At 64.7% G+C, this 55,437-nt stretch carries 53 protein-coding genes and 2 tRNA genes (1 of these 55 only partly in view); 24 read left to right on the top strand and 31 right to left on the bottom strand.

Features of this window, described 5'->3' with window-relative positions:
• Positions 1-293, bottom strand: partial view of an ABC transporter substrate-binding protein gene (locus B4920_RS08715; protein ID WP_079434247.1) — the 5' portion only. Its footprint begins 631 nt before the window's first position; only the first 293 of its 924 coding nucleotides appear in the window; its start codon is at positions 291-293; its stop codon lies off the left edge, out of view.
• 6 nt (positions 294-299) lie between these two features.
• Positions 300-2,360 (bottom strand): TonB-dependent siderophore receptor, encoded by a 2,061-nt coding sequence (locus B4920_RS08710; RefSeq protein ID WP_079434246.1) that lies wholly within the window; start codon positions 2,358-2,360, stop codon positions 300-302.
• Positions 2,361-2,469: 109 nt separating this feature from the next.
• Between B4920_RS08710 and B4920_RS08705 the strand changes: the two genes are divergently transcribed.
• The 5 genes from B4920_RS08705 (at position 2,470) to B4920_RS08685 (ending at position 9,050) form a co-directional block, all read left to right on the top strand.
• The gene (locus B4920_RS08705) at positions 2,470-3,117 is read left to right on the top strand and encodes a response regulator transcription factor (RefSeq protein WP_079434245.1); all 648 of its coding nucleotides are present in this window, start codon (positions 2,470-2,472) and stop codon (positions 3,115-3,117) included.
• Positions 3,118-3,300: 183 nt separating this feature from the next.
• Positions 3,301-5,322: a ferrous iron transporter B gene (locus B4920_RS08700; protein WP_079434244.1), complete on the top strand. Its 2,022-nt coding sequence runs from the start codon at positions 3,301-3,303 to the stop codon at positions 5,320-5,322.
• Between the two features lie 82 nt (positions 5,323-5,404).
• Complete coding sequence (locus tag B4920_RS08695; protein ID WP_079434243.1) at positions 5,405-7,207, top strand: bifunctional UDP-sugar hydrolase/5'-nucleotidase; 1,803 nt, start codon at positions 5,405-5,407, stop codon at positions 7,205-7,207.
• An 88-nt stretch (positions 7,208-7,295) separates the two neighbouring features.
• Complete coding sequence (locus B4920_RS08690) at positions 7,296-7,775, top strand: hypothetical protein (RefSeq protein ID WP_139379462.1); 480 nt, start codon at positions 7,296-7,298, stop codon at positions 7,773-7,775.
• Positions 7,776-7,844: 69 nt separating this feature from the next.
• The gene (locus B4920_RS08685; RefSeq protein WP_079434241.1) at positions 7,845-9,050 is read left to right on the top strand and encodes a DUF2252 domain-containing protein; all 1,206 of its coding nucleotides are present in this window, start codon (positions 7,845-7,847) and stop codon (positions 9,048-9,050) included.
• An 18-nt stretch (positions 9,051-9,068) separates the two neighbouring features.
• Here B4920_RS08685 and B4920_RS08680 read toward each other — a convergent pair whose 3' ends face one another.
• Positions 9,069-9,989 carry an AraC family transcriptional regulator gene (locus B4920_RS08680; RefSeq protein WP_079434240.1) on the bottom strand — a complete coding sequence of 307 codons (921 nt, stop codon included), beginning with the start codon at positions 9,987-9,989 and terminating at the stop codon, positions 9,069-9,071.
• A gap of 274 nt (positions 9,990-10,263) precedes the next feature.
• Between B4920_RS08680 and B4920_RS08675 the strand changes: the two genes are divergently transcribed.
• From B4920_RS08675 to B4920_RS08660, 4 genes are all read left to right on the top strand, one after another.
• Positions 10,264-10,722, top strand: a complete 459-nt coding sequence (locus B4920_RS08675) for a (2Fe-2S)-binding protein (RefSeq protein WP_079434239.1) — start codon at positions 10,264-10,266, stop codon at positions 10,720-10,722.
• An 11-nt stretch (positions 10,723-10,733) separates the two neighbouring features.
• On the top strand, positions 10,734-12,929 hold the full coding sequence (locus B4920_RS08670; RefSeq protein WP_079434238.1) for a xanthine dehydrogenase family protein molybdopterin-binding subunit: 2,196 nt from the start codon (positions 10,734-10,736) through the stop codon (positions 12,927-12,929).
• 71 nt (positions 12,930-13,000) lie between these two features.
• Positions 13,001-14,044 (top strand): XdhC family protein, encoded by a 1,044-nt coding sequence (locus tag B4920_RS08665; protein WP_254050883.1) that lies wholly within the window; start codon positions 13,001-13,003, stop codon positions 14,042-14,044.
• Positions 14,041-14,613, top strand: coding sequence for an NTP transferase domain-containing protein (locus B4920_RS08660; RefSeq protein ID WP_079434236.1), 573 nt, complete (start codon positions 14,041-14,043; stop codon positions 14,611-14,613). The genes B4920_RS08665 and B4920_RS08660 overlap by 4 nt, the downstream gene beginning before the upstream one ends.
• Before the next feature lie 9 nt (positions 14,614-14,622).
• Here B4920_RS08660 and B4920_RS08655 read toward each other — a convergent pair whose 3' ends face one another.
• The 8 genes from B4920_RS08655 to B4920_RS08620 form a co-directional block, all read right to left on the bottom strand.
• A complete protein-coding gene (locus tag B4920_RS08655) occupies positions 14,623-15,321 on the bottom strand; it encodes a DUF3334 family protein (protein WP_079434235.1) in 699 nt (232 codons plus the stop codon).
• A 117-nt stretch (positions 15,322-15,438) separates the two neighbouring features.
• Entirely contained in the window at positions 15,439-16,533 is a 1,095-nt protein-coding gene (locus B4920_RS08650; RefSeq protein ID WP_079434234.1) for a M48 family metallopeptidase, read from the bottom strand.
• Between the two features lie 76 nt (positions 16,534-16,609).
• The gene (locus tag B4920_RS08645; RefSeq protein WP_079434233.1) at positions 16,610-17,413 is read right to left on the bottom strand and encodes a TIGR00266 family protein; all 804 of its coding nucleotides are present in this window, start codon (positions 17,411-17,413) and stop codon (positions 16,610-16,612) included.
• Between the two features lie 203 nt (positions 17,414-17,616).
• Positions 17,617-19,005 (bottom strand): sensor histidine kinase, encoded by a 1,389-nt coding sequence (locus B4920_RS08640; protein ID WP_079434232.1) that lies wholly within the window; start codon positions 19,003-19,005, stop codon positions 17,617-17,619.
• A complete protein-coding gene (locus tag B4920_RS08635) occupies positions 18,986-19,672 on the bottom strand; it encodes a response regulator transcription factor (RefSeq protein WP_079434231.1) in 687 nt (228 codons plus the stop codon). Before B4920_RS08635 ends, B4920_RS08640 begins: the two co-directional genes overlap by 20 nt.
• Positions 19,673-19,719: 47 nt before the next feature.
• Positions 19,720-22,836, bottom strand: coding sequence for an efflux RND transporter permease subunit (locus B4920_RS08630; protein WP_079434230.1), 3,117 nt, complete (start codon positions 22,834-22,836; stop codon positions 19,720-19,722).
• A gap of 12 nt (positions 22,837-22,848) precedes the next feature.
• Entirely contained in the window at positions 22,849-24,006 is a 1,158-nt protein-coding gene (locus B4920_RS08625) for an efflux RND transporter periplasmic adaptor subunit (RefSeq protein WP_079434229.1), read from the bottom strand.
• Positions 24,003-25,259 (bottom strand): TolC family protein, encoded by a 1,257-nt coding sequence (locus B4920_RS08620; protein ID WP_079434228.1) that lies wholly within the window; start codon positions 25,257-25,259, stop codon positions 24,003-24,005. Before B4920_RS08620 ends, B4920_RS08625 begins: the two co-directional genes overlap by 4 nt.
• A 299-nt stretch (positions 25,260-25,558) precedes the next feature.
• Here B4920_RS08620 and B4920_RS08615 point away from each other — a divergent pair, with 299 nt between their 5' ends.
• The 8 genes from B4920_RS08615 to B4920_RS28735 all read left to right on the top strand — a co-directional run bounded on the left by B4920_RS08615 (position 25,559) and on the right by B4920_RS28735 (position 33,053).
• Positions 25,559-25,849 (top strand): co-chaperone GroES, encoded by a 291-nt coding sequence (locus tag B4920_RS08615; RefSeq protein WP_079434227.1) that lies wholly within the window; start codon positions 25,559-25,561, stop codon positions 25,847-25,849.
• Between the two features lie 57 nt (positions 25,850-25,906).
• Positions 25,907-27,556, top strand: coding sequence for a chaperonin GroEL (groL, locus tag B4920_RS08610; RefSeq protein ID WP_079434226.1), 1,650 nt, complete (start codon positions 25,907-25,909; stop codon positions 27,554-27,556).
• A gap of 204 nt (positions 27,557-27,760) precedes the next feature.
• Complete coding sequence (locus B4920_RS08605; protein ID WP_079434225.1) at positions 27,761-28,069, top strand: DUF485 domain-containing protein; 309 nt, start codon at positions 27,761-27,763, stop codon at positions 28,067-28,069.
• Entirely contained in the window at positions 28,069-29,814 is a 1,746-nt protein-coding gene (locus B4920_RS08600; protein WP_079434224.1) for a cation acetate symporter, read from the top strand. The genes B4920_RS08605 and B4920_RS08600 overlap by 1 nt, the downstream gene beginning before the upstream one ends.
• Positions 29,815-30,219: 405 nt before the next feature.
• Positions 30,220-30,894, top strand: coding sequence for a response regulator transcription factor (locus tag B4920_RS08595; RefSeq protein ID WP_079434223.1), 675 nt, complete (start codon positions 30,220-30,222; stop codon positions 30,892-30,894).
• Positions 30,881-32,392 carry a sensor histidine kinase gene (locus tag B4920_RS08590; protein WP_088179426.1) on the top strand — a complete coding sequence of 504 codons (1,512 nt, stop codon included), beginning with the start codon at positions 30,881-30,883 and terminating at the stop codon, positions 32,390-32,392. The genes B4920_RS08595 and B4920_RS08590 overlap by 14 nt, the downstream gene beginning before the upstream one ends.
• Before the next feature lie 66 nt (positions 32,393-32,458).
• A tRNA-Phe gene (locus B4920_RS08585) sits at positions 32,459-32,534 on the top strand.
• Between the two features lie 129 nt (positions 32,535-32,663).
• The gene (locus tag B4920_RS28735) at positions 32,664-33,053 is read left to right on the top strand and encodes a hypothetical protein (RefSeq protein ID WP_139379461.1); all 390 of its coding nucleotides are present in this window, start codon (positions 32,664-32,666) and stop codon (positions 33,051-33,053) included.
• Between the two features lie 191 nt (positions 33,054-33,244).
• Here B4920_RS28735 and B4920_RS08575 read toward each other — a convergent pair whose 3' ends face one another.
• The 16 genes from B4920_RS08575 to B4920_RS08490 form a co-directional block, all read right to left on the bottom strand.
• The gene (locus B4920_RS08575; RefSeq protein ID WP_079434220.1) at positions 33,245-33,496 is read right to left on the bottom strand and encodes a hypothetical protein; all 252 of its coding nucleotides are present in this window, start codon (positions 33,494-33,496) and stop codon (positions 33,245-33,247) included.
• A gap of 301 nt (positions 33,497-33,797) precedes the next feature.
• Positions 33,798-34,256: a hypothetical protein gene (locus B4920_RS08570; protein WP_079434219.1), complete on the bottom strand. Its 459-nt coding sequence runs from the start codon at positions 34,254-34,256 to the stop codon at positions 33,798-33,800.
• A 476-nt stretch (positions 34,257-34,732) separates the two neighbouring features.
• A complete protein-coding gene (locus tag B4920_RS08565; RefSeq protein WP_079434218.1) occupies positions 34,733-35,128 on the bottom strand; it encodes a hypothetical protein in 396 nt (131 codons plus the stop codon).
• A 12-nt stretch (positions 35,129-35,140) separates the two neighbouring features.
• Positions 35,141-35,578, bottom strand: coding sequence for a Bbp16 family capsid cement protein (locus B4920_RS08560; RefSeq protein ID WP_079434217.1), 438 nt, complete (start codon positions 35,576-35,578; stop codon positions 35,141-35,143).
• A complete protein-coding gene (locus tag B4920_RS08555; protein WP_079434216.1) occupies positions 35,575-36,276 on the bottom strand; it encodes a hypothetical protein in 702 nt (233 codons plus the stop codon). Before B4920_RS08555 ends, B4920_RS08560 begins: the two co-directional genes overlap by 4 nt.
• Entirely contained in the window at positions 36,273-37,148 is an 876-nt protein-coding gene (locus B4920_RS08550; protein ID WP_079434215.1) for an excisionase family DNA-binding protein, read from the bottom strand. The genes B4920_RS08555 and B4920_RS08550 overlap by 4 nt, the downstream gene beginning before the upstream one ends.
• A 136-nt stretch (positions 37,149-37,284) precedes the next feature.
• Complete coding sequence (locus B4920_RS08545) at positions 37,285-37,512, bottom strand: helix-turn-helix domain-containing protein (protein WP_079434429.1); 228 nt, start codon at positions 37,510-37,512, stop codon at positions 37,285-37,287.
• Positions 37,513-37,677: 165 nt separating this feature from the next.
• The gene (locus tag B4920_RS08540; protein ID WP_139379460.1) at positions 37,678-37,905 is read right to left on the bottom strand and encodes a hypothetical protein; all 228 of its coding nucleotides are present in this window, start codon (positions 37,903-37,905) and stop codon (positions 37,678-37,680) included.
• 177 nt (positions 37,906-38,082) lie between these two features.
• The gene (locus tag B4920_RS08530; RefSeq protein WP_139379459.1) at positions 38,083-38,514 is read right to left on the bottom strand and encodes a DUF5681 domain-containing protein; all 432 of its coding nucleotides are present in this window, start codon (positions 38,512-38,514) and stop codon (positions 38,083-38,085) included.
• Between the two features lie 111 nt (positions 38,515-38,625).
• Complete coding sequence (gene dnaB, locus B4920_RS08525; RefSeq protein ID WP_079434211.1) at positions 38,626-40,011, bottom strand: replicative DNA helicase; 1,386 nt, start codon at positions 40,009-40,011, stop codon at positions 38,626-38,628.
• Positions 40,011-40,958 (bottom strand): helix-turn-helix domain-containing protein, encoded by a 948-nt coding sequence (locus B4920_RS08520; protein ID WP_079434210.1) that lies wholly within the window; start codon positions 40,956-40,958, stop codon positions 40,011-40,013. The genes dnaB and B4920_RS08520 overlap by 1 nt, the downstream gene beginning before the upstream one ends.
• Before the next feature lie 210 nt (positions 40,959-41,168).
• On the bottom strand, positions 41,169-41,489 hold the full coding sequence (locus B4920_RS08515; RefSeq protein ID WP_079434209.1) for a helix-turn-helix domain-containing protein: 321 nt from the start codon (positions 41,487-41,489) through the stop codon (positions 41,169-41,171).
• A gap of 270 nt (positions 41,490-41,759) precedes the next feature.
• A complete protein-coding gene (locus tag B4920_RS08505) occupies positions 41,760-42,398 on the bottom strand; it encodes a hypothetical protein (RefSeq protein WP_079434207.1) in 639 nt (212 codons plus the stop codon).
• Between the two features lie 102 nt (positions 42,399-42,500).
• On the bottom strand, positions 42,501-42,791 hold the full coding sequence (locus tag B4920_RS08500) for a BrnA antitoxin family protein (protein WP_088179423.1): 291 nt from the start codon (positions 42,789-42,791) through the stop codon (positions 42,501-42,503).
• On the bottom strand, positions 42,781-43,080 hold the full coding sequence (locus B4920_RS08495) for a BrnT family toxin (RefSeq protein WP_079434205.1): 300 nt from the start codon (positions 43,078-43,080) through the stop codon (positions 42,781-42,783). Before B4920_RS08495 ends, B4920_RS08500 begins: the two co-directional genes overlap by 11 nt.
• Before the next feature lie 56 nt (positions 43,081-43,136).
• Positions 43,137-44,453 carry an integrase arm-type DNA-binding domain-containing protein gene (locus B4920_RS08490; RefSeq protein WP_079434204.1) on the bottom strand — a complete coding sequence of 439 codons (1,317 nt, stop codon included), beginning with the start codon at positions 44,451-44,453 and terminating at the stop codon, positions 43,137-43,139.
• Positions 44,454-44,573: 120 nt separating this feature from the next.
• Here B4920_RS08490 and B4920_RS29370 point away from each other — a divergent pair.
• The 6 genes from B4920_RS29370 to B4920_RS08465 all read left to right on the top strand — a co-directional run bounded on the left by B4920_RS29370 (position 44,574) and on the right by B4920_RS08465 (position 47,329).
• Positions 44,574-44,673: transfer RNA gene (locus B4920_RS29370), tRNA-Phe, on the top strand.
• Positions 44,674-44,931: 258 nt separating this feature from the next.
• The gene (locus tag B4920_RS08485) at positions 44,932-45,414 is read left to right on the top strand and encodes a hypothetical protein (protein WP_079434203.1); all 483 of its coding nucleotides are present in this window, start codon (positions 44,932-44,934) and stop codon (positions 45,412-45,414) included.
• Positions 45,411-46,391 carry a site-specific integrase gene (locus B4920_RS08480; RefSeq protein ID WP_079434202.1) on the top strand — a complete coding sequence of 327 codons (981 nt, stop codon included), beginning with the start codon at positions 45,411-45,413 and terminating at the stop codon, positions 46,389-46,391. Before B4920_RS08485 ends, B4920_RS08480 begins: the two co-directional genes overlap by 4 nt.
• Positions 46,388-46,798 (top strand): hypothetical protein, encoded by a 411-nt coding sequence (locus B4920_RS08475; protein WP_079434201.1) that lies wholly within the window; start codon positions 46,388-46,390, stop codon positions 46,796-46,798. The genes B4920_RS08480 and B4920_RS08475 overlap by 4 nt, the downstream gene beginning before the upstream one ends.
• Positions 46,786-47,034 (top strand): type II toxin-antitoxin system Phd/YefM family antitoxin, encoded by a 249-nt coding sequence (locus B4920_RS08470; RefSeq protein ID WP_079434200.1) that lies wholly within the window; start codon positions 46,786-46,788, stop codon positions 47,032-47,034. The genes B4920_RS08475 and B4920_RS08470 overlap by 13 nt, the downstream gene beginning before the upstream one ends.
• On the top strand, positions 47,024-47,329 hold the full coding sequence (locus B4920_RS08465; RefSeq protein ID WP_079434199.1) for a type II toxin-antitoxin system RelE/ParE family toxin: 306 nt from the start codon (positions 47,024-47,026) through the stop codon (positions 47,327-47,329). The genes B4920_RS08470 and B4920_RS08465 overlap by 11 nt, the downstream gene beginning before the upstream one ends.
• Before the next feature lie 117 nt (positions 47,330-47,446).
• On the opposite strand, the gene B4920_RS08460 is transcribed toward B4920_RS08465, so the two are convergent.
• From B4920_RS08460 to B4920_RS28730, 3 genes are all read right to left on the bottom strand, one after another.
• Complete coding sequence (locus B4920_RS08460; protein WP_079434198.1) at positions 47,447-48,949, bottom strand: Fic family protein; 1,503 nt, start codon at positions 48,947-48,949, stop codon at positions 47,447-47,449.
• 254 nt (positions 48,950-49,203) lie between these two features.
• The gene (locus tag B4920_RS08455; RefSeq protein ID WP_139379458.1) at positions 49,204-51,183 is read right to left on the bottom strand and encodes a hypothetical protein; all 1,980 of its coding nucleotides are present in this window, start codon (positions 51,181-51,183) and stop codon (positions 49,204-49,206) included.
• A 273-nt stretch (positions 51,184-51,456) separates the two neighbouring features.
• Positions 51,457-52,584 carry a hypothetical protein gene (locus tag B4920_RS28730; RefSeq protein WP_139379457.1) on the bottom strand — a complete coding sequence of 376 codons (1,128 nt, stop codon included), beginning with the start codon at positions 52,582-52,584 and terminating at the stop codon, positions 51,457-51,459.
• Positions 52,585-52,595: 11 nt separating this feature from the next.
• On the opposite strand from B4920_RS28730, the gene B4920_RS08445 reads away from it, so the two are divergent.
• A complete protein-coding gene (locus tag B4920_RS08445) occupies positions 52,596-53,726 on the top strand; it encodes a hypothetical protein (protein WP_079434195.1) in 1,131 nt (376 codons plus the stop codon).
• A 250-nt stretch (positions 53,727-53,976) separates the two neighbouring features.
• Here B4920_RS08445 and B4920_RS08440 read toward each other — a convergent pair whose 3' ends face one another.
• Positions 53,977-54,915 carry a replication initiation protein gene (locus B4920_RS08440; RefSeq protein WP_079434194.1) on the bottom strand — a complete coding sequence of 313 codons (939 nt, stop codon included), beginning with the start codon at positions 54,913-54,915 and terminating at the stop codon, positions 53,977-53,979.
• Positions 54,916-55,437: the final 522 nt, after the last annotated feature.

Genomic DNA, 55,437 nt, shown 5'->3' with positions numbered 1-55,437 from the left:
AGCAGCAGGCTGCGCGGGGCCAGCCCGGCGATGGTCTGGGCGGCGCGGGTGCCGAAGGTGACGATCAGCGCGCTGGCGTTGAGGGTGGCGCCGTCCTCGGCGCGCAAGGGGATGGCGATGGTCTGGATGCGATGGCCGGCGCTACGCAGTTCGGACGACACGGCCTCGGCGGCTTCGCCGAAAGCGCCGCCCTCCTCCGACAGGACCAGGGTGACCTGGGCGGCACGCACGGCAGAGGCTCCGACCAGCAGGGCCGCGCACAGTGCGAAGAGAAGGAGTCGCAGGCGCACCATCGGCGATCAGAACTCGAGCCCGAGGGTGCAGAAGACCCGGCTGCCCCACGCGGAGGTGCGGGGCGAGTAGGTCTGGTCCACGCCATCGATGTTCTGGGCGGTGATGGCGATGTCGCCACGGGCCAGCGCAGGCGGCAGGCGATGGGCGAGGCGCAGGTCCAGCTGGCGGTAGCTGGCGACCCGGTGGGCACCGTCCTGGTACCAGCTCATCGAACCGACCCAGGTCTGGGCGGCGCTGATCTGCCAGCGCGGATGGAATTGCCACGCGCCGAACAGCGCCGAACTGTGCCTGGGGGCGGAGTATTCGACCCAGCCACTCGGGTTGGCGGCGGTGGCGGTAGCGGCTTCGCCGGGGCCGTCGATGCGCAGTTCGGTGTGCTGGGCCGACAGCCAGGTGGCCGGAGCAGGCCGCCAGGTGGCGGTGAGTTCGAGGCCGCGGATGTCGGCCCGCCCGCTGTTGGCGAAGTAGCGCGTGTTGTCGCGGGGCAGCAGGCCGACGGTGGAGTTCTCCAGCCGCATCTCGATCAGGTCGCGGGCCCGTTCGAGGAACAGGCGGGCGTCGAACGTGCTGGCCAGGGAGCGCAGGTCGGCGAGATAGCCCAGTTCGTAGGTGGTGATCCGCTCGGCGCGCAGGTCGGGGGACGGACGGAAGGTCTGGGAGATCGGCGTGCCGGTCGGGATGGTGAAGCGGGGCGTCGCGATGGGGGCTGAGTTCACAAAGATCATGCTGGATTTCTGTTCGAACGCCATCGGACTCCGGTATGAACGGTTGGCGGTCAGCCGCCAGGTTTGCGCTTCCGTCATATGATAGTTGGCTGAGAGGCGGGGCGCCAGCGATGTGCCGGTCAGGGCGTTGTTCTCCAGCATGGCGCCTGCGTTGAACAGCCAGCGCGGCGAGGCCCGCCATTCGACGGTGCCGAACAGGTGATTGACCGCCACCCGCATGGTCTCGTCGGTGTTGAAGCGCAGCGGGGCGTGGATCTGGTCCACGCGGGCGCCGGCGCCGATCACCGTGCGCAGGGTGTCGCCCGGGTGGGCGATGCGCTGGATCTCGATGTCGTCACGGACGGCCTTGAAGCCGTAGTCGATCTGCAGCGGGATGTTGATCGTGAGCGGCAGGCGCGACTGGGCCGGGGGGATCGGCACATTGGCGGAGAAGCTGTCGTGTCCGGACTCCTCCTGGTGGTAATAGGTGACGCTCAGTTCCTCGTCGGGGGCCGGGGCGTGGCGCCAGCGCAGCAGGCCGAAGCCGGTGCCGATGCTGCTGTCCCGTTCCGGATCGGTGAGGTTGTTGTCCTTGCCGATGCCGAGTGCATTGCGCGTCCAGCCGGCCTGGAACTCGAACTGGTCCACCCGGTTCGAGGCCCAGTCGGCGCGCAGGGTTGCCAGTTCGTAGCGGCGCCCGTCGTTGATGTCGGAGAAGCCCCGATCGTAATTGCGGGCCGCCGTAAGACGCAGGTCCACGTCCCCCAGCTGCTTGCCGACGCGCACGCCGATGTCGTTGACGCCCTCGCTGCCGGCCCGGTAGCGCACGCGGGTGCCGAGGGTTTCGGACGGCGCCCGGGTGATGATGTTGGCGACCCCCAGGAAGGCGTTGCTGCCATAAGCTGCCGAGTTCGAACCGCGGAAGACCTCGATGCGCTCGATGTCGTCGATGTCCACGCCGAGCTGGTTCCATTCCACGCCGGCAATGAAATACGGCGAATACACAGAACGTCCGTCCACCTGCACCAGCATGCGTCGCGGCGCTTCGTCCGACAGGCCGTGGTAGCTCACCAGCGGCTGGTTGCCGGTGTGCATGGCGACCTGGAAACCGGGGACAAAGCGGAACAGTTCATTGATATTGCGGGCGCCGGAGGCCACGATCATGGGCCGGTCGATGATCGACACGGCGCCTGGCGCGTCGGCCTGGGCCTGGGACAGGCGGCTGGCTGACAAAACGACCGGGAGATCGTCCAGGTAGGCGGTCTCGCTGGTCGCCGCGTGTGCAGCGCCCGAAACGGGTATTGCGACTGCGGGCAACAGGAGAGCCAGGAGGCGGCGGGCGGAATACTGAAGTATCGGCATGATCGTCGTGCCGTTTCGGCCCGGGGGCCGGATTTTCTACGTTTTGCAGCCTGCTGGGTAGGCTAAACTGGTCCGGATTTGGAACAGGCGTTTAATTTAACGGTTTGTGATGATGCAGACACGCATATTGATTATTGAAGACCACGTGCTGGTGCGGGAAGCGATGGCGCTGACCTTGGCCCAGGTTGGGGAGGGTGTGCACTGCGAGCAGGCCAGCAACGCCACCGATGCGCTGGCACTGCTGGAGGCCGATCCGAACTGCGACCTGCTGGTGGTGGACCTGATGCTGCCGGAGATCAATGGCTTCTCGCTACTGGGGGTGATCGCCAAGCGCTTCCCCGACGTGCCGGCGCTGGTGGTGTCGGCCCTCGACGACCGGGAGTCGGTGCAGCGGGCGATGAAGGCCGGCGCCTCCGGCTTCGTCTCCAAGGCCAGTCCCAGCAATACCTTGATCGAGGCGGTGCGGACGATCCTGGCCGGCGGGGTATTCACCCCCGATTCCGCCTCCGGCGGCAACGACGGCAACCGTAACCGCCGCGCCAGCCAGGCCTTCGCCGAGCGCTTCCAGCTCACCGCTGCCCAGGGGCGCGTGCTGGAACTGGTGGCCCAGGGCAAGTCCAACCGGGACATCGCCGAGTTCCTCGGGTTGTCGGAAGGGACCGTGAAGGTCCATGTGTCGGCGATCCTGCGTTCGCTCGGCGTGACCAGCCGGGCCCAGGCCCTGCTGATGATGACCCGCGCCGGCCTGCGCGTCTGAGCGGCGGATGGGCGCCAACCCCGTTGCGACTGCAATGGGGAATTCATTTGCGAACAATTCTTATTTGTACCTATAATCGGCGCAACTGATCTGCATTTGGCGGTTCCCGATGATTCGTATTCCAGGACAGCAGCGCAATCCGGCAGGACCCGCCCGGCTCCACGCCACGGGGAGGGTTGGCTCATGAACGCTGCCGCCCCCGCCGTTGCCACCATCGCCCTGCCCACTACCCTGTTGCGCGGCGCCCGCCGGCCGCAGGTAGCCCTGGTCGGGTTGGCGCAGACCGGCAAGAGCACGATCTTCCAGGCTGCCTCCAGCACCGCGGTCGAATCCGGCCGGCTTGACGGAAGCACGCTCGGTTTCGACGCCTGTCAGGTGAATGTGGGCCTCGAGCAGGCTTCATTGGTGGACCTGCCGTCGCTGCGTACGCTGCACGATCTCGACGACGCCGACCGCCTGCTGCTGATGGCGCTGTTGCGCGGCGAACCCGGCAAGGGCGGTTTCAAGGCCCCCGACGTGCTGATCCAGGTGGTGGACGCCACCGCGCTGGAACCCAACCTGGCCCTCGCCCAGGAGTTGTGCCAGCTTGGCAAGCCGCTGGTGATTGCCCTCAATCGCCTCGACGAAGCCCGCGAGCGTGGCATCTACATCAACGTGGAAGCCCTTTCCGCTGAGCTCGGCGTACCCGTCGTGCCCACCGTTGCCCACATGGGCAAGGGCATCGGCATGTTGTTCGAAACGGCGCTCAACGCGGTGCGCAGCAAGACCTGCCCCTTGCCGCAACTGCCCGGCGTCCATCTGCTCAAGGCGCTGGCCGGGCTCAATGCGATCCTCGACACGCCCGAGGTGGAGGCCGCCTTCCCGGTGCCCCGCTCGCTGCTGCTGACGCAGCTCGCCAAGGACAACACCTATTTCACCGCCGAGATGGCGCGCCTGTTCCCGGCGCTGCTGCCGGCCATACAGGAGGCCCGTGCCGAAGCGGCACGCCATCTGCCGCGCCCGCTGGCGGAGGAGCTGTTCGCCGACCGCCACTACCGCGCCGCAGCCCTGCACGAACAGGTCACCCGCCTCGGCCATGCTGCCGAGAAGGCCGGCTGGAAGCGCGCCCTCGACCGGGTCTTCCTGCATCCCCAATGGGGTTTCATCGGCACGCTGGCGGTGTTCGCGTTGGTGCTGTTCATGGTCTTCGAGGTCAGCACGACGCTCGACTCCATCACTTCCGCGCCGCTGGCCGCGTGGGTCGGCCAGTGGGAGCCGGACACCACCGTCGGGGTGATCGGCCGCGCGGTGGCCGATGGTCTGGTCGGCCTGGTCGGCATCGTGGTGCCGTACATGCTGCCGCTGGTGCTGCTGCTGGTGAGCCTGGAAGAGTCCGGCATCATGCACCGGGTCGCCTTCGTGGTGGACCGGGGCTTCCACCGCATCGGCCTGCATGGCGGCGTGGCGGTGCCCTTCCTGCTGGGCTTGGGCTGCAACGTACCGGCCCTGTCGGCGGTGGCGGCCACCTCGTCGGGGCGGGAGCGCATCGTCGCCTCGCTGCTGATCACCTTCGTGCCATGCTCGGCGCGCTCGGCCATCGTGCTGGCCATCGGCGGCAAGTACCTGGGCTGGGAAGGCGTGCTGGGCATCTTCCTGCTGACCATGCTGATCATCGCCGTGTCCGGCAAGTTGCTGACGCGCCGTTACGTGCAGGCCAGCCCGGGCCTGATCCAGTCCATTCCGCCCTACGCGCTGCCCCAGTGGCGGCGCCTGCTGGCCATTACCTGGGAACGTACCAGCGACATCCTGACCATCGTCACGCCGCTGCTGGTCATGGGCAGCGTGGTGCTGGCGTTGCTCGCCCACTTCGGTGCGGACGAGGTGGTCAACACGCTGCTGATGCCGGTTACCCACTGGTGGCTGGGGCTGCCGGTGGTGCTGGGGGTGCCGATCCTGTTCGGCGTGCTGCGCAAGGAGTTGTCGCTGCTGATGGTCTACCAGGCCCTCGGCACCCAGGACATCGCGCCGCTCCTCGACTGGGTGCAGATCACCACTTTCCTGGTCTTCCTGACCTTCTACGTGCCCTGCGTGTCCACCTTTGCGGTGATGCTGAAGACCATCGGCCGGCGCGATGCGCTGTTCTCCATCGGCCTGTCGGTGGCGCTGGCGCTGGGGATTGCCTTCGTGTGCCGGGGTGCGCTGGAAGCGGTGAACTGGCTGGTGTGACCCCGCACCGGGGCGCTTAATCGGCAGGTCATATTCTTTCGGCAAGGTTCGGGGCCAAACCCTGACCTTCCGAGGACGATCGATGCAATTCCCCGTGAAAAGGCTTGCCGCCTGGCTGGCGGCAAGCTCCATGCTGGCCCTGGCCGCCTGTGGCGGCAGTTCCAGCAATCCGCCCGATCCGGTCACCGTCAAGGTGATCGCGATGAACGATTTCCACGGCAACATCGAAGTGCCGGCGGCCAACAACGGCGGCTCGGTCGTGCTGAAGGATCCGGCCAATGCGGCTGGCACCACCGTGCGCAGCGGCGGCGCGGCCTACCTGGCGACGCTGATCAAGCAGCTCAGGGCCAGCAACGCCAACAACATCGTCGTCGGCGCCGGCGACATGGTCGGCGCCTCGCCGGTCACCTCCACGCTGACCCATGACGAAGCCACCGTGGACATCCTCAACCAGATCGGCCTCGAAGTGACCTCGGTCGGCAACCACGAGTTCGATCACGGCAAGGGCGAGCTGCAGCGCCTGCAGAACGGCGGCTGCTATGTCGGCGGTACCGTCGGCAAGGACACCTGTATCAACGGCGGCGTCTTCCCGGGTGCCAGCTACAAATGGCTGTCGGCCAACGTGGTGGATACCGCCAGCGGCAAGACCCTGTTTCCGGCAACCTATGTGAAGAAGTTCGGCAAGGCCTCGGTGGGCTTCATCGGCCTGACCCTGAAAGGCACGCCAGCGGTGGTGACTTCCACCGGCGTCGTCGGCCTCAACTTCCTCGACGAGGCGACGACTATCAACAGCTACGCCGCCCAGCTCAAGAAGGACGGCGTCGATGCTGTGGTGGTGCTGATCCACCAGGGCGGCCAGACCACGGCGTCCACCCTCAACGACCAGAGCTGCCCCAACCTGTCCGGCGACATCCTGCCCATCGTCGATGCCCTCGGCAAGGACGTGGACGTGGTGGTCAGCGGCCACACGCACCAGGAATACGTCTGCAAGCGCAACGGCAAGCTGCTGACCTCCACCGGCTTCTACGGCAGCGCGGTCACCGACATCAACCTGACCATCGTGCCGGGCACGGGTGTTACTGCTGTGGCGGCCAACAGCGTGCCGGTCATCAACGACCTCAACACCACGGTGCCGACCGGCTACTCGATCCTCTCCAAGGACGCCACCATCGACGCTGCGGTGCAGTCCTACGTGAATCTCGCCGCCACGCTGAAGAACCAGGTGGTCGGCTCGATCACCGCCGACATCAAGCGGGCCCTGCTCGCCAACAGCTCCACGCCGACCCGCGACGAAACCGCCGAAGGCCCGATGGGCGACGTGATGGCCGACGTGTACCTGTCCGGTGGCCCGCAGGCCGACATCGCCTTCATCAATCCGGGTGGCGTGCGTGCCGACCTGATCTACAAGAACGGCGGCGCGGTCACCTACGGCGATCTGCTCACCGTGGCACCGTTCGGCAATGTGCTGGCCACCGTGGATCTCACCGGCGCGCAGATCGTCCGCCTGCTGGAGCAGCAATGGGAAGCCCCCAACTGTTCCGCCAAGACCGGCGCCAATGGCTGCGGTCGCATGCTCCAGCCGAGCAGCACCTTCAGCTACAGCTGGGATGCCGCCAAGCCGGCCGGTGCCGCCGTCGGCAGCGGCAACCGGGTGGTGGCCGGTTCCCTCAAGCTCAACGGCGCGGCGATGGACATGAGCAAGACCTACCGGGTCACGCTCAACAGCTTCATGGCCCCGGGGCCGGGCGACAACTTCTCGGTGGTCACGACCAGTGGCACCAAGGTCACCAACAGTGGCGTCATCGACATCGACGCCTTCGTCGGCTACATGAAGAGGAACCCGAACCTGGCACCGCCGGCGCCGCGCGTGACCCGTCTGAACTAAGAACAACAATTCCTGCGGCCGGAGCCTGCTCCGGTCTTTTCCACCGGGGCGGCACAGGTCGCCCCGGCTTGTTTCGAGGATGCGCTTCGTGATCCGACATCTGCTCACTTTCCTGCTCATGCTAAGCCTGCCGGCGGCCATCGCCGGGACGCCCGATCCGCGCCTGCCGGGTCGTATTGCCGAAGCGGCGCTGGAGGCCCAGGGCCACTGCTACCGCCTGATCCACCACGACACCTTCGCCTACGAAGCCTGCCTGAAAGACCTGCTTGCCGATGAGAAGACGCCCGGCCCACGGCGCCTGGGCATCGAGTATTTCGGCTTTGTCGGTGCCCTCAATTCGGCTCGCCTCGGCATGCTCGGCGCGCAGGACACCGCCTGGACCTTCCTGCAGCGTTTCCGCGCCACCCAGAAGAAACTGCGCATCGACGACGCCAGCCTGTGCGCCAGCGTACCCGGCGATTGCGAGGTGCGTATCGCCCGCATGAAGCTGATGGAGAAGTCGCCACCACCGCGCCAGCCCAATGATCTGCGGGGCGACGAGGGGCATCGCCACGCCCACCGGGACTAGGCCGCGCGACTTGTCGTCCGGGGTGGCAGGCGTATGCTGCGTGGTTTGACGAGTACGGGGAGAACGGTCATGAGCGACGTCGTCGAACAGATCCTGAGCTTCAACGCCGGCCGCGATCCGCAGCGCCTGGCCCTCAAGTACCGCAATATGCGGGCGAGGGTCTTCGTCTTCCTGCGCGGCACCTGCCATTTGTTTTACCGCCGCCTGCCGGACGATCCACTGTTTGCCTCCGCGCCGCCGGTCTGGAGTTGCGGCGACCTGCACCTGCAGAATTTCGGCAGCTACAAGGGCGACAACCGGCTGGTCTATTTCGACCTCAACGACTTCGACGAAGCCGCGCTGGCGCCGGCCAGCTGGGACCTGGTGCGCTTCCTGACCAGCGTGCAGATCGGTGCCGCGTCGATGGCGGTCAAGAAGAAACAGGCCGGCGAGCTGTGCAACGACTTTCTCGATGCCTACCGGGCTGCGCTGCTCTCCGGCAAGGCCGGCTGGGTTGAGCGCGACACCGCCAGCGGGCTGGTCCGCCATCTCCTCGACGGCCTGCATGGGCGCCTGCGTCCGGCCTTCCTGGACGGCCGGACGGTGCTCAAGGGCAAGCATCGCGTGCTACGTCTGGATAACGGCAAGGCGCTGCCGGTCACCGACAAGCAGCGCGACCGGGTCACCAAGCTGATCGGCGAACTCGCCGAATCCCAGGCCGACCCGCGCTTTTACGAGGTGCTCGACGTGGCCCGGCGGATCGCCGGCAACGGCAGTCTGGGCGTCGATCGCTTCGTGATCCTGGTGCGCGGCAAGGGCTCGCCGGACGGCAACTACCTGCTCGATCTGAAAGAGGCGCTGCCCTCGTCGCTGGCCCCTTATCTGAAGACGCCACAGCCGGCCTGGAAGTCCGAGGCGGCGCGGGTCGTGGCGGTGCAGCGGCGCATGCAGGCGGTGTCGATGGCCTTCCTGCAGCCGGTCAGGCTGGGCAAGCGCTCCTACATCCTGCGCGGCCTGCAGCCGACCGAGGATCGGGTGGCGCTGGACGAATCCCGTTCCGGTTTCGAGGCGATCCGCGGTGTCGTCGGCACGATGGGCGCCATCGTCGCCAGCGCCCAGTTGCGCAGCAGCGGGCGCAGCGGCTCGGCGATTGCCGACGCGCTCATCGACTTTGGCGCCGGCAAGTGGCGCAAGGCACTGCTGGCCGCGGCTGATGAATGCAGCGAACGGCTGTGCAGGGATTGGAAGGTCTATTGCGAAGCCTACGATGACGGCCTCTTCAAGGCCCCGCGCTGAAAAGTGTTGTCGTGATACTCAGCGCATCCGCGCGATGTCCCGCAGCGGCGGGGCGCCGAACAGGCGGCTGTACTCGCGGCTGAACTGGGAGGGGCTCTCGTAGCCGACCCGGCGCGCCACGGTGGCGGCGTCGATGGCCTCGGTGAGCATCATCTTGCGGGCCTCCTGCAGGCGGATCTGCTTTTGGTACTGCAGCGGGCTCATCGCCGTGAGCGCCTTGAAGTGGTGGTGCAGCGATGACTTGCTCATGTTGACGGCGTCGGCCAGTGCGTCGATGGACAGGGGCTGGTCGAAGTTGCCCTTGATCCAGTCGATGGCGCGGGCGGTGCGGTGGCCCTGGCTGTCGGTGGCGGCGATGCTGCGCAGGCGCTGCCCCTGGGCGCCGGTGAGCAGGCGGTAGAGCAGCTCCTGCTCGCGTAGCGGGGCCAGCACCGGGATATCGTCCGGCGTGTCGAGCAGGCGCACCAGGCGCAGGAAGGCTTCCATCACGCTGCCGGTGAGGGGGCTGACGCCGAGGCCGAGCGCGCCGTTGCCCGGTGGCAGTGGCGCCAACTGCATGGAGCCGGCCAGTTCCGCGATCCTGCGCGGGTCCATGTCGAGCACCGCGCACAGGTAGGGGCGTTCCGGCGAGGCCTCGGTGATCTGGCCGATCACCGGCAGGTCCACCGAGGTGATCAGGTAGTGGCGGCTGTCGTACTGGAAGGTCTCGTCGGCAAGGCTCAGGCGCTTGGTGCCCTGGGCTGCCACCGCCAGCACGGAACGATAGACCGCGCAGATCGGCGTGCTGGTACTGGAGGCTCGGAACAGGCTGAGGCCGCCGATCGGCGTCGGATTGGGGCCGTCTGCGGTGCAATATCGTTCAATCAGCGCGGCCAGCTCGAGCCGGGCAGCATCGAGCGCGAATGGCGCGGGCTGAGTGGAAAAGCCTGATTCGATCATGGTTTGTTTCTCCTGCCGACGATGCCGAAGGTATCGTCTTCCGGTTGAATGTGCAGCTGCTGAGACACTATTCTGGAGGATCAGGCAAGAATCTCACAGGATTCTGCAATGCCTGGCGGATGGGCTTCGGCTACATTTCCGCTCATGGTGGCAGGACTCCCATGATCGTTGGGGCGAATTCATTCGCCCGCGGACTTCGATCAACCCACCGAGGGCGAATGCATTCGCCCCAACGTTCAAAGAACAATCCGGCAACCCCCCACGGAGATAGACCATGATCCAGCTCAATGTGAACGGCAAGCCCAAGCGCGCCGATGTCGACCCCGACACCCCGCTGTTGTGGACCCTGCGCGATTCGCTCCTCCTCACCGGCACCAAGTTCGGCTGCGGCGCCGGCCTGTGCGGCGCCTGTACTGTGCATGTGGACGGCCAGCCGACCCGTTCTTGCATCACCCCGGTGTCCAGCGTGGCGGGCAAGAAGATCACCACCATCGAGGCCGTCGACAACTCCCGCGTCGGCAAGGCCGTGCAGGATGCCTGGCGCAAGCTCGACGTGGTGCAGTGCGGCTACTGCCAGTCCGGCCAGATCATGAGCGCCGTGAGCCTGCTGAAGACCAAGAAGAACCCCACCGACGCCGACATCGATGCCGCGATGGCCGGCAACCTGTGCCGCTGCGCCACCTACGTGCGAATTCGCGCGGCCATCCACGAAGCCGCCAAGGCGCTGGCCTGAGGAGAGACGACATGACCCAAGCCATTCACAACCTCTCCCGCCGCCACTTCCTGCAAGGTTCCGCCGGCCTGACCCTCGGGCTGGCGCTGCCGGCCTTCGCCGCCAAGGGTGCCAAGACGGCTACCGCAGTCGGTTCTGTCGCCGCGTTCGAGCCGACTCCCTTCCTGAGCATCGGCGCCGACAACTCGGTGACGGTGATCTCCAAGCACCTGGAAATGGGGCAGGGCACTTACACCGGGCTGGCCACCATCGTTGCCGAAGAGCTCGACGCCGCCTGGTCGCAGGTGCGCGTGGACGGCGCGCCGGCCGATGCCAAGCGCTACAACAACCTGGCCTTCGGCCCGATGCAGGGCACCGGCGGTAGCACCGCGATGGCCAATTCCTGGGATCAGCTGCGCCAGACCGGCGCCGTGGCGCGGGCAATGCTCGTCGCCGCTGCCGCCAAGCGCTGGAACGTGCCGGCCGCCGAGATCGGCGTGCGCGACGGCGTCGTGTCCCACGCGGCGAGCAAGCACAGGGCGACCTTCGGCGAACTGGCCGAAGCGGCCGCCGCCGAGGCCGTGCCGGCCAGCGTGCCCCTCAAGGACCCGAAGGACTTCAGCCTCGTCGGCAAGCATGCGCCGCGCAAGGACAGTTTTGCCAAGACCAACGGCACGGCCCAGTTCACCCAGGACGTCCATCTGCCGGGCATGCTGGTGGCGGTGGTCGCCCATCCGCCGCGCTTCGGCGGCAAGGTCAAGTCCTTCGACGCCAGCAAGACCAAGGCGGTCAAGGGCGTCGTCGATGTGGTGGCGATCCCCAACGGCGTCGCGGTGCTCGCCAAGGACACCTGGAGCGCCAAGAAGGGCCGCGATGCGCTGAGCGTCGAATGGGACGACAGCGCCGCCTTCAAGCTCGGCTCCGATGAGATCTTCGCCCGCTACCATGCGCTGGCCCAGACTCCCGGCCTGATCGCCCGCAAGGACGGCGACGGGGACGCGGCCTTGGCCGGCGCTGCCAAGATCGTCAAGGCCAGCTACGACTTCCCCTACCTTGCTCATGCCGCGATGGAGCCGATGAACTGCGTCGTGCAATTCACCGGCGACAGCCTCGAAGTGTGGAACGGCGAGCAGTTCCAGACCGTGGACCAGGGCAATCTGGCGGCCCTGTTCGGCCTGCCGCCCGAGAAGGTGAACATCCACATGCTGTATGCCGGCGGCAGCTTCGGCCGACGCGCGTGCACGGATTCCGACTACGTCAAGGAAGCCGCCTCCATCGTCAAGGCGGCCGGCACCCGCGCGCCGGTCAAGATGGTGTGGCTGCGGGAGGACGACACGAAGGGCGGCTACTACCGGCCGCAGTTCCATCACGCGATGGAGGCGGCGCTGAATGCCGATGGCTCGATCCGCGCCTGGCGCCATCGCCTGGTCGGCCAGTCCATCGCCAAGGGCTCGCCCTTCGAGGGCTTCATGATCAAGGACGGCGTCGATGGCCTGTCGGTGGAAGGCGCGGCGTCGCTGCCCTACGGCATCCCCAACCTGCAGGTGGAGCTGCATACGCCCAGCGACATCACGGTGCCCGTCCTGTGGTGGCGCTCGGTAGGTTCGACGCACACCGCTTACTCCACCGAGACCTTCCTCGACAAGCTGGCGGCCGAATCGAAGCAGGATCCGGTGGCCCTGCGCCTCAAGCTGCTCGACAAGCATCCGCGCCACGCCGGCGTGCTGCGCCTGGCCGCCGAGAAGGCCGGCTGGGGCACGCCGCTGGCCAAGGGCAAGCCGGGCGAGCGCCGCGGCCGCGGGGTGGCCGTGCATGAGTCCTTCCACTCCTACGTGGCCCAGGTGGCCGAGGTGACGGTACAGGCCGACGGCAGCGTGCGCGTGGATCGGGTCGTCACCGCGGTGGATTGCGGCGTGGCGATCAACCCGGACGTGATCCGCGCCCAGGTCGAGGGCTCGGTGGGCTTTGCGCTGTCGGCCGCGCTGCACGGCGAGATCACCCTCAAGGACGGCGTCGTGGAGCAGGGCAATTTCGGCGAGTACGCACCGATCCGCATCAACGAGATGCCCAAGACCGAGGTATACATCGTGCCGTCCGCCGAGAAGCCGACCGGCATCGGTGAGCCCGCCGTGCCGCCGGTGGCGCCGTCGGTGGCCAACGCGATCGCCGCCGCCACCGGCAAGTGGCTGACCCGCCTGCCGTTCCGCTCCGATGAGCTGAAGGCCTGAGCGGGCGCATTTTCATCCACCGTGGGGGCGAATTCATTCGCCCGCGCACCTTGGTCAGCCCAGAAGGGCGAATGAATTCGCCCCCACAGGGGGGCCAGAAAAAGGTCTGGAGCATGGACAGTCAGGATCTGCAGGTTCTTGCCGCGCTGCGGCGCTGGCGCGAGGAAGGGCATCGGGCGGCCCTCGTCACCGTCGCCCAGACCTGGGGCTCCGCGCCCCGGCCGGCCGGGGCCTGGATGGCTCTGCGCGACGACGGCCGTGTGCAGGGCTCGGTGTCCGGCGGCTGCATCGAGGACGACATGATCGCCCGCATGCTGGACGGGCGCATCGCCGGCAGCCAGCCCTTCGTGCTGCGCTACGGGGTGACGCGGGAAGAGGCCAACCGCTTCGGCCTGCCCTGCGGCGGCACGCTGGAGCTGGTCGTCGAGCCGGCCCCGGACGCGGCCCAGCTCGCCGAGCTGGCGGCGCGCATCGAGGCCGGCCAGCTGGTGCGCCGGGAGATCGAGCTGGACAGTGGCGCGGTGCGCATCCTGGACGCCTGCCGTGGCGAAGCCCTGCAGTGGGACGGCACTCGGCTCGGCACGATCCACGGCCCCCACTGGCGCCTGCTGATCATCGGCGCCGGGCAGATCGCCCGCTACCTGGCGCCGATGGCCCAGGCGCTCGATTACGCGGTGAGCGTCTGCGACCCGCGCGAGGAATACTCCGTCGAGTGGGACGTGCCCGGCGCGCTGCTGGTGGCCGGCATGCCCGACGACGCGGTGCTGGCGATGGGGCCCGATCCCCACACCGCCATCGTCGCGCTGACCCACGATCCCAAGCTGGACGACATGGCCCTGCTGGAAGCGCTCAAGTCGCCGGCCTTCTACGTCGGCGCGCTGGGCTCGCGGGTGAACAACGCAGCGCGCAAGGAGCGTCTGCTCAAATATTTCGATCTGTCGGAAGGTGAGGTCGGGCGCCTGCACGGGCCGATCGGCATCCACATCGGCAGCCGTACGCCGCCGGAAATCGCGGTGTCCATCCTGGCCGAGATGACCGCGGTGAAGAACGGCGTCGTCGTGCCGCGTGCTGAGTCAAGCGCCGTCGCCAGCGCCGGCTGCGGCGTGCGCCCGTGACGGGAGCGGTGGTCGGCCTGCTGCTGGCGGCGGGCCAGGGGCGGCGTTTCGGTAGCGACAAGTTGCTGCATCCGCTGCCCGACGGCACGCCGATCGCGGTGGTGGCGGCGCGCTGTCTGCGCCAGGCCTGCCCGCGGAGCATCGCGGTGCTGCGCCCGGAGCAGCGCGAACTGGCCGGGCTGCTGCAGGCGGAAGGGCTGGAAACGGTCTTCTGTCCGGCCGCGCTGGATGGCATGGGCCACAGCCTGGCCGCTGGCGTGGCGGCCAGTGCCGACGCGGCGGGCTGGCTCGTTGCGCTGGCCGACATGCCTTTTTTGAGAGCCGACACGCTGTGCCGGGTTGCCGACGCCGTTCGCAGCGGTGCGGCGCTGGCGGCGCCTTTTCATGACCGGCGGCGCGGCCACCCGGTCGGCTTCGCGGCCCGCTGGCGGGCTGAGTTGCTGGGCCTCACCGGCGACGAGGGCGCGCGGGCGATCCTTGCCGCCCACAAGGCGGACCTGCTTACCATCGAGACCGACGATGCGGGCTGCTTGCGCGACGTGGATACCCGCGCCGACCTGCCCGCCTGAACGTGGAGTTCAGAAACCGAGGGACTTGAGCAGGTCGTCGTGGTCGTCGCCACCGCCGTTGCCGGGGGCGGCAGGCGTTGCGGTAGCCGGCGCAGCGTCGGCGGCGTCGATCAATGCATCCGGGTCGGGGGCATCCTGGGGCTCGAAGTCATAGAGCTTGATGAACTCCGTGCGGTCGATCGCCAGTTCCAGATAGAAGATGTTGTTGCGGCCCGTATAGAAGGTCACCCGGCGGGTCTCGGGCTGGTCCAGGTGGGTGTCCACACTGAGTACGACCTGCTTGTTGAGGACCAGCATCTTCGGCTGGTTCTGCGTGATGTGGGTCTGCAGCTCGCGCCCGACCTGGCCGGTGAAGTCGCCGACGATCTGGTTCATCAGCTCGCCCATCACGTTGCTGACGTCGTCGGAGGTGTGGGAGCTGGCCAGGTCTTCCTTCGCCATGCCCATGTTGAGCATGTAGCTCTCGTACAACTCCATTGCCGACTGGGCCGAGAAGTTGATGACCACCAGGCCGGAGAAGCCACCGTCGAACAGTACGAAACAGCCGATGTCCGGCTTCAGGCAGGTCTTGGTGATGCGCTGGACCATGCCCGAATAGCGGATCTGGCTGTGGGTGGCCACGCTGAGAACCTTGGTGACCGAGTTGCAGAGGCTCAGCAGCAGGTCTTCGGTACCGAAGACGACGGGATTTTTTTCTTGTGTGCTCATGCTTTGGCGATGACCCCTTGGGAACAGGGTGCTTATGTTAGCGGACTTGCCCGTAGGGGTAGTGCAGCGGGTCGAAAATGTGCGCGTGGCAGTCGATCTTGGTGGCGTCGAAGATGCTCATGGCTTGGTGTCGGGCAAGGCCTGGCGGACGGCATCCCAGTTCGCCGCAATGCGCTCCACCGTTCCGGGCACTGGCGTGGCGAGGGCCTTGCGGAGGCTGTCGATGCGCTCGGCGGTGGCTGGGTGGGTGGAGAACACGGTGGGCACCGCCGAGGTAGCTTTGTTTTCGCTGCGTGCCAGGGTCTCGAAGAAACGCAGCATGCCCTGCGGATCGATGCGGGCTTCGGCCAGGCGTTGCAGGCCGCGGGCGTCAGCCTCGCGCTCCGCATCCCGCGAGAACTTCAGTTCGCCGAGGCGGGCACCCCAGCCGCCGAGGGCACCGTAGTCGCCGAACAGCGCCGACACGATGACCCGCAGGCCGGCCGAGCGGACGATCTGGCGCAGGCTGTGGCGCAGCTCCACGTGGGCGATCTCGTGGGCCAGCACGCCGGCCACTTCCTCCGCTGAGCCCGCTTGTTTCATCAGGCCGGAATACACCACGACCACGCCTCCGGGTGCGGCGAAGGCATTGATGTCCGAGCGTTCGGCCAGGTAGAAGCGCAGGTTCTCGCCAGGGCGGGCGAGGCGCTTGCCGATGAGCTGCAGTGCATCCACCGCCGGGCCCTGTTCGATCAGCTTGCTGTCAAGGCGGGTGCGGGCCAGCACCGCTTCACCGATTTGATTCTCGATGGATGGCGGGATGTGCTCGACGACCCGGTCGGCCAGTGGCTCGACAGCCAGGAAGATGCCGGCGATGAGCAGCAGTGGCAGCAGGATCAGCAGCGTCACGCCGAGGCCGAAGTGCCGCTTTGTGCGCCGCTGGGTGTGCGCTCCGGCAGCGAACAAAGTCGGGGCCACTGCGCGCAGCGGCGCAATGGCAGCGTCGGCGACGATCAGCAGGTGTTCGCCGCCCTCGCCGGGCCAGGCGATTGCCCACTGGCTGTGGTTGAAGCCCCGCGCCTCGGCGCGCAGTGCGGCGGCGCGTATGCGCAGAACTTCGGAATCCTCCGGGGCGACGAGCAGGTGTCCGCCCTCCCAGCGCAGCAGCGCCGGGTGGCCGTGGGCATCGCCGCTCGGTGGGTAGTAGCGGGCGGAAATGGGGGCGTCGCTCACCGGACGAACCTCCTGTCACTGCACGCCATCGCATCGGCAGGCGGGGGGCGCCGCCTGGACGGCCGGGCGGCGGCGTTCAATCGTCGTCGCCGAGCAGGGAGCCGAGGCCGATGCCGCCGAGCAGCGAGGTACTTTCCTTGCCACCGCCGCCCTGCACCACGCGGGAGGCCATCACGATGCGGTCGGCCATGCGCGACAGGGGCAGGGACTGCAGCCACACCTTGCCGGGGCCGGTGAGGGTGGCGAAGAACAGGCCTTCGCCGCCGAACAGGGCGGTCTTGATCTTGCCGGCGTACTGGATGTCGAAATCGACGCTGGGCTGGAAGGCCACCACACAGCCGGTGTCCACGCGCAGGGTTTCGCCGGGGGCGAGGGTTTTTTCGAGCAGGGTGCCGCCGGCGTGGATGAAGGCCATGCCGTCGCCGTCGAGCTTTTGCATGATGAAGCCTTCGCCGCCGAACAGGCCGACGCCGATCTTCTTCTGGAAGGCGATGCCGAGGGACACGCCCTTGGCTGCAGCAAGGAAGGAGTCCTTCTGGCAGATCAGCGTGCCGCCGACCGTGGACAGGTCCACCGGCACGATCTTGCCCGGATAGGGGGCAGCGAAGGCGACCCGGCGTTTGCCGCTGCCTTCGTTGTGGTAGATGGTGGTGAACAGGCTCTCGCCGGTCAGCAGGCGCTTGCCGGCGCCGAGCAGCTTGCCGAACAGGCCGCTCTGCTGGGCCGAGCCGTCGCCGAAGATGGTGTCCATCTGGATCCCGTCCTGCATGTACATCATCACGCCGGCTTCGCCGACGGCGGCCTCGCCGGGGTCGAGCTCCACCTCGACGTACTGCATTTCGTTTCCGAAGATTTCGTAATCGACGACATCCATGGCCATGCTGAGGGTCTCCATCGTGAAGCGGTAAAGGGGCACAACGGGGGCCGCAAGTCTTTTTGCGGGCGTTCGGCGCATACGGTACGGGTAAGGCCGTCATCTTTCAATGCCCGCTTTGCATGCCGATGACGGGGGCGGCGGCTTGAGTGCGGTGAGCGCCGGGCCCGGAGAGGATTTTTCGGGAGGGCCCTCCCGGCGCCGGCGGTTCAGTCGGGTGGCTGACTGGCCGGCAGGCGGACCTGCAGGCGGGTGCCACGGCAGCCTGCCGGGTCGAGGGCCTGGACTTCGCCACCGAAGCCGCGGGCGATCTCGCGCACGATGGCGAGGCCCAGACCGCTGCCCTGGCCGCCGGTGCCGGGCAGGCGGAAGAAGCGCTCGAAGACGCGCTCGCGGGCTTCCGGGGGAATGCCCGGGCCGTTGTCTTCCACGTCGATGAAGACGTCGTTGCCCTGCTGGCGGCTGCGGATCGTCACTTCGCCGTTGGCCGGCGTGTAGTGGATGGCGTTGATCACCAGGTTGGCGATGGCCTCGCCGAGCAGCAGCCTGTCGCCGCTGACGCGGGCTGCTTGCAGCTCGAAGCCCAGATCGATGTGGTGGGCTTCGGCCAGGCGGATCCATTCCGGGCTGCGTTCGCGGATCAGTTCAGGGACGTCGATGGGGGCGTTGAGGCTGGCGTGCCGGCCGCTGGGCTCGGCGGACAGTAGCACCAGCATCTGGTTGACCAGGTGGCCAAGGCGCTCGATGGCGTTGATGCACTGGCGGCAGCGGGCTTCCCGCGCGTCGGCGTCGGTCTCCCCCTGCAGCAGTTCGAGCTGGGTGCGGACGCCTGCCAGCGGCGTGCGCAACTGGTGGGCGGCGTTGGCGACGAAGCGTTGCTGGGCGGCGGAGGCCTGGTCCAGGCGGTCGAGCACCAGGTTGAATTCATCGACCAGCGGGCGGATCTCGGTCGGGGCGAAGGCCGAGTCCAGGGGCTGCAGCGCGCGGTGTCCCATGCGCTGCAGGGCGGCGCGGATGTCTTCCACCGGCAGCAGCGCGTGGCGGATGCCGAACCAGATGGTGAGGCCGGTGGCGCCGGCAAAGAAGATCAGCGGCAGGATCAGGGCGAAGCTCAGGTCGACGCGCAACTGGTCGCGCTTGCGGGTGGTTTCGGCGGTGACGAAGAGAAAGGGTTCGCCGGCGATGCTGCGGCGCAGGGTGCTGACGCGGATCGGGTGGCCGCGGAAGTGAGAGTCGAAATTGATCCGTTCCCCGTCGTCGGATTCGCTGTTGGAGTCCTTGTCCGGTGCCGCATGAGGCAGGCCGATGTCGCCGGCAATGAAGCGTTCGCCGGGGCCGAGGACCAGGAAGTAGATCTCGTCCACCCGGTCGGTGCGCAGCACCTGCTCGGCCGCCGCAGGAAAGACGAAGCGGGGTTCGCCACTGCTGACTTCCAGGTGGGGCACCAGCGCCAGGCCGGCGTCGGCCAGGGCCTGGTCGAAGGCTTCCATGGCCGGCTGGTGAATCAGGTGGTAGGCCAGCGGCAGGAAGGTCGCCACGGCGAGCCCGGCCGGCAGCAGCAGCCACAGCAGCAGCGCCTTACGCAGGCTTCGCGTCATGGGGCATGTCTTCGAGCATGTAGCCCAGTCCGCGTACGGTGCGGATGCGGATACCTGCCGGTTCGAGCTTGGTGCGCAGGCGCGAGACATAGACCTCGACGGCGTTCTCGCTCATGTCTTCGTCCCAGGAGCACACCGCGGCGACGATGCGTTCCTTGCTGAGCACGCGCTCCAGGTTGTCGAGCAGAAAGGTGAGGATGGCCCATTCCCGTTGCGGCAGCTCCAGCGGCTGGCCGTTCAGCCAGGCCCGGTGGGCTTCCTCGTCGAGGGCCAGCGGGCCGAATTCGCGCCGCGCGCTGCCCTGGCCGCGGCTGCGCCGGGCCAGGGCATTGACGCGGGCGAGCAGCTCGACCGCCGCGAAGGGCTTGGTGAGGTAGTCGTCGGCGCCCAGGTTGAGGCCGCGTACCCGTTCGTTGAGGGCGTCGCGGGCGGTCAGCATCAGCACGTGGACCGGATTGTGGCGGGCCCGCAGGCGGCTCAGCAGCTCCAGCCCGTCCATGCCGGGCAGGCCGATGTCGAGGACCAGCAGGTCGAACTTCTCGGCGGCCAGCGCGGCCTCCGCCAGCTCTGCGGTGCCCACGTAGTCGGTGGTGAAGCCGGCACCGCGCAGCAACTGTGCGACACCGTCGGCCAGCAGAGGGTCGTCTTCGACAATGAGGATGCGCATGGTAGGTCTGTTTGTCGGTGAGGGGCAGGGCTGTTTGAGTGGGGGCCTCAGCCTTCGTGGCCGTTCCGGCTACCGTTCTGGCCGCCGTCCTTGGGGCCGCCGAAGGACAGCAGCACCGGCAGCAGCAGCAGCGTGAAGATCGTGGCGCTGACGATGCCGCCGACGATCACCACCGCGAAGGGGCGCTGGGTTTCCGAGCCGATGCCATGGGACAGGGCCGCCGGCAGCAGGCCGAGGCCGGCCATCAGGGCGGTCATCACGATCGGGCGCAGGCGCAGCATCGCGCCGTCGAGGATGGCCTCGGTACGGGTGGCGCCGCGGCGGGCAATTTCCATGACTTGCTCGACCATGATCACGCCGTTCTGCACCGAGATGCCGGCCACCGCGATGAAGCCTACCGCCGCCGATACCGACAGGTGCAGGCCGGCCACCGCCAGCCCGGCAAAGCCGCCGATCAGCGTGAACGGCACCATCGCCAGCACCAGCAGGGCCGGGCGGATGTCCTTGAAGGCCCAGAACAGCAGCGAGAAGATCGCCCCGAGGGTGATCGGCACGATCACCTTCAGGCGGCCCATGGCGCGCTGCTGGTTCTCGAACTGGCCACCCCAGGTGACGGAATAGCCGGCCGGCAGGGTGACTTCGGCGGCCACCTTCTTCTGGGCTTCGGCGACGAAGCTGCCCTGGTCGCGGCCGCGCAGGTTGGCTTTGACGATCACGTTGCGGCTGCCGGCTTCGCGCTGGATGCGCGACGCGCCCTGGCGCAGCTCGATGTCGGCCAGATCGCCGAGGGGAATGCTGCCCTTGCCGTCGGGCAGGGCTACCGGCAGGTGGGCGATGTCGTCCACCTGGTCGCGGTATTGGGGACCGAAGCGCAGGGTCACGTCGTAGCGCCGCTCGCCGTCGTAATACACATTGACCGCGGTGCCGCCGAGGGCGGTCTGGATCATTGCGTTCACGTCATTGACCAGGATGCCGTAGCGGGCCAGGGCTTCGCGCCGCAGGCGGATGTCCACCTCGCTCTGGCCGCCTACCGGCAGGGCTGCCACGTCGGCCGAGCCCTGGATGTGGTTGAGAACGGTGGCGATTTCCTGGCCCTTGGCCTCGAGCACCTGCAGGTTGGGGCCGAAGACCTTGACCGCCAGCTCGCCCTTGGCACCGGACAGGGATTCCTCCACGTTGTCCTCGATGACCTGCGAGAAGTTGGACGGCAGGCCGGGAATGGTGGCCAGCTTGGCGGCCATGCTGTCGATCATCGCGTCCTTGCTGGCGAAGCGCCACTCGCCGTGGGGCTTGAGGTCGGCGAGGATTTCCAGGTTGTTGGGGCCCTTGGGGTCGGTACCGTCGTCGGGGCGGCCGACCTGGGTGATCACCGTCTTCACCTCTGGGTAGCTCAGCATGATGGTCCGGACCTTGCGCTCGATCTCCTTGGTATTGGTCAGGGACGAGGATTGGGGCAGGCTGACGGTCAGCCAGATGTTGCCTTCGTCGAGCTTGGGCAGGAATTCCGAGCCGAGCAGCGGCGCCAGCGCTAGCGCGACGACCAGCGAGACGGCGGACAAACCGATGGTCACCGCTCGGTGCGACTGCAGGCGCACCAGCAGGTCGCGGTAGCGGTGCTGCAGATTGTGCAGCCAGGCGCTTTCCTTCTCGGCCATGTCCTTGTTGAGGGCGAAGGACAGCAGTGTCGGCACCAGGGTCAGGGTCAGGATCAGGCCGCCGAGCAGGGCGAAGGACAGGGTCAGCGCCACCGGCGTGAAGATGCGCCCTTCTACGCGCTGGAAGGTAAAGATCGGCAGGAAGGCGACGATGATGATGGCCTTCGAGAACAGGATCGGCGAGCCCAGTTCGATGCAGGTCTGCTTGAGGGCGTGGATGCGCCGGCCGACCGGCGAGGTGATGCCGTGGTGCTCGGTGCGCGCATCGAAGGCCAGGCGCACCATCAGGGCTTCGACCATGACTACCGCGCTGTCGATGATGACCCCGAAGTCCACCGCGCCGAGGGAGATCAGGTTGGCCGACACGCCCAGCGCGTGCATCAGGATGAAGGCGAACAGTAGCGACAGCGGGATCACCGCGGCGACGATGATGGCCGCCCGCAGGTTGCGCAGGAAGACCAGCAGGATGGCGGTGACCAGCACCGCGCCGACCAGCAGGTTCTCGCCGACGGTGGCCACGGTGTGGCCGATCAGCTCGGTGCGCTGGTAGATCGGGCGGACCTTGTAGCCTTCCGGCAGGCGCACATTGACCTCGTCCACCTTGGCGCGGAGGGCTTCGACGACCTTGGTGGCATTGCCGCCCTTGGTCATCTGCACGATGCCTTCGATGACGTCGTCGCGGTCGTTGAAGGCCACGATACCCGAGCGTGGACGGGCGCCGGCGACCACTTCGGCCACGTCGCTGATGCGTACCGGCTTGCCTTCGCGGGCCACCACCACCACGTCGCGGATGTCGTCGAGGTTGTTGAAGAGGCCCAGCGAGCGCACCACCAGGGCTTCGTCGCCGCGGCGCAACAGGCCGCCGCTGCCATTGCCGCTGGCACCCGTCAGGGCCTTGCTGACGTCATCCAGGCTGACGCCGTACTTGCGCAGCAGGTCGGGTTCGATGCGCACCTGCACCTCGCGGATCGAGCCACCGAAGCTGACCACGTCGGCAATGCCCGGCACGATGCGCAGGGCCGGGCGGATGGTCCAGTCCTGGATGGCACGGACCTCCTCCTGGGAGGCGCCCGGTGGCGAGTCCAGCACGTAGCGGTAGATCTCGCCGACGGCGGTGGTCAGCGGGGCCAGCGTGGGCTGCACGCCCGGCGGCAGATTGACGGTCTGCAGGCGCTCCAGCACCTGCTGGCGGGCGAAGTAGTCGGCGGTCTTCTCGTTGAAGGTGAGGGTGATCACCGACAGGCCGGTGATCGACACGGAGCGCAACTGGGTCATGCCCGGCACGCCGCTCATCTCGCGCTCGATCGGCAGCGTGACGGTGCGCTCGACTTCCTCTGGCGCCTGGCCGATGGCCTGGGTGACCACCTGGACCTGCACGTCCTGCACGTCCGGGAAGGCCTCGATGGAGATCTGGCTGAAGGAATACAGGCCGTAGCCGAGCAGAGCCAGCGCGGCGATGATGACAAAGGCACGCTGGCGCAGGACCGCGGTGATGATGGAGTCGAACATGCCGGAAGGTCCTTAGCGGGAGCTGCTGGCCAGCTCGGCGTTGAGGAGCAGGGCACCGACGCCGACCACCTTCTCGCCGGCCTTGATGCCCTGCCAGACATAGGCGTAGCTGCGGGTCTGCACCGCCAGTGTCACTTCCCGTTTCTCGAAGACGCCGGGCTCCCGTTCGACAAAGACATAGTTCTTGACGCCCTCCACCAGCAGCGAGCCGGTCGGGATCTTCGGCAGCTCGCCCTGGTTGTCGGCGAGGATGCCGACCTTGGCATACATCTCGGGCTTGAGCAGGCCTTCCCGGTTGTCGACGGCGACCCGCGCTTGCACGCGGCGGGTCTGCGGGTCGAGGGTCGGCGCGACGCGCACCACCTTGCCCTCGAAGCTGCGGTGCGGATAGGCGGAGACTTCGACCTGGGCGGACTTGCCGACGGTGACCAGCGGCAGGTCGCGTTCGGGAACATCGACGAGTACCGACAGGCGGCTCATGTCGGTGATGATGAACAACGGTTCATCGGTGTCGGGACGGACTTCCATGGCGGGGTTGATGCGCCGGGTGGCGACGATGCCGGCCATCGGTGCGCGCAGCACGTAGCGTTCGCTGCCCGCGGAAACGCCACCGTTGGGCGCCAGGTTGGCGAGGCGCAGGCGCGCCCGTTCGACTTCGGCCTGGGCCTGGTGCCAGTCGGCTTGGGCCCCTTCGAGATCGCGCTTGGGCACCACTTCCGCATCGAACAGGCTCTTGGCGCGTTCGAAGGCGGCTTTCTTCTGGTGGGCGTCGGCGCGGGCCTTGGCCAGATCGGCGGCAGCGGTGCCCAGTTCGGGCGCATCGAGGACGGCCAGCACCTGGCCTGCCTTCACCTGGTTGCCGATGTTGGCATGGATTTCCAGTACGCGGCCGGCAATCGGCGCGAACAGGCGGGCGGTGGCGTTCTCGTCGTACACCACCCGGGCGGCCAGCGGCTCGTCCAGCGGCACCGGGGCCCGCTCGGCCCGCTCCACCTTGATCTGGGCCAGTTGCGGGGCGGCCGTCGGGAAGCGCAGCACGCCGGGCTCGGCCGACGGTTTCATGACCACCGGTTCGGAGGCGGCTTCTTCCGCGCCATTGTGGAGATACAGGTAGGCACCACCGGCCGCGGCGGCCGTGGCGAGGGCGAGGACGATCAGTCTGGTTTTCATTGCGGCGTGTCTCCGGCCAGGCGCAGCAGCATGGCGGCGCGGGCGAGGTCGGCGCGGGCCTGGATGGCCTCGATGCGGGTGGTGCGCAGGGTGCGCTGGGTGTCGAGATAATCGGTGAGGCTCATGCCGCCTTTCTGGATGGCGATGTCGGCGCCACGGCTAGCCCGTTCGGCGGCGGGCAGCACGATGTCGCGGATGCGTGCGAAACGGGCCGCGCTGGCGGCCTGCTCGGCGCGCAGGCGGGCCTGTTCGCTGCCGATGCCGGCCTGGGTGGCGATGAGCTGCTGTTCGGCTGCGGTGTAGTCGGCTTCGCTCTTGGCGATGTCACCACGGTAGTCGTTGCCGAGGAAGAGGGGGATGGACACGCTGAGGCCGTAGGCGTTTTCGGGTACCGCATTGTTGGCGTTGGCCGGGCTGTGCTCGTACTGCACGCCGACCGATACGTCGCGACTGCGCTGGGCGCGGGCGGCGTCGCGCAGGGCGTTGGCCTGTTCGACGCGCTGGCGGGCGGCTGTCACGTCGGCACGCTCGCTGGCTGCCGCCGGGGACGGCAGGGCGTCGGCGCCTGGCCAGTCGTCGGTGGTGTCGAGGCGGTCGGGAGCGATACGGTTGCCGAGCAGTAGCGCCAGCGCGACGCGGGCGCGGGACAGGTCCAGCTCGGCCTGCACGGCATCGTTGGCGACGCGGGCGGCATCGGCGGCAAAGCGCGCCACGTCCACCCCGGCCAGGTCACCGGCCTTGCCGCGCAGTTCGGCGGCGTCGGCGGCTCGGCGGGCGAGGGCGGCGTTCTCGTCGGCGATGCGGCGGATCTCGCGGGCGGCGCGCAGGTCCAGCCAGGCGTTGGCCAGGTCGATGCGGGCCAGGCGGATGGTGTTTTCCAGGTCGGCCTGGGTCGCCGACAGATTGCTCTCCGCGGCGCGCAGGCGCAGCGCGCGCTTGTCGCCGCGTTCGAAGACCTGGTCGACGCGCAACACGTTGTCGGTGGGGCGCTTCCAGTAGCCGCCGCTGCCGCGCTGGCCAGGATCGATCGACGTGGCACCGAGGGTCAGTTGCGGGTTCGGCCGGGCTGCGGCGATGTCGATGCCGGCGCGGGCGCCGGCCAGGGCCGCACGGGCCTGGAGGATGACCGGGCTGGCCTCCAGCAGCAGCCGGTCTGCATCGGCAAGACTCAGGGACTGGATGTCGGCGGCCTGCACCAAGCAGGGGAGAGGCAGCGTGAGGGCTGCCAGGACGAAACGGGAACGGAGACGCATGCCGGAATCCGGAATGGGACGATCATCCAAGTCTAGAAAGACTTTCTGTCGATGAACTTACTTTTTTCTTGCACGAAGCTTGCGCCGTTTTGGTGTTCTGGCGTGCGGGGTGGCATATAACAAAAATAAAAAAGCTCTGCGCTCGTACTTGAAAAGCGTTCTGGGCGACCCTATTATTAGCACTCGTTGGGGCTGAGTGCTAACAGGCTTCGTCCCCGGTCCTCGCCAAGACCTGAATTGGCCAACGCATTTTCCGTCGGGCAGCCATGCCCGGATTGAAACGAGTAGGAGATCTATAGATGAAAATCCGTCCCTTGCATGATCGCGTGATCGTCAAGCGCGTTGAAGCCGAGCGCACCACTTCCAGCGGCATCGTGATCCCCGATTCCGCCGGCGAGAAGCCCGATCAGGGCGAAATCCTGGCTGTCGGCAACGGCAAGATCCTCGAGAGCGGCGAAGTGCGCAAGATGGATGTCAAGGTTGGCGATCGCGTGCTGTTCGGCAAGTACGCCGGCCAGACCGTCAAGGTCGATGGTCAGGAACTGCTGGTCATGCGTGAAGAAGACATCATGGGCGTGCTCGAGGCCTGAGCCTCGCTACCCGCGTCTTCCCCAGTCCCTAGATTAAGAATTCCGGAGAAACACTAAATGGCAGCTAAAGAAGTCAAGTTTGGCGATTCCGCCCGTGCCCGCATGGTTGAAGGCATCAACGTCCTGGCCGATGCGGTCAAGGTCACCCTGGGCCCCAAGGGCCGCAACGTGGTGCTCGAGCGCTCCTTCGGCGCCCCGACCGTGACCAAGGACGGTGTGTCCGTGGCCAAGGAAATCGAGCTGAAGGACAAGTTCGCCAACATGGGCGCCCAGATGGTCAAGGAAGTTGCCTCCAAGACCTCCGACATCGCCGGTGACGGCACCACCACCGCCACCGTGCTGGCCCAGTCCATCGTCCGCGAAGGCATGAAGTTCGTTGCCGCCGGCATGAACCCGATGGATCTGAAGCGCGGCATCGACAAGGCTGTCGTCGCTACGCTGGAAGAGCTGCGCAAGCTGTCCAAGCCCTGTTCGACCAACAAGGAAATCGCCCAGGTGGGCTCCATCTCCGCCAACTCCGATTCCTCCATCGGCGACATCATCGCCAACGCGATGGAAAAAGTCGGCAAGGAAGGTGTCATCACCGTTGAAGACGGCAAGAGCCTGAACAACGAACTCGACGTCGTCGAAGGCATGCAGTTCGACCGCGGCTACCTGTCCCCGTACTTCATCAACAATCCGGACAAGCAGGTTGCGATCCTCGAAAACCCGTTCGTCCTGCTCTTCGACAAGAAGATCTCCAACATCCGTGACCTGCTGCCGGTGCTCGAGCAAGTCGCGAAGGCTGGCCGCCCGCTGCTGATCATCGCCGAAGACGTGGACGGCGAAGCGCTGGCCACCCTGGTGGTGAACAACATCCGCGGCATCCTGAAGACCTGTGCCGTCAAGGCTCCGGGCTTCGGCGACCGTCGCAAGGCCATGCTGGAAGACATCGCCGTGCTGACCGGCGGCCAGGTGATCGCCGAAGAAGTCGGCCTGACCCTCGAAAAGGCCACCCTGGACGACCTCGGCCAGGCCAAGCGCATCGAAGTGGGCAAGGAAAACACCACCCTCATCGACGGCGCCGGCGTTGCCGAGCGCATCGAAGCCCGCGTCAAGCAGATTCGCGTGCAGATCGAGGAAGCCACTTCCGACTACGATCGTGAAAAGCTGCAAGAGCGCGTGGCCAAGCTGGCCGGCGGTGTTGCCGTGATCAAGGTTGGCGCTGCCACCGAAGTCGAAATGAAGGAAAAGAAGGCTCGCGTCGAAGACGCGCTGCACGCCACCCGTGCTGCCGTTGAAGAAGGCATCGTTCCCGGCGGCGGCGTGGCCCTGCTGCGTGCCCGTGCCAACCTGTCCGGCCTGAAGGGCGACAACCACGACCAGGACGCCGGCATCAAGATCGTGCTGCGCGCCATGGAACAGCCCCTGCGTGAAATCGTCGCCAATGCCGGTGCCGAAGCTTCCGTGGTGGTGAACAAGGTGACCGAAGGCTCCGGCAACTTCGGCTACAACGCTGCTACCGATGTGTACGGCGACATGGTCGAAATGGGTGTGCTGGATCCCACCAAGGTGACCCGTACCGCGCTGCAGAACGCTGCCTCCGTGGCCGGCCTGATGCTCACCACCGACTGCATGGTTGCCGAACTGGCTGAAGACAAGCCGGCCGGCGGCATGCCCGACATGGGCGGCATGGGTGGTATGGGCGGCATGGGCATGGGCATGTAATTCCCGCCCGGCTCCCAAGGCCTCGGAAAACCCCGCTTCGGCGGGGTTTTCTGCTTTATGGGCTCGCGCTCTTGTCTTTTATTAAGGACTTTTATTGGTCCATAGAATACGTAAGTTCTCAGTAAGGGAGGCCCGGTACCTTGACATCACCCTGAGAGGAATCCTGTGGTTCCTCGGCAAAGGTTAATTGGAGAGGAGGAAAAAATGAGAGACGAACTCGGCGACCGCATCCGGGCAAATCCGAAATACCAGGAGCTGGTTTCGAAACGCAACGCCTACGGCTGGGTCATGACGGCCCTGATGATGATCGTGTATTACGGATACATCATGCTGGTGGCCTTCGACAAGGAATTCCTGGCGCAGAAGACCGGCGCCGGCGTGACCTCGCTCGGGATTCCCATTGGCTTGGGAGTCATCTTTTTCACCATCATCATTACCGGCATTTATATCCGCCGGGCCAACACCGAGTTTGACGATCTGAAGGCTCAGGTTATCAAGGAGGCCACCAAGTGATGCGCGTTTCCAAACTTTTCCTCGGCCTGCTGGCCGTTGCGGCTTCCGGCGCTGCGCTGGCGGCTGGTGCCGATCTGGGCCAGGCTGAAAAGCAGGCCACCAATTGGACGGCAATCATCATGTTCGGCGTGTTCGTTGCCGGCACGATGTTCATCACCAAGTGGGCCGCATCCAAAACCAAGTCGGCGGCCGACTTCTACACCGCCGGCGGTGGCATCACCGGCTTCCAGAACGGCCTGGCGATTGCCGGCGACTACATGTCCGCCGCGTCCTTCCTGGGTATTTCTGCCGCAGTGATGGCCAACGGCTACGATGGCCTGATCTATGCGATCGGCTTCCTGGTCGGCTGGCCGGTGATCACCTTCCTGATGGCCGAGCGCCTGCGCAACCTCGGCAAGTTCACCTTTGCCGACGTAGCCGGTTACCGCTTCCAGCAGACCCCGATCCGCGCCTTCGCGGCCTCCGGCACGCTGGTCGTCGTGGCCTTCTACCTTATCGCCCAGATGGTTGGTGCCGGTCAGCTGATCAAGCTGCTGTTCGGCCTCGAGTACTGGATCGCGGTGGTCGTGGTCGGTGCGCTGATGATGGTCTACGTGCTGTTCGGTGGCATGACTGCCACTACCTGGGTGCAGATCATCAAGGCCTGCCTGCTGCTCGCCGGCGCCTCCTTCATGGCCTTCATGGTGCTGGTCAAGTTCGGCTTCAGCCCTGAAGCGATGTTCGCCAAGGCTGTTGAAATCAAGACCGCGCTGGCCGCCAAGGATGCCAAGCTGATCGAGGAGGCTGCCGCCAAGGGCGTGGATATCGCCGTGGCTGCCGCCAAGAAGGGCGACTCCATCATGGGCCCGGGTTCCTTCGTGAAGGATCCGATCTCCGCGATCTCCTTCGGCATGGCGCTGATGTTCGGTACCGCCGGTCTGCCCCACATCCTGATGCGCTTCTTCACCGTGCCGGATGCCAAGGAAGCCCGTAAGTCCGTGGGTTGGGCGACCGTCTGGATCGGCTACTTCTACATCCTGACCTTCATCATCGGCTTCGGCGCGATCACCTTCGTGCTGACCAATCCGGAGTTCCTGGATGCCAAGGGTGCGCTGAAGGGCGGCGGCAACATGGCGGCCATCCACCTGGCCAACGCTGTTGGCGGCAACATCTTCCTCGGCTTCATCTCCGCGGTTGCCTTTGCCACCATCCTGGCTGTGGTTGCGGGTCTGACCCTGTCCGGCGCTTCCGCCGTGTCCCATGACCTGTACGCCACCGTGTTCAAGAACGGCAACGCCGACTCCGCCGCCGAACTGCGCGTGTCCCGTATCACCACGGTCGTGCTGGGTGTCATCGCGGTGGTCCTGGGTATCGCCTTCGAAAAGCAGAACATCGCCTTCATGGTGTCCCTGGCCTTCGCGATCGCGGCTTCCGCCAACTTCCCGGTGCTCTTCATGAGCGTGCTGTGGAAGGACTGCACCACCAAGGGCGCGGTGATCGGCGGCTTCCTCGGTCTGATCAGTGCCGTGGTGATGACCGTGCTGTCCGACTCCGTGTGGGTGGCCACCCTCGGCAATCCGAAGGGCTCCGCACCGTTCCCCTACACCTCGCCGGCCCTGTTCTCGATGACCATCGGCTTCGTCGGCATCTGGATCTTCTCGCTGCTCGACCGCAGCCCGAATGCCCAGAAGGAGCGTGAGGACTTCGCTGCCCAGCTGATCCGTTCCGAGACCGGCATCGGCGCAGCTACGGCTTCCAGCCACTAAGCCACGTGTTCCCGCCGGGCGCATGCCCGGTGGCTTGCACGCCAGCCCCGGCGGTCCGAAAGGCCGCCGGGGTTTTTATTTGTGTGAACGGCAGGAGCGGGCCGGAATGGGCGGAGCGGCCCTGTGCTAGACTCGAACAGATTCGTTTTGGGAATGTCGACGGTGCTGTCGAAGGCCTAGGATGGCCTTGAGGTGCTGCAAGGAAGTTGCTGCAGGCAAGCCGTGAACGGCCAGGCGGGAAAAAGACGGCGGGGGAAGGAGCCGTCGGGCGGCCCGATCCCCCGAGGCGTGGTCCAGGCGAAAGCCAGGCCCATGCCCCCAAGACCGAGTAAAAGGAGAACAGCAAGCCGAATATGCAACAGCCTGCTTACTTCAAACTTACACCTCTGCTTCATCGGGAGTGCCATGCGGATTCTGTTGGCTGAAGACGACCTGATCATTGCCGACGGCTTGTGCCGCGCGCTCAAGAAGGCCGGCTACGCGGTGGACCACGTTTCCAATGGCGCCGAAGCTGACACGGCCCTGCTCGGCCAGACCTTCGATCTGCTGATTCTTGATCTGGGGCTGCCCAAACTCTCGGGTATCGAGGTGCTGCGCCGCTTGCGTGCGCGCAAGTCCACGCTGCCCGTGTTGATCCTGACCGCCCAGGACGGTATTGAAGACCGGGTAAGGGGACTGGACGCGGGGGCCGACGATTATCTGACCAAACCGTTCGCGCTGCCGGAGCTGGAAGCCCGGGTACGAGCGCTGACCCGCCGCGGCACTGGCCAGGCCCGCTGCATCGAGTACGCGCGCCTCGTCTATGACCAGGCCGATCGAGTCGTCAAGATCGACGGGCAGGTGGTGGAGTTGTCGGCGCGGGAGGTCGGCCTGCTCGAAGTGCTGCTGCTGCGCGCTGGCCGCCTGGTGAGCAAGGAGCAGCTGGTGGACCACCTGTGCGGCTGGGGTGAGGAGGTGTCGAACAACGCCATCGAGGTGTATGTCCATCGCCTGCGCAAGAAGCTCGAGCAGAGCGGCGTGCAGATTGTTACCGTGCGTGGTCTGGGGTACTGCCTGGAAAAGCCGGATGTGGTCGCCTAAATGGCGCAAGGTGGCGGAGGAGTCCTCTTCCGCTGACGGCAAGGCCTTCAATTCGCTGTTCGGCGAAATCCTCGACTGGATGCTCGCGCCGTTGCTGTTCCTCTGGCCGATCTCGATCATCGTCACCCACAATGTTGCCAACAGCATCGCCAACCAGCCCTACGACCAGGCGCTGGCTGTCAATGTGCGCGCCATCGCCCGGCTCGTCAAACTGGAAAATGGCCAGGCGAAAGTCAATTTCCCTGCTCCGGCGCGCCTGATCCTCCGCGCAGACGAGGATGACACGGTCTATTACCAGGTCACTGGATTCAAGGGCGAACTGCTGGCCGGGGACAAGGAGATTCCCCAGGTCAGTCCACCGGACAACGTCGTGCCGGACCTGGTGATGTACCGTGATGAATCCATCGCCGGGGAGGAGGTCCGGGTTGCCTACCAGTTCCTGCGACCCGTCGACAGCATGCCGAATCGGCTGGTCCTGCTACAGGTTGCTGAAACACGCAACAAGCGCAGCACCCTGGCGTCGCGGGTGGTGACGGGGGTGCTGCTGCCCCAGTTCGCCATCATCCCCATCGCCGTGATCCTGGTGTGGCTCGGGCTGTCCCGCGGCATCGCGCCGCTCAACCAGCTGCAGCGCCTGATCCGTCGCCGCCGTCCGTCCGACCTGTCACCCATCTCCGTGTCCGGTGTGCCGGAGGAAGTGCGTCCGCTGATCGTCGCCTTCAACGAAATGATGGCGCGCCTCGAAGAAAACCTGCAGGCCCAGCAGCGCTTCATCGCCGATGCGGCCCACCAGATGCGCACGCCGCTGACAGGCCTGCGCATGCAGACCGATCTGGCGCTGATGGAAACCGATCCGCAGCAGATCCACCGTTCCTTGCTGCATATTTCCCAGAGCGCGGAGCGGGCCAGCCACCTGATCAACCAGCTCCTCTCGCTGGCCCGTGCCGAGGCCAGCTATGAAAAGATCTACGCCGTCGAGCGGGTGGACCTGGAGGCCTTGTTGCGTAACATGCTCAGCGACTTCGTGCCGCGGGCGCGCCAGAAGAACATCGACTTCGGCCTTGAGACCACCGATGAGCCCCTGGTCATCGACGGCAACCCTGTGCTGCTCGGTGAGTTGCTGAAGAATCTCATCGACAATGCGATCAAATACACGCCGGATGGTGGCTACGTTACGGTGCGCACGATTGCCACCGAGCGGGCCATCGTCGAGGTCGAAGATACCGGCATCGGTGTGCCTGAGTCCGACCGGGAACGGGTTTTCGAGCGTTTTTACCGGGTTCTCGGAAGTGCAGAGAGCGGATCGGGGCTCGGCCTGCCTATCGTGCGTGAAATCGCTGAGCTGCACCGCGCCAAGGTCAGCCTGATCCCCAATCCGTCCGGCAAGGGCACCATCGCCCAGGTGGTTTTTCCACGCAGTCGCTCGGCCTTCGATGAGAATGCCGGAACGCTGTCCGCGTTGCCACGGGCTGCCTCGGAACACTTTCCACCGGGATGATCGAAAATAGGTACAGAAAGTACTTGACGAGTGAAAGGCGGGTTCCTATAATGCGCTCTCTTTCGGGGCCAGTTAGCTCAGTTGGTAGAGCAGCGGATTGAAAATCCGCGTGTCCGTGGTTCGATTCCGCGACTGGCCACCAAGTAATTCAAGCACTTACGCCAATCCTTCGGGGTTGGCGTTTTGCTTTGTAGGCTCTGTGTAGCCACCATGTAGCCAGATTCGGGCAATCCGAATCAACGCGGAGAGCAGGGGCGGCCCCAAGGATTTCATGGATCCCACGCCCTTGGATGCCGCCACGCCCGATATCCCTGCGCCCGGTTTTCGCTGTAACCATCGACGTAACCTTCCCTGTAACCATCGCAAGCAATTCACCGTCACTGAGCGACTGGCAATTGCGCAGCGGATTGTGGAGCGGATGAGCGGGCGGAACGGGGTCAGGCACGACACCGCGGCAGCTAAGGAAAAATTTCCTGAGGTAACAGGCCAAACCCGGGACATCGCCGCCGCCAAGGCCGGACTTGGCTCCGGGAAAACACTTGAGGCCGCACAGAAGGTTGTTGAGCATGGCACGCCCGAGCTGGTCGAGGCGATGGATTCCGGCAAGGTCGGCATCCATGCAGCGGCCACAGACTGTCGATCAGCGTGGAAATACCCGTGATCTCCCCGCCGCTAAAGACCCCGGAAGCTGCGCGGAAGGTCGCCGAGCACGACCCTCCGGTGGTGGTAGGTGTGTGCCCGTGGATACCGCCGATCCAGTGCGTACTTCGCTGCGTACCATCTTCATGCGTACCGGCCAGCCAAAAATCCAAACCCGCCACTCGGGCGGGTCGGTTGGGGTGTCCTCAAAACTCAGGAGAAGCGGGTGCCCCCAAATTTGGGGCGGTCGGCGGGGAGTATCCAGTTTTGGAGGCTCTCCGTTTCTGCCGCCAACCGGTCGATGGCGTCGTGCGCAACCTCCAGAAAGCAACTGGCCTGCTGGAGAGCATCAATCGTTCGGGCTCCTTGCCGGACAGCGAACAGATTGCCGTCGCCGGATTTGAAAAACTCGTGAAATGCGGTGATGTGCTTCGGCGCGGCTGCTCCTGCGTGGGTGATGTTCATGGTGGATCTCCTGAACTAGCGGTCAGCTTCTCCGCTCCCCAGCCGCCAAGCTGGGGGGCGAAACCGTGCAGGTTGGCGGACCGGGTTCAGGGCCGGCAGGGTTTCCCCTCCCGCACGGCCCGCCCATAGGCGACACCATGCTGCGGACGCAAAAAAACCGCTCTAAGGCGGTCGTCCGCCTGAACACTCGGGCCGCCAAGCCCGGTCGCCGTTGTTTGCGACGACTTTTTCAGCATGCTCTCACCTATACCCAGGTGTCAAGGGGTAAAACAACGTTTCCAGGGCACATTCGTTGTCGCGCCTAGGGTCCGCGCAGCCAGTCGCTCAACCCTGTTATTGCCCATAAAAGACAAAGGATCGCGGCCATGGCGGTCACCAAAAAGAAGAGCGACGGGGCCCACGAGTAACCGTCTAAGTCCCGAATCAAGGAGTCGACTGAGACAGCGACGAGGAATGGAAAGCAAAGCAAGGCTATCCGCTTATCACGCGCATCAGCCCGATTAATCAACGCCATCCACCTGACGCGCGAAAGGACCGTAACCAACGCGCTACCCACAACCACCAACGCAACGGTTGAAACGACATGCCAGCCATCGCGGGCGGCGAGGATGAAGAACACCAAGACTCCATTCGAAAGCAAATCAAACAACCCAACCTTAAAGTCTTCATCCCTTGCGCTTCGATAAATGAGCGCGCCTGCATTGAAGACAGCGAGCGCCACAATCACGCCTCCCCACAAGACGCTATCGTCGCTGGTCATAAGCCGGACCCCTTTCTCAAGACGACCTTTGCATACAGTGAAGCACATAAGCCGTGATGCTCAGCCTTACACGCCTTCCCCCGTCACAGTCGGCAAGATTGTCACGCCCACCCTTCTCCAATGCAGTGAAGCGAATCACACAGGCGCCGGAGCTATAACGACGCGCCTCAGCTCATTCAACGCCCAACAGCCCGCTCAAGATCCGGCCCGCGCTCCGGCATTCCCTGCAATTGATCGGTGGAGTCAATGTACCGAAATGCCGATGCGAGCACATACCGCAGCCTACTTGCTTAGGTTGCGTTCCACTGCATCATAGATAACCGCCGCGGCTGTGGTGACGGGATTCAGGAAACTGAGAACCCGCGCGCTCTCTTTGACGCCTGTGGCTATTCCTGAGCGTGGCATCGGCGTAGGCGTCCGGCGCGGTGTCGAAAGCAGAGGCGAAGCCCTCTCGAGCGGGCTGGACCGGTCAGCCTTCATAGTCCAGTAGGCGTTGAGGAACCTAGGGTTGCCGTGATTTCATCCACAACGCCCTTGAACCTTTCCGCGTACTCGTCCGGCAGAGCCTTCTTCGACGAGCGCTCGAGCGCGGCGATGCCCTTCTGCGCCAGCACGCCCTCGGACGAGTCATAAATCAGCGTGTTCAACTTCTCGCGGGCCAGATTTCGGGCATCGATGCGGCGCAGCTGGTTTGCTTCCTCGGCCATTTCGGCGGCGATGCGCGCCGCGGCGCCGCCGGCCTCCTCGAGGGCGCCGCCCATTTGCTGGGCCTGCTGCGGGGCGAAGTTGCGGGCCTGCGCGGCGCCGAAGCGCTCGCCGGGGAAGCCGGTGGCCGCTACCTGCGGCCCGTCGAATCGGGGAACAGTGGGCATGGAAACCTCCTATCAGGCCACAGTAAAACCGCTCGGGCGGTTGATGTTTCGCTGCACGCCGATGCTCACGAACGCGTCGAACTTGCCGGCGGTCAGTGTCCCGTTCGCGACTCGATAGGCCACCTGGGTGAAGCGGCGCAGCCGGGTGGGAAACGGGATCTGCAGGAGCACCGCGCCGGCAATGACGCTGGCGACCGGAAACACGGCGCCGCCGATCACATCGGCGAAATTCACCCCGTCCGCCGAGTCCTGCAGGACGGCCCGCACCGTCGCCGAGCCGCCCGAGGCGGTCGTGTTGCAGATGACGCTGAGAAACACGTCATCCGCCCCGAGACCGATGTCCGAGGCCAGCGCGCTACCGGTGTCGAAACTGTTGGTCGAGGCGGTATCACCAGAAAGCAGGACCGCCTGAGCCTTGGAGTAGATCAAATTCACGTCACGAATCGTCATTTCAGCTTTCCTTGAATGCGTGCCTGCCGGGCCAAGCGGGCCACCATCAGCACAGTGTCAGGGTGGTCGCCCAACCCCTTGGCGTCTAGGATCTTGGCGCGGCGGGGGTCTTGGGCGATGAACGCGCGAGCGTCCCGGAATGCCTGGGCCGCGCCGTTGCCGTAGGTCTCGTTCAGGCGGGTTACAGCCTGCTCCCGCCAGGCTATGCGGTCGGCGTCGCTCGGTGCCTCGGGGATCTGCCGGGCGATGGACTGCAGGGCGCGAACGTCATCGTTCGACATGGCCACATCGGCGGCCATCTCCCGCAGTTCCGAGATGGCCGCACGCTGTACGGGCTCGGGGATGGCCTGGGCGGCCTCATCTCCGGACCACAGATCATCCGGCAGCACCGAGGCGTAAGTACCCTGCGGCGAGTACATCTGACGGGCGCCGTCAGCCTCTCGCATTGCCCGGATGCTCTCGGGCACCTCTACGGCGGGCAGCTCCTCGGTCTCGCCGTAGAGGGCCTGCTGCGCGTCGGCCGGCTTCGCCTCCATCGCCGGGGCGGGGGCGGCTTCCGGGGTTGCCTGCTGCGGTTCCGGGGGCGCGTCGTAGAGCTGGGAGGCGGCCGAAGCGGCGGGCTGCGGCGTGGCCGGCGCTTGCTCCGCCGGGGCGGGACCGCCATAGAGCCGGGCGGCCATGGATGCGAAGTCGGTCATTGCAGCAGCCCTCGCTGCTTGGCAATTTCACGGACGCGGGCCTGCAGCATGCCAGCGGAGCTTTCCGATGCCGCCGCCACCATCTCCGGCTGGCCGGCATGCTGGCGCAGATAGTTGAAGGTCATCGTGTGATGGATGTTCATCCCGCGGCAGGCGTCATCAACCTCCGCCGCAATGGCATTGCTGGCTACATCCACCATTGACGAGGCACCGCCGGAGTATTCCGACATGCGACGCTGATCGGCAACGGTGAGTTTGAAGAACCCGCGCGCCTCGTCAGCAACGGCGCGCCCCGCTTCCATCCAGCCCTGCAGGGCCGTTTTCAGATCAGCCAGCACGGTATCGACACGCTCGGCGGCCTCCTGCCGCTCGGCCATGAGGACATCGAGGGCATTCATGTGTCCGATGGCCTGAGCCCGAGCCGCTGCCGTGGCTTCGGCGTCGTCGGCTTCTCGGGCGGCAACTCGTGCCTTGCGCAGCATGTCGAGATCGGCCTCGATCACCGCAACCTCCTTCGCTGCCTCGCGGGCTGCTTTCAGTGCCTCGGGCTTGCTCGGCGCGCGGGCCAGTTCGACGCCGGCCGCGTGGTTGGCGCGGTTGGCGTCGGTCAGTGCGCGTTCGGTCAAGGCGATTTCATGCTCAAGGCTCTCGAGCTTCGCGGAAGGACTTGCGGGAACAGTCATCGGGATGTTCTCCAGGGGGTCGGTGCTGTGGGCGGACCTCCAGGCTTTGAAATCGGCCGCATCAATGCGGATGGCGCCGGAGGGGAGGCGAAGGGCAGGAACTTCGTTGCGGCCGACCATGCGGGCCATGGTCGAGCGATGGACGCCGATCTGCTCGGCGGCTTCGGAAAGGGTCAGGTACTTGGGCATGAGAGGTGCTCCGTTTGCGACACCCGCACAGTACGGCGCGCCAAATGCGGCACGCGCACCCCTTGCATGGCACAGATATTGCCGCCACCACTGCAGCCTGCTTGCCAGAAAAAACCCGGCGCATGGCCGGGCCTCGTCATCGCTCCACCGTCGAATATCTGGCCGTGGTCTGGCATCGCCGGTCGCCGCGGCAGATGTGGGCAACGGTGGATTTCGGCATTTCGCAGGCCTTGGCGATCTGTTGGTAGGTCATCCCCTGGTCACGCAGTACGAGCACCGCAGCAACCTCGCCGTTGCTGTACTTCGCCTGCGGGTGCGTCTCACCGATCCGATGCCCCTGATCATTCACTTCCACGGTCCGCATGTTGGTCCTCCACTTTGAAGAAATCCGGATGCCACAGCCGAGCATGTGCAATAGCTCCATCGATGGCGCAGCGGCGTTCCAGCGAATCCGGCGCACCCACCTGGGATGCGTCAATCAGCGCACGGCGGACGGCCTCTGGGAGCCGCCCCGTCAGCCTCGGCGGGGTCATTGCTGTGCCCCCTCGAGCTGGCGGCGATATGCCCGGATAAGGCGATCCCGGAGCTTGGAAGGCTTCATTGCCTCCAGGCGGGCGAGGCGCTCGACGGGTGTTGTTTCAAGAACGAGCCCCTCTTGCCGCGCACTACGCAGGCGCTCGGCAAGCGAAGCCGTACCGGTGTCGTCGCGCTCCACGATGCGCTGCACCCGTTTCAACAGATTTTCAGTCTGACTCATGGTGGTCCGTCCTCCGGGGAATCCCAGTGATAACAAGCAGGTCGTTGTCTCCCAACTCGGAAAGCGGCGTACCTCCGCGGATAAGAAGCTCGCCGTTCTCCTCGGTCGCCACAAATACCCGCCGCGGGCGTTCGGTAGTTCTGGCTTTCAGCCTCGTCATTCGATTGATCAGGTTTGTCATTTCTTGGCCTCCAAAGCGCTGATGCGCAGTTCAAGCTCCTGGGTTTCGATGGCCTTCCGGCGGTTCTCGACAATCCCCGAGAGCGTCGCCGCTTCACCCGGGGTCAGATCGCCAGTGGCAACGGCCTGGAGGATGGCGGCCTGTGCCTCAGCCACTCCTGCCGTGCTTTCCGTGCTGGGCAGTCCAGGCAGCTCCACGGCACGCTCGCGGACGTTCGGGACCAACTTGTCCAGCACCAGACGTGCCGCGGTGAGGTCGCCTGATTGCGCTGCATCGACGACGGCTTGAGCGATGTCATGGGCACCGGACTCCATGAGCGCCAGAACGGCCATCGTTGCTTTGTTCCGGCTGCCGGGTTTTTTGCCGGCTGGGTTACCGCTTTGCCCAGGCTTCCATGCTGAGCGGGGCGTGGTTCGTTTCTCGGTCATTGCCTGTTTTTCTCCTGCTAATTCAGACTGGTATGGCTTTGGATGCCCCTGCGGCTTGAATACAGCCCGCCGGCTGCGTTCGCAGGGGTGTGGTGGTGGGGGTGTCGCGCCTCACCCCTCAAACCCCTTTCTGCGGCCTGTTTTCTCGCTTTCGCCCGCGACCATTCCCGGGTGTGGGCCGCAGAAGTCGGTGAAGCGCATCCGCGGGCCGTCGAGGGCAAGCAGGCATTCCCCGGTCGGGCCGTTGCGGTTCTTGCGGATCAGCAGCTGGGCGAGGCCGGCCCACTCGGGCGCCGTGCTGTGCATGTCTTCGCGGTGGAGCATGGCCACGATGTCCGCGTCCTGCTCAATCTCGCCGGAGTCGCGCAGATCAGCCAGGGTGGGCCTCTTGTCGGGGCGCGCCTCGCTGGCCCGGTTGAGCTGGGCAAGGGCGATCACCGGAACCTGCAGCTCCTTCGCCAACGCCTTCAGCCCGCGGGAAATGCTGCCGACCTCCTGCGCCCGGTTGTCGCCGGTGCCGCGCATCAAGCCGAGGTAGTCGATCACCAGTAGCCCCAGGCCGTGGGTGCGCTGGATGCGGCGGGCCTTGGCGCGGACATAGGCCACCGTGACGGCCGGAGTGTCATCGATGAACATCTTCCAGGCCGCCGATGCGGCGGTGGCGTTCTCCATCTCATCCCAGTCGCGAGGATCACTCGTGCCGGAGCGCATGGCCTGAACTGTGACGCCAGAGCGCGCCGCCAGGATGCGCGATGCAATCTCGCGGCGGGTCATCTCCAGCGTGAAGAAGGCCGCCGTCTCACCTGCTGCCGCCACATGCGCAGCGATGTTGCAGCCGGCGACGGTCTTGCCCACGCTGGGGCGGGCGGCGACGATGACAAGCTGCCCCGGCTCAAGGCCACCAGTCATCTCGTCGAAACGCCGGAAGCCGGTAGCGAGTCCCGCCAGCGCACCGCCACGTTCGCGGCGGGCGTCCACATCGGCGAGCACATCGCACAAGGCGTCCTGCAGACGAACGGGGTCGCTGTCCGTCCGGTCCAGTAGGGTCAGCATCCCGGCCTCGGCGTCGGCCGCGATCTCTGCGGGGCTCCGCCCGGCAGGGTTGGCACAGGCTGCCAGCACGTCAGCGCCGATCTGCTGCAGCCCGCGCAGGGTCGCCCGCTGCCGGATGGTCTCGGCGTACTGGCGGGCGTTGCTGGCGACAAAGCCGCTGTCGGCCAGTTCGGCGAGGTACGCGAAGCCGCCGGCCTGTTCGCCTTCGTTGCGCGCCTCCAGAGTGCTCCAGACCGTCAGCAGATCCACGGCACGGCCGGCATCGTGCAGGGCCTTGGCCGCGGAGAAGATCAGCCGGTGGTCGGCGCGATAGAGGTCGCTGGCGCGGGCAACGCCCTCGATGCGGTCGAGCACCCGGGCGCCGTCGCAGAGGATCGCGCCGAGCAGGCCCTGTTCCGCTTCGAGGGAGTGGGGCGGCAGGTTGCGCAGGTCGGGGGCGTTCATCAGATGGCCCCCCGAAAGAGCGCGTCCTGTGAAGCGGCCCCCGTCGATGTTCTGCCTGCGCTGGGTTCTGTCGTCCTGTGGTACGTGTTCTCCAGCGTTTTGGCGAAGCCGGAAGGCGACGTGAGGAAGTCGATTCCTGCAACGAAGGATGGCCGGCCGTTGGTTCCCGGAACCTGGCCCGTCAGAAAGTCGGAGTCCGCGCAGATCTCGAAGAACTGCTTCCAGGCTGCGAGGCCCTCCTCGCGGGTGACGTAGCCGAACGGCTTGCAGGTCAGCGCGGCCGCTTCTTGCCATCGTGCCTTGATCGCGGCCTTTCGAGACTTGCCGATGATCTTGCACCGTGGATTGTTCGGCATGGCTTCGTGATACAGATCGACAATCGCCTGGTAGGGGCAAGGGTCGGCAGCTTTGCTGCTGACAGGGGGCTTATCCCCCCCCTGACGGTTCTTTGACGGTTCACTGACGGTTTGGGTCGCATGGGTGCGGCCCCTCTCTGCGCATCCATGCGACCCCTCTGCCGCATCGGTGCGACCCGTCGCGTGAGCGCTACCCGTCGCATGGGTGCGGCCCCTCTCTGCCCTCATTTGCTGCAGGTTGATCAGGTATCGACGTGTCGAGCCAGGTCGGCCGCCGTTCTCGTTGCCTTCGACGGAAACGAAGCCGGCGCCGATCAGGTTGTGCACCACGCGTTGAGCCTGCGAGCGTGACAAGCGAGTCTTGTCGGCAATGGCGGACATGGAGGGGTAGCAGCGCCCTTGATCGTCGCTCCAATCCGCCAGCGCCAAGAGCGTCAGCAGTTCGGACCCGCCGCCGGGGTAGCCGTCCCACACGAGGGTCATGACACGAATCGACATCGCGTCACCTCCCTCGAAACGGATCGCCGAATGGTCCTCGGCGCTGAAAGGTGGCGGCGCGACAGTCAGCCATGACTTGCGCGAGGGCTTCATGCGTCAGGTCGTGCAAGAAGGCAAAGCAGCGGCCGTTCCGCCCCCAGCAAATCGCGGGTGCCTCAAGGCGCCAGGTGAAGCTGTACCAACCCCGGATCGCGTGAATATCAACCGGGGAGTGGAATTGAATCCGCAGCTCCGGATTTGGCGGGTAGTCGCTTTGATAGCCGTCGAAGTGCTCCGGGGCGTGGATCTGGTTGCGGTGCCGGATCATGCTGCCCCCCCTTTCAGAAATCCAGGGGCCGGCCAGGACGGTACGCCCAGGCTGTACAAGGCGACGTTGCGGCGGATGCGCCCGCGAAACTCCACGGCCGGCAGGATCTTCGTTTGCACGTGGAAGCCCATGGCGCGCAGGTCATGCACGCGGGCGGCGGCCTCGTGGATGGCAAGCTCCGCAGTCAGGCGGAAGGAGAGCACGGTGCCCTCGGTGCGCAGCAGCTCGAGCACCTCGGCGCATTGCCCAGTGACGGCCGGCGGCTTAGGATTACGGTCTGTAGAGTCTTTGGGGCTGCCCTTTTTCTTGTCGGTCATGACGCCCCCCTTACTGCGCAACCTGTACAGCAGGGAAGGCAAGCCGACCGTTTGCGAGCTTGAGGGGACGGACGCCAAAGTACGACCCCGTCCGACAGAGGCGGACGCGGACGCTCTGGGCCTTTACTTGGTTTAGGCGGGCGAATTCATCGCAAGACAGCGGGAATTCAGACTGTTTGGCGGGTGTATTCGTGTTCATGGCATCACCGTTTATTTGTGTTTCGGTGATGCACACTTTATTTATCGGCTAACTTCGACCTTGACCAACAACTAACCAAGACTCTTACGCTCTCTTACCTGCGCGGCGAGAACAATATCCGGCGGACCCTCTCCACGGTCATTCACTAGTGCGAACGGAAACTCAGTCCCAGGAGGGAACAGAGCCTTCATGCCTTGGACAACCTCGGCAATCTCCCTCCCCCTCTTCACCGCTTTGGGCATTGCACCAAGGCTTACACCAATCTCGTCCGATGCAGCCTCACGAGAAAATGCGGACGAGATACCTGCCGCGTTACGCTTTCTAGACTTCTTCGCCCGCTCATTGGCCTCATACGCAAGAACCGGATATACCTTAACTTGACGCCCAGGCTTCCTTTGGAGGGCTGTTCGTATGTCTTCTACAATCTCTGCCAAGGCAGCCTCGGGGGTGGGAGGCACGCCAAGGGCTGGTCGAATCTGAAAGCACAACCCCGGATTCCAAATAGCAATCGCGCCGCCCCACCGCACGACAAATCGCTCGAAGAACGGCCGACCTTTTTCTACGTAGCCTCCGGACCGAACTGCCATAGAACAAAGAAATTCAACCTGATCAGCCGGCAGCTCGCCCCTTAGGCTCGGCTGCTCCTGCAACTGCTCCAAAAACCACTGGCCGACCATTTTGACCGCGACTGATCTAACCTGCACCCTCATAACCCGATTCCTTCTATAAAGCGGATCAACGAAATGCCGCGCCAGCCGGGCAAGGGAACCCGGTTTTCCTGACGTCGGAGTAGGCGCGGCGGTGGTGCTCGGTCAGGCGGCCGAATGCTCTTTCAGCCACTCACGCAGCGCATCATTCATCCGGGTTTGCCACCCGGCGCCGCCGGCACGGAAGGCTGCAAGAACATCGCGGTCAATCCGGATGGCTACCTGCTCCTTCGAGCCAGTTCCGGCAGGCCGGCCACGGCCCCGGCGAGCCGCTTCAATGCCGGCGCGCAGTTCCTCATCCGTCGCTGGGCGGTCATCCTCGTCCTTGCCGTCCCAGACGTAATCATGGTCGTGCGGCAAGGCACGCACGGCGGACAGCACCTGCTTACGGTTCATCGCATTCGTTTTCGAGCCAGGCATCGTACACCTCACGTTCTGGACCGCTTGCGCGGCGAAAGCTGATAACTCGCGTGGTTTGGTCACGCTCGACATGAACCACCGTCAAAACGGCTAAGAAGCCCATCGCATAGGACAACGATTGAACCCGACGCTCACCGCCGCGCGTTACTGGAATGTCCAGTCGAAAACGCGATTCCAGCACCTCACCCGCATCGGCAAAATCCAATCCATGCTTGGCAAGGTTGCCTTGGCGCTTTGCTTCGTCCCATGTGTAGGGTGGTTTCATGGATTTACTGTAGATGCGTTATTTCGACGGGTCAAGAATATTTGTAGATGCAGTAATTAGGCTTCAACAACCCGCAGCCCTGCCGCCTGCCCCTCGCCTGGTTGCTCGATGCCGGCCTGCTCCAGAATCCACGCCTCGATTTTGTTGTGATGCACGCGCAACAGGTCGAGCGGGCGGCGGATGTAGTTCTGCTCCCGGACACCCTGCGGCGCGTGTCCTTGAATCTGGGCGCTGATGCCACCGGGTATGTCCAGCCACTCGCACAGGCTGGCAAAGGACCGGCGCAGGCCGTGCAGGGTCAATTCCAGGCCCGCAGCGGCGCAGGCGTCACGGTGGGCAATGCTCGGCTCTTCGATATGGCCCGAGTCGCTGGTGGGGCTCGAAAACACGTACTCGTTGCGGCGGGGCAGGGCTCCAATCAAGTGCTGTACGTAGGGCGTCAAAGGCACCTGTCGGCGGTCCTCGATTTTGTCTTTTAGGCTCATGCCCTTCCATTGGAAGTTCACATCCTCCCACTTCAATTCGGCCATTTCTTCACGTCTCGCACCGGTCAGCAGAAGGCATTGCAGATAGGCGGAGATGACCGGGTTTTGAATCTGGCGAACGTGCGAGAACCATGCTGGCAACTGCTCGCGTTGGAGGTAATCGTTCTTGGGCTTGGCTTTGCCGGCAGTCTCGCGCACCTTCTTCGAGCTGGCGGCGGTGGGGTCTGACAAGTCTTTGAGGGTCGCATCGGTCGCCGCCCAGCGCAGGAAGGCTTTCAGGAGGCGCAGCGCCAGACGAACGCGGGCGGGGCGCTCCAATGCTTCCTTGGCGGCCCACTGTTCCACACGCTCGGTGGTCAGGTCCGCCAGCCGCAGCGGCATCAGCTCGGCCAGCGGTCCGGGCTTGGTCTTGACGCCGGGGCGGCGCTGACGGGCTTCTCCACCTTCCTGCGCCAGCTTGAGGTGGTCGGTGTAGTTGCGCTCGCCCCAGTGTGGCTGGCGTTCCTCCAAGTAGCTGGCCCACGCCTCGCCAACGGTCAATGCTTGGCGCTGCTCCTCTTTCTGCTCGGCCTCCAGCGCGGCCTTCTTGGCTTCGATGGCGGCCAGCTTGTCGGCCTTCTCCTGGCGCGGGTCGATGCCCTGGTCAATCAGCGTTTGGAGACGGCGGGCTTCGGCGCGTGCGTCGTCAAGGCTCCAGGCGCGGACGTCGCCGATGGTGGCGCGTACGGTCTGTCGGTTGAGCTTGGCCTCGAAGATGAACGACTTCGCGCCAGCGGTCGCACGTACTGCAAGGCGCGGTGCTTCGGTGTCCCAGAGGAAGGATTGTTTCGCGTCGGTAGCGCAGGTGAAGCGGCGGATGCGGTCAGGCGTGAGGCGTTCGCGTTGCATGGTGGCGGGCTCCAAGTTGGTTACACAGACGGTCCGTGTAGCCACTGTGTAGCCAGATTCTAGCAACATCCATCAACACCCATCAACGTGGGAGAATGCTTGATTATTTATTTTTCAATGGGTTGAGTGTTTTTGCACATCCCCATTAACGCCGAAAAATGCCGTTTTTCGCGGATTGAAAATCCGCGTGTCCGTGGTTCGATTCCGCGACTGGCCACCAGAATTATCAAGCACTTAGCCCAGCCCATAAAGCTGGGCTAAGTGCTTTTTGTGCCTCGTTCTGACGTTTTTCTGTCAAACGGGCCGGTGGCCGATGGCGTTTGCATGCGCTCCAGTGCGCACTTGCAGCGCATGTCGACGGTTCATCCCCACCGTGTGCACCTATACGCAACTCCAACCTTCGTGGAGTTGCTCATGTATCTGTTCATAGCCCTTTTCATGACCCCTTCCGAGGCACTTGCCTCGAAAGGCGGACGCCATGGCTAAGCCTTTCCAGGAAGGCGCCGGCTGGGCCTTCCGGATACGGATCCGGGGCGAAGCCCTGTACCGATCCGGTTTCAAGAGCAAGACCGAGGCTGCGCGTGCGATGGATGCGCTCAAGGCCGAGCGCTGTGCTGCGCCCGCCCAGTCCGGACGCGGCGCGCATCGCACCAGCGTGGGTGTGGCGTTCTCGGATTATGCGAGGGAGCGCCTGCCGTACCTCAAGGGTGCCAGTCAGGACGTTCGGCGCATCAATCGCTACCTGCGGGCACTCAGGCTGCCCGTCGTCGAGCTCACCCCGGTGACGCTTGTGAAGGAGGGTAGGCGTGTCTATTGGGATGTCACCTTCGTTGAAGAGCCCGTACGGGTCATCCCGGCATCGCTCACCGCGCACCGGCATCGCTCACCGCGCACCGGCATCGCCTGGGCAAGGAGAGCGCGCAGAGCGATCGGGCCCGCAAACAGCTGGCCGGCACGATGATGGCCGATGTGACGACGCATCACGTCCAGGCTCTCATCAACGCCTTGCGTGCAGAGGGGAAGAAGTCGGCGACCATTCACCTCGAGCGTTCCGAGCTGCGCCGGTTGTTCAAGCACGCCAGCGCCGTGTGGAAATGGCGACGGCTGGGGGGGAATCCTGCCGGTGCCGAACTTGATATGCCTGCAGTCGAGGCGGGGCGCGACCGCGTCGTCACAAACGAAGAGTGGCAGAAGGTCTCCGTGCACCTGGCGGCCTATCCCAACCCTTACGCGGCACCGCTCGCCTGTTTGATGCTCGAGACCGCCATGCGCTCGTGCGAACCGCTGGTGCACCTGCGCTGGGGCGACATCGACTGGCGGCAGCGTGTGCTCACGCTGCAGGATGCGAAAGCCGGCGGTCGTAAGGTGCCTCTGGGGCCGGGTGCCCTGCACGTCCTGTCGCAACTGAAGAAGTATGCGCCCACGCCTCCGCTGCCCGACGACAAGGTGTTTCCGACGACCTACGAGGCGGTCAAGAAAGCATGGGCGGTGTCCTGCAGAAAGGCGGGTTTGACGGACGTCGGGCTGCATGACTTGCGGCACACCTCGGCGACCCGCTTTGCGCTTGAGTTCGAGGGCAATCTGCCGGTGCTGATGGTCATAACCGGGCACAAGACGGCCCAGATGGCGATGCGGTACGTGAACATCCAGGCGACGCAGGTCGCGACGATGATGCACAAGGAGCCATTGCCCGTGGCGCACACGGCGGCCGGCTACGAAATGGGTGTGACGGCAGCAATGGACGCGGCGCTCGAGGCGCGAGCACACGCCTCGCTTGAAACACCCAAGGGGACTCGCGGTCTGGAGCCGGAAGCGCCTGTCGGCGCTGAGGGCTTGGGAGGCGCCCGTGTGGCGGAGATCACTTCGGCACCCAGGCCGGCGGCTGGCGCTCGCTCGGGCACCATCATCCCGGTCGACTTCCGCAGGAGGGCCGCATGATGGCAGGCGGTTCGCATGTGCCTTCGGTCGAGCTGAAGACGGTCGAGTTCATCCTGGGCGCCTCGAAAGCGTTCGCATCCCGTGCGGTGCATCTGCGTCACCACGGTTTTCGGGTGTCGCTCGAGTACGAGCCCGAGTTGAAGGTGCCAGGCGTTGGCACCTTCAAGGACGTGTTGGTGGTTACGGACGTCTACGTCCCGCCGCGCTATCGCCGGTGCGGCTGGTTCCGGGCCTACCTCAAGCTGTGTGGTTTGCTCTGTGGCGAGGCGCTGATCGTCGATGAGGTGTACGGGCCGGTGCGTGATGCGCTCATCGGATACGGCTTTGTGGCCGTGCCCGGCGACGCAGTGATGCTGCGCAAGCACTCCCTTTTGAACGCATCCTGGAGGCCGAGATGGCACACCTGATTCTGGCGGAAACTACCGCGACCGTTTCCGAACTGAAGCGGAACCCCATGGGTACTGTTGCAGCGGGGGAGGGCATGCCCGTTGCAATTCTGAATCGCAGCGCGCCGGTGTTCTACTGCGTTCCCGCAAAGGCCTACGCGGCGCTGATGGAGCGCCTCAAGGATCTGGAGCTCAATGTCCTTGCCGACACCCGCGCGGGCAAGCGCGTCATCCGGGGGGCGCTCGATGAACTATAAGCTTGGCTTCATCGATGAGGCCCTGGCCGAGTGGCGAGAACTCGACGACAGCGTCCGGGCGCGGTTCAAGACGCTGCTGGCCGAGCGTCTGAAAAAGCCGCCCGAGCCGGCAGCCAAGCTCAAGGGGCATCCGGATCGCTATGAAATAGCGCTCCGCAGGGGTGGGCACCGACTGGTCTATGAGGTGCGGGGCCAGCAACTGGTTGTGGTCATCGTGGACGGCAAGCGGGATCGCAATGCGGTGTTCAAGGCGGGGGCGGACGCAGCCCAACGGAACGCTGACGTAAGGCTCTAGCGCAGGAAAAAAGAGAAGCCCGGGAGAGCCTATGCCTTCCCGGGCTTCTTCCATGACTGGCTGCGCAAGCGAACCCGTCAGTCTGCCCCTCGGCCAAGAAGGCGCTCGACCATCGATTCATGCGGTCCTTGCGCGGGGCTCTGGAAACACCAACCGGAAGTTTCGTAAGTCCGTCTCGAAGGCATTGCTCCGCTTTAACGCTTCGTAGAGCAGGTGTCGTGGTTGGGTGTAGTCGAACGCTGCCGTCCAGTCATGGAGGCGGAGCATCGCGCGGAGGTAAGGCGTGGCGTCTGCGTGGCCCGACAGGCGCTTCAGCGGTAGCAGGTAATCCTCGCGAGAAACCGTCGGTACGATAATGCGGGACCGGCCTGCAGCGCTCAGGACACAGTTCATGGCCAAGCGCGCCGTTCTCCCATTCCCGTCCAGGAAGGGATGAACCTCGGAGACGACGAACATGGTCATCAGGGCACGGGCGAGCGGGTCTTCCAACGCCTGAATCCGCTCGAACCCCTCCCGCAGCGTGCCCTGCACGAGCTCAGGGGCCACGAATGGCGTTGCTCCGGCCTGGTTGTTGTGGCTTTTCCACTCTCCTGGGTGCTTGTCCGGTCGGGACTGCATGACCAGCGCATTGACACTCTTGAGCCAGTGCAGGAAATCGTCCGCCGTGTTCGCGGGCTGATCGCGCCATGGCTGATGCATCGCGCTCTGGAAGGTCCCCAGAAGGTCGTGGGCGTCTGCCAGCCGGTTCGGGATGAGGCGGCCTTCGAATACGATCTCTTCGGCTTCGCTGACCAGAAACGTGGTGCCTTCGATGTAGTTCGAGAAGTAGGCTTCGAAGAAGGCGAAGTTCTCGCGCGCGATGCCAGCTTCCGCCGTGGCGGCCACTTCCGGCAAGGCCTCCGAGCGCAGTCGGCTGAACAGCGTGTCGAACAGGGCGAGGCGGTCCTGGTCATGGGAGCGGCCGGCGGCACGTGCCAGCACCTGCTTGCCATATCGTTTCTTGCTCTCGTCGGTTCTAAGCAGGGCGCCCATGATTGCGTCCAGTCGCTTGAACTCTTTTTCCCGACCCAGGGTGTCAGCCAGCATGCGACAGGCATCCCGGAGTTGATTGAACCGATCCTCCCCGCGGATCGAGAGCATCTTGTCGAGCTCCGCCTCGAGCACGTCCTGGGGAAGCACGCGCTCGCTCACACCACGGCCCGTCGCCAAGTTTTCCAGCAACCAGCGAGGTTGGCTGGCGAGGAAGAGGCGCTTGTAGGGCGTATCGCCTTCCACCGCGCCTTGTCCTGGAATGATCTTGATGGCGAGGCCGGGCAGCTCCAGGGTTCGCGGTCGATTGCCACGCGTCACGTAAAGGCGCCCCTCAACCGGCTTCGCGTCATACCCGCTCCGATAGCTGAGGACGCCGCCGGGCAAAAGGTGGCTCGCAATCTTCGCCCAGTGGCGCAGCACGATCGTTTCCGGGGGGCTGGTCAGATTGCTGGTGTAGATCCCCTGGTACAGCTTCCGCAGTTGCCCCCCGGCGAGAAGCCGAAGAACCTGACGGTCCGCCGTGGGGTTGCCTTTACCGGTGAGCAGGATCTCTGGCAGCGAGATGTCGGTTTTCTGCTTGATTGCCACGTGAGAGCCCTGATGATGTGTCTGTATTTTGTATTGTTAGATAGATTTTTGTCTGAAAATTGTTCGATTCTAGCGCGCGGGATGTCGGGTTCGTGCGGAATGCAGTCTGGAGGACTCAGTCGTGTTCTCCAGGCTGCATTTCGTGGCGAGTTGTGAGTCTCGGCTGCGCGCGCCCATCGCCACCGAGCACGTAGGGTCACCCCATAACGCGGGCTACGCAGTGCTGCTGCGTTCAGGCGCAGGACTGGACAGGCTCATTTCAGTGAGTCGAGATAAGCCTCGTAACGTGAGAACGAGTCGTCTCGGCGTAGATGGGCGTAGTTCTCCAGCACGGTCGTCAAGTTGTCGTTCAGCAGTTCGGCCACCGTGAGGAAGTCTCCGGGGTGTTTGCGAAGCCAGTCCGTGGCGACGAGGTGGCGCATGGCATGCGGACCGAAGCCAGGCGAGCCAGGAATGTAGCGTCGCGTCAGATGCCGCACCGTTTTGCTCAGTCCCTCCCACATTTCGCCGTCCTCGTCACCGACCAGCAGGTAAGTGCTGGCCTTACCTGCCAGCAAAGTCTCCCGGTACTCCTCGATGTACTCGTCCATCATGGGTTTGACCCAGTCCGCAACTTTGACCGAATATCCCCGGGACTGCTTGCTGTTGCCGGTCTTCAGGTGCACCGGCTGCAGTTGGATACGCCAACCTTCTGTCGGACTTCCGCGGACCGTGCCGTGGCCGTTTGGCATCCAGGTGAGTGAGGCAAGGGTTCGCACCCGCATCGGGTTGGACAGCAAGAGTGCAAGGACAAGGGCGTTTCGCTTATGTCTGGCTTCGCTGATGCTTCCGGGGGGAGAGTTGGCGGCATCCGTGTCGATGCGAACGATCGCGTCCCGAATCGGCTTGAGTGGATTAGGCGAGTTTAGAAGGTGCGCAATGGGTTCTTCGGGGTTGCGACTGACACTGGTTGCACTGCGAATGTAGTCGCGCAGGAATTTATGGCTCTTCGCACACATTTCCTGCCAGGCATCGTCACTTACGGGCCGAAATCCCTCTGGTAATCGTACCCGGTAGGCGGCGGCCTGCTGCCACAAGAACCCGGTCTGGGGGCGGAGCAGGCTGGAGACTGCGCGGGCGAAGACCTTCTGCCCGTTGTGTCGAATCCCGTTTGACTGGCTAGTCATCCACTGCATGAAGCATTCGAGCGCCTGAGGGTGGGCGCACCAGGCCAGGGTTTGCGGCGGGGGTTCATACCAGGCGATACCTCCCTTCTCTGGCGGCAAGTTGGTCAGTACCCCGAGAAAGGTCCGCATGCGCTCAATGAAGATGTTGGCGGTGGGACAAACCATCGTTCCGCGTTGGGCCAAGGGGCTGAGGGTCGAAGAAACGCCCCTCGGGATGAGGCGCCAATGGCCGCGCGCTTGACGCTCGAGGGTGGGGAAATCACTGATCTTGTAGTCGAAGAGGGCACGCCATTCCTGCAGAAAGGAGGCACCTAAGGCGGATTCGGGAAGCGGCAGGTTGTGCTGTGTTCGCTCTGCCATCCGCAGGCGATAAGCAGGTATCGCTACCGCTGCCGCCTTCTCATCCGCAGGTTTCTCGATAAGGCTCACGAGGGCGTCGCGGGCAAGGCCGAGCCTTACTTCGAGGCGTCGCAACGCGGGCAGCGTATCGGCGCGCGGCGTGGCGCCTCTCAGCCAGCGCCACAGGGTGGTTGGGTCTACCCCCGTCTGCTTTGCCAAGGTCTTGGGCGGCACCCCCGTTTCGGCGATAAGCAGCCGGAGCCTAGCACCCAGGCCGCACTGCTTGCCGGGCGGCGGTGTGTGGCGAGCGGTCAGCGAGGCCTGATAAAGCTTCTGAATTGCTTGGAGGTGCAGCCTGCGATCGCGACATGTCCGAGGCGCCACGGTGATGCTCTCGAGATAGTCCCGGACCTTGGCGTCGAAGTTTCCGGCCAGTTCCGTGCCGACGTTCGACTCGATGGTTTTTCCGCAGAACGCCAGGTAGCCATTCAAGGTGCTCAGGTAATTGCGGTACTGCTGGACTGCCGAGGCAGTCGGGCTGTCGTCGATCGAGAAGTTCTGCTTCAGTTTGTTGATGAGGTCGAGGTAAGGAAATGCCATGAGGAGCTCTGGTGGGTTGGAGCCCGCAAACACGCTGCTGAACTGTGTGACCTCGATGACGTTATCGCCAGTAACGACGGAATAACGCGTGTTTTCCAAGTTGCTGAATCCAATGTAATTTCCTTTCATTTTTCACCCCTCTGCGTGACAGGCAGGAGGGCTGAGTAGCGTTATCGCGGGCCAGGGTTGTAAGGGCGTATAGCGCGCGATGGGGGGATGAGCCTGCTACGAGCCAAGAAAATTTGGCGGAGACTGGCTGTCCGGGCAAGCCAGTCTCCGCCGCGGTTGTCGAGTACGCGCCGTACCGATGGCGTGGCGGAGCCAGGAGTATGGGAACTGGGGCCGCTAGCAGGCGCTCCAACACGGCCCAGATCGGTGAGTGTGCTGTAGTCGCTTTGGTGTTCAGCGGCAGTTCGGTATCTCGCTGTCACGCGCCTGAAGCTCTGTCAGGAACTGATCAAGTCGTTCGTAGCAGTGTTCGCCCCGCAGCAGGCGAGATTCCGCGATGCCGAAGTACACGCAATTGAGTCCAGCCGCTCGAGCGAACTCCGACAACGCTGCGTCGTACTCACTGGTGCGAGAAGCAGGGCCCAGACCGCCAAAGGTCACAAGACAAGATCGGTCACCGTGGGGGTGATGGCGCAGGAAGGCGATTGCCCGGTTGAGGTGGAAAATCTTGGGCTCGGGGTAAGCACGAGACAGCACCGCTAGGCGCTTCACAGGATCTTTGGGGATGAGTCCGAATGCAGGGTGGAACATCATTTCCACCGGCCCCACGTCACCTTCACCAGCGACGATTCTGAGTTGGGCGTTAGCGTCGTTTCTCAAGTGGCGCTGGCTTTCAGCGAGCTTTGTACGCTGCAGTGCATCGGCTTCTCGAACCTCCTCCTGAAGCCTACGCCGCAACTGCGCTTCACTCACATGAAACACCCATTCCCTGATGCTCATATCGGTGCGAAGCGCGAGATCCAGTGTCGTTAGATTCCAGCCCCCATTGCGGTACATCTGTGACAGATCGAACTCAAGCGTGGACACCCTGTAGCATTGAAGTTGGGCGCGCTTTGAATCATCTACCGCGTGCGCGACCTTGACTTCGCACCAAATCTGCTCGTCCTTACCATGCAGCACTACATCAGGCCGGATGTTCACATTCGACCAAAGTGACCGCTCGCCAGGGTCGTCAGGCAGTTCTGAACGACCAACGGATAGGACCCGACCTGGCAATGCAGCTTGTCGCCCGCCTTCCTTAACGAGCAACGCGGGAAGTTCAATCGACCGCCAGCCTGCAATGATCTGCCTGGCAGCTCGGTGCAACGTGCTCTCACGCCCTCCCTCGCAAGTCGGATGCGTTCGACCGGCAACGTGATGAGCAAAGTGGTGGCGGTTTTTCCGCCCTTTCCGCGCCAGCAGCTCAGCGCCGCAGTTCGGACACACACACCCGCACGCCAGTCCTCGCTCTACCATCCTGATATCGACTATGCGGCCTGTCTTGTGAGATAGGGCAAAATCAAGACCTTCGTCATTTTTCATTGGAATGCTCCATGAGTGCCAAAGACGCACCCATGCTCGACGCCGAACCCCAACAAAACGAGGGAGGACCGCGGGAAGAGTTTGGAAAGGATGCGGAAGCTGATGAATCGAAATCGATTTTCGATCACGCCATGCTCCTCTCCCGCGCGGCCGAAGTAGGAGCAGAAGCCGCTGCGAGCAGCCGCGAGAGCGGCTGGAAGGGGGACTGGCTCGTGCTGCTGCAGGCGTTATGTGGCCTTACGGCGAGACGGGCCGCAGATGGAGACCCCACGCCGCTCTTCACCGCTGAGCGGATCCGCGAGGAAATTGCGGCGATCGTTGGTGCTCCGGAAGCACAGTGGTGGTCGGAGGATTCTGATTCAGCGCGGAAGAAGTTTTCAAACGCATGGAAGGCGTTGGAGAACGATCTCAGCCGCTTGGACGGGCACCTTCTTGGCCGGGCAATCAAGAGTAGGGTAGCGGGGCAGGTCGTACTCAGAGCTCCGGCCCGCTTGGGCACGACAAACGCGATGGGCTACGGTCTCACAATCCGACCGATTGAGCTTCCCGCGACAAGGGCGGCTGTGTCTCAACCCGTACTAACCGCTCAGACCAGCCGATCGGATAACTCACCGTTGGAGATCATTTACCAGGAGGAAATGGAGGTCTATCCCATCCCTGGCCTCAAGTGTCCACTGAAGCTTTCGCTGCCAGGCTGGCGGGCCGTGATTGTTCTGATGCCGATCGTTGGCTCACTCGCCGTAGGTGGGCTTATTGCTTGGTTCCTGCTGGTGCTGTGGATGTCAAACGAGGCGCCCCGAGCCCTCTTCCAATGGACGGTTCTTGCTGGCTTCGTCGCAGGGATGGTGGCATGGGCTTGCCACCCCTTCTACGTGCTGATCAATGATCGAATCGTCCGCGCTCCGACGATACTCGAAGCCACACTCCCTCTGGGCCATGTCCTCGTACTTCGCCGTGAGGGTGAAGATAGATTGCTCCGTATGGTGCGCTTCACCGCTCGGTGTCCAATCTGCGACGGAGAGGTCACGATCGAGAAGGGGCGGCGCCAGCATCGCGGTAGGCTCGTTGGTGAATGCAGTCGTAATCCGGTCGAACATACGTACTCGTTCGATTTCATCACCTGCAAGGGGCGACAGCTGTGAGTGGTGGGAGGCCTGTTCCTCTGCGAGGCCCCTATCGTTGCTGAGCATTACCTTGCGCGACGCGGCTAGATTCATGCAGGGGGCGAAGTGCGCACGACCAACCTGCTCCCGGCTCGAACCGCGGCCTCTGCCCTATGGGCCAGTAAGGAGCCGGTGTGGCTTGAACACCTGAATGAAGATGAGCGCACCGAACTCATTGAAGGCAGTCTGCGCGACCCGCCTTCTAGCTCTGGTACTCGGTATGCCGGCGCTACGCCTTCATCCCCGGTTCCCCGCTGTTATCTGATATGGCATCAGTGCAACCGTCTGGAAGCAGCAGTCCCGCCTTCTTGCGGTAGTAATAGGTGCGGCGAGAGATACCGAGCTGCTCCCACGGCTTCGCTTTCTCAACCGAATCGGCGTCGGCTTCGCTCCAGCGCTTCTGGGCCCGTGCGCGCTGTATCTCGCTGAAGGCGTGTTGAGTAAAGACCCGCCAAGTCCATTTTGCGACGGACTTCGTCAAGGTCCGAACTTCGGGGAAAGAAAGAGGCGTAGGGAAGCGGCTGTTGATGCCTTCAGCCTCGTGCAGTAGCGCCCGGAACCAGAGGTTCTGGGTCGCATTGGCGCTCTTGTATATGAGTACCATGCGGTAGGCCCAGCTGCGGAGGGTGTCGAAGAGCGTGACGTTGCGGCCGAGTCCGGCGTTCTCCTCGATTGCGCGTGAGGGCTTTGCAAGCGACACCCACTCAGCGAGTTCGTCGAGCGAATAGGCGTGGCCGTGAATAAACCAGGTTTGCCAGCGCTCATGCAGGGGATTCTTGCAGATCAGGCCGGTGTAGCCGGGGTCGGCCCGCAGCTTGAGGCGGTATGCGTTTTCGATGGCTGCAGCATAGCGCAAAGGCTTTTCGTGGCACCCAGGGCTGGTGATGATCGGCACTTCGAGCAGGTAGCCGCAATGCGCGTGGGAGTTCTCTGGATTGACGGCAATCCAGTTGGGTGGGGGTAGGTTGACGCGCTCCCAGGTCAGTGCGGCAAGGGGCGCATCAATGTCGAACAGGAGCCAGTGGCGAAGCGCCGCGGGGTTGAGCTGCAGGTGGCTCTTTGTGGTGGCCACATCCGGGCCGCGGATGATGAGGCCTTGGCTAGGATTGTCGGTGCAGTAGGGGCGGCGGGGAAGTCTTGGAAGAATCAGGTCGGTCAGGGTAGTCACGGGCCATCTCGGATGGCCCCTGTTGCGTCATGTAGCTATAGCCTCAGGTCTTGCTCTCGTTCTCTGTCCTCATCGCAAAGGGGAGCGTTGAAGGGGATGATGCCGTGTATAGCGTTTACGGTCTCATGCGCTTCGGCACCGACTGAACCGGATGGAGCTCGCGGCCCTTTGGCACGGGCTTGGTTCAGATCTGCTGAGTGTTCGAACGATGCTGAACAGCGAGTTCAGCAGAATGCTCGCTAGAAAGGATGTTCGCCTGTCATGCATTCGGCTCACGCCGGGCATCAGCGGGCTATCACGTTTTCGATCTAGCCGGTGTTCGAGAGGCAGTTCCGCTCTGGCGGCGCCATCCTCGCAACGTCAGCAACTCGGCCAAAGCAGCGTAAGCCCCCGGCGATCCCATCTTCCCCCGACCTCTTAGCTCGCTAACCATAGTGTCCACTACGGTTAAGGGTTGTCCGATGCCTGCCCCTACGCGCACACGTTGAGGGCCTGACGCCTCCGGCCGGGCAGGCGGCGGAC

The organism is Zoogloea sp. LCSB751, assembly GCF_002028455.1.
Taxonomy (GTDB): Bacteria; Pseudomonadota; Gammaproteobacteria; order Burkholderiales; family Rhodocyclaceae; genus Zoogloea.
Note: the sequence above shows the minus strand (reverse complement) of the source record. Positions and strands in the feature narration are given on the sequence as shown.

Excerpts from the sequence above, each read along its gene's own strand:
- B4920_RS08710 (WP_079434246.1), bottom strand. The coding sequence starts at position 2,360 with ATGCCGATACTTCAGTATTCCGCCCGCCGCCTCCTGGCTCTCCTGTTG.
- B4920_RS08705 (WP_079434245.1), top strand. The coding sequence starts at position 2,470 with ATGATGCAGACACGCATATTGATTATTGAAGACCACGTGCTGGTGCGG.
- B4920_RS08700 (WP_079434244.1), top strand. The coding sequence starts at position 3,301 with ATGAACGCTGCCGCCCCCGCCGTTGCCACCATCGCCCTGCCCACTACC.
- B4920_RS08695 (WP_079434243.1), top strand. The coding sequence starts at position 5,405 with ATGCAATTCCCCGTGAAAAGGCTTGCCGCCTGGCTGGCGGCAAGCTCC.
- B4920_RS08685 (WP_079434241.1), top strand. The coding sequence starts at position 7,845 with ATGAGCGACGTCGTCGAACAGATCCTGAGCTTCAACGCCGGCCGCGAT.
- B4920_RS08680 (WP_079434240.1), bottom strand. The coding sequence starts at position 9,989 with ATGATCGAATCAGGCTTTTCCACTCAGCCCGCGCCATTCGCGCTCGAT.
- B4920_RS08675 (WP_079434239.1), top strand. The coding sequence starts at position 10,264 with ATGATCCAGCTCAATGTGAACGGCAAGCCCAAGCGCGCCGATGTCGAC.
- B4920_RS08670 (WP_079434238.1), top strand. The coding sequence starts at position 10,734 with ATGACCCAAGCCATTCACAACCTCTCCCGCCGCCACTTCCTGCAAGGT.
- B4920_RS08665 (WP_254050883.1), top strand. The coding sequence starts at position 13,001 with ATGAATTCGCCCCCACAGGGGGGCCAGAAAAAGGTCTGGAGCATGGAC.
- B4920_RS08655 (WP_079434235.1), bottom strand. The coding sequence starts at position 15,321 with ATGAGCACACAAGAAAAAAATCCCGTCGTCTTCGGTACCGAAGACCTG.
- B4920_RS08645 (WP_079434233.1), bottom strand. The coding sequence starts at position 17,413 with ATGGCCATGGATGTCGTCGATTACGAAATCTTCGGAAACGAAATGCAG.
- B4920_RS08640 (WP_079434232.1), bottom strand. The coding sequence starts at position 19,005 with ATGACGCGAAGCCTGCGTAAGGCGCTGCTGCTGTGGCTGCTGCTGCCG.
- B4920_RS08635 (WP_079434231.1), bottom strand. The coding sequence starts at position 19,672 with ATGCGCATCCTCATTGTCGAAGACGACCCTCTGCTGGCCGACGGTGTC.
- B4920_RS08630 (WP_079434230.1), bottom strand. The coding sequence starts at position 22,836 with ATGTTCGACTCCATCATCACCGCGGTCCTGCGCCAGCGTGCCTTTGTC.
- B4920_RS08625 (WP_079434229.1), bottom strand. The coding sequence starts at position 24,006 with ATGAAAACCAGACTGATCGTCCTCGCCCTCGCCACGGCCGCCGCGGCC.
- B4920_RS08620 (WP_079434228.1), bottom strand. The coding sequence starts at position 25,259 with ATGCGTCTCCGTTCCCGTTTCGTCCTGGCAGCCCTCACGCTGCCTCTC.
- B4920_RS08615 (WP_079434227.1), top strand. The coding sequence starts at position 25,559 with ATGAAAATCCGTCCCTTGCATGATCGCGTGATCGTCAAGCGCGTTGAA.
- groL (WP_079434226.1), top strand. The coding sequence starts at position 25,907 with ATGGCAGCTAAAGAAGTCAAGTTTGGCGATTCCGCCCGTGCCCGCATG.
- B4920_RS08605 (WP_079434225.1), top strand. The coding sequence starts at position 27,761 with ATGAGAGACGAACTCGGCGACCGCATCCGGGCAAATCCGAAATACCAG.
- B4920_RS08600 (WP_079434224.1), top strand. The coding sequence starts at position 28,069 with ATGCGCGTTTCCAAACTTTTCCTCGGCCTGCTGGCCGTTGCGGCTTCC.
- B4920_RS08595 (WP_079434223.1), top strand. The coding sequence starts at position 30,220 with ATGCGGATTCTGTTGGCTGAAGACGACCTGATCATTGCCGACGGCTTG.
- B4920_RS08590 (WP_088179426.1), top strand. The coding sequence starts at position 30,881 with ATGTGGTCGCCTAAATGGCGCAAGGTGGCGGAGGAGTCCTCTTCCGCT.
- B4920_RS28735 (WP_139379461.1), top strand. The coding sequence starts at position 32,664 with ATGGATCCCACGCCCTTGGATGCCGCCACGCCCGATATCCCTGCGCCC.
- B4920_RS08575 (WP_079434220.1), bottom strand. The coding sequence starts at position 33,496 with ATGAACATCACCCACGCAGGAGCAGCCGCGCCGAAGCACATCACCGCA.
- B4920_RS08570 (WP_079434219.1), bottom strand. The coding sequence starts at position 34,256 with ATGACCAGCGACGATAGCGTCTTGTGGGGAGGCGTGATTGTGGCGCTC.
- B4920_RS08565 (WP_079434218.1), bottom strand. The coding sequence starts at position 35,128 with ATGCCCACTGTTCCCCGATTCGACGGGCCGCAGGTAGCGGCCACCGGC.
- B4920_RS08560 (WP_079434217.1), bottom strand. The coding sequence starts at position 35,578 with ATGACGATTCGTGACGTGAATTTGATCTACTCCAAGGCTCAGGCGGTC.
- B4920_RS08555 (WP_079434216.1), bottom strand. The coding sequence starts at position 36,276 with ATGACCGACTTCGCATCCATGGCCGCCCGGCTCTATGGCGGTCCCGCC.
- B4920_RS08550 (WP_079434215.1), bottom strand. The coding sequence starts at position 37,148 with ATGCCCAAGTACCTGACCCTTTCCGAAGCCGCCGAGCAGATCGGCGTC.
- B4920_RS08545 (WP_079434429.1), bottom strand. The coding sequence starts at position 37,512 with ATGCGGACCGTGGAAGTGAATGATCAGGGGCATCGGATCGGTGAGACG.
- B4920_RS08540 (WP_139379460.1), bottom strand. The coding sequence starts at position 37,905 with ATGAGTCAGACTGAAAATCTGTTGAAACGGGTGCAGCGCATCGTGGAG.
- B4920_RS08530 (WP_139379459.1), bottom strand. The coding sequence starts at position 38,514 with ATGACCGAGAAACGAACCACGCCCCGCTCAGCATGGAAGCCTGGGCAA.
- dnaB (WP_079434211.1), bottom strand. The coding sequence starts at position 40,011 with ATGAACGCCCCCGACCTGCGCAACCTGCCGCCCCACTCCCTCGAAGCG.
- B4920_RS08520 (WP_079434210.1), bottom strand. The coding sequence starts at position 40,958 with ATGAAGCCCTCGCGCAAGTCATGGCTGACTGTCGCGCCGCCACCTTTC.
- B4920_RS08515 (WP_079434209.1), bottom strand. The coding sequence starts at position 41,489 with ATGACCGACAAGAAAAAGGGCAGCCCCAAAGACTCTACAGACCGTAAT.
- B4920_RS08505 (WP_079434207.1), bottom strand. The coding sequence starts at position 42,398 with ATGAGGGTGCAGGTTAGATCAGTCGCGGTCAAAATGGTCGGCCAGTGG.
- B4920_RS08500 (WP_088179423.1), bottom strand. The coding sequence starts at position 42,791 with ATGAACCGTAAGCAGGTGCTGTCCGCCGTGCGTGCCTTGCCGCACGAC.
- B4920_RS08495 (WP_079434205.1), bottom strand. The coding sequence starts at position 43,080 with ATGAAACCACCCTACACATGGGACGAAGCAAAGCGCCAAGGCAACCTT.
- B4920_RS08490 (WP_079434204.1), bottom strand. The coding sequence starts at position 44,453 with ATGCAACGCGAACGCCTCACGCCTGACCGCATCCGCCGCTTCACCTGC.
- B4920_RS08485 (WP_079434203.1), top strand. The coding sequence starts at position 44,932 with ATGGCTAAGCCTTTCCAGGAAGGCGCCGGCTGGGCCTTCCGGATACGG.
- B4920_RS08480 (WP_079434202.1), top strand. The coding sequence starts at position 45,411 with ATGATGGCCGATGTGACGACGCATCACGTCCAGGCTCTCATCAACGCC.
- B4920_RS08475 (WP_079434201.1), top strand. The coding sequence starts at position 46,388 with ATGATGGCAGGCGGTTCGCATGTGCCTTCGGTCGAGCTGAAGACGGTC.
- B4920_RS08470 (WP_079434200.1), top strand. The coding sequence starts at position 46,786 with ATGGCACACCTGATTCTGGCGGAAACTACCGCGACCGTTTCCGAACTG.
- B4920_RS08465 (WP_079434199.1), top strand. The coding sequence starts at position 47,024 with ATGAACTATAAGCTTGGCTTCATCGATGAGGCCCTGGCCGAGTGGCGA.
- B4920_RS08455 (WP_139379458.1), bottom strand. The coding sequence starts at position 51,183 with ATGAAAGGAAATTACATTGGATTCAGCAACTTGGAAAACACGCGTTAT.
- B4920_RS28730 (WP_139379457.1), bottom strand. The coding sequence starts at position 52,584 with ATGAAAAATGACGAAGGTCTTGATTTTGCCCTATCTCACAAGACAGGC.
- B4920_RS08445 (WP_079434195.1), top strand. The coding sequence starts at position 52,596 with ATGAGTGCCAAAGACGCACCCATGCTCGACGCCGAACCCCAACAAAAC.